Here is a 57,671-nt window from a genome sequence, read left to right as displayed (position 1 = left end):
TTATTTCTACAAAGTGTTTTTATTATCAGTATTGGCTTGATTGTAACACCCTTTATTCATCGTATTTTGCATAAATGGCATTTAGAAGAATAGGTCTATTTTTTGTCGTAATGTTAGGGAAGTTCACAGCTTTTTTACAATAGAAATACTATACTTTTATCGATGAAATAGTAAATATTCACCCGCACTTCCTAACGATTAAATCGTAAAAATTAACTAAAATACGGTTTAAAAGAGGATAAACACAATTAAAGAGGGCATCATATGTATAAGACAATTTTGGTTCCCGTGGATATATCTGAAGATGTACTAACAGATAACGCATTAAAACATGCTGTTTACTTGGCTAAAATGACTAATGCGACAATTCACTTATTTCACTCAGTACCTGATGTTTCAAGGTTCTCTATGAGCTATAGTTATCATTATGATTTACTGTCTTCTTTCGCTAAAAAAGCAGTAGAACGTTCTGAAGAGCAATTAAAAGAAATTATTGAAAAAATTGATTACCCTTCAGACAAAATCACTTATAAGGTTGAATTTGGTTCACCAAGAGATAAAGTGTTATCAGAAGCTGAAAGTATTAATGCTGATTTAATTGTAATAGGTTCTCGTAATCCGAGTATTTCAACCCATTTATTAGGTTCTAATGCTTCAGGTATTGTTTCTTACGCTAAAATATCAGTACTTGTTGTTCGCTAGAAAGAAATGCAAGTAAGAATAAAAATACAGCCTAATTCTAGGCTGTATTTTTTTAGGTGATATATATGAACGAAACTACTTCGTTTTGACCGCTTCTTTCGCTTGTTCAATAGCTTTAAGGGCTTGGCTACAGGCTTGCTCTTGGGCATCATCGGGGTAGCTTGCTAATGCCTTTTTCGCCTCTTCTAATTGGGATTTCATTAAGGCAATTTGCTCTCCCGCATTAGCTTCGTCTTTGTATTGTTCTTCTGCTTGTTTAACCAGATCATTCATTTCTTTAAAATAGGTATCACATGTTGGCCCTGCACTTGCATTAAAAGCGGTTAGAGCCACAAATAGACCACAGATTAACGGAAGAGTTCTTTTCATCATAATTTCGCTTTTAAAAGTCATAATATAATCAGGATAACATTCCATATAAAAAAACGCACCACTCAAAGGTTGCTAATGTTTTTAAGATATAAAAATTACATACATATTAAGACTATTCCTTTCCATAACTTGGCGTTATAGCATATTTTGCAAAATAGAAATGATAATCATTCTTGACTTAGTGCAGTGAAAAAGTGTACATTCAAGTACACTTTATTGGTATGAGAGAATAACTATGGCAAATAAAATTATGGTCAGCACAGAGAACTGGCCTGTCTGTGTAATGAATACCTTTCCTACATCAATGGATGAAACACGCTTATGGGTAGAGGAAATGGATTTACTATTAGCGAGAAGAGAGCAATTTGTGTTGGTTTATCCGCCAATTGCCGTGCAAGAAAAACCATCGAGGGAAGATATGGAAGGGATGAAATATGTACGCCGTTGGCTAAAATATGCAAAAGAACCTATGGAACAACATTGCCGTGCCATGATTGTGACGTTGCAACCAGATGGCAGCGATAAAGAAGAAAAAGAACGTATGGCACCTATGTTATCAGAATTGTATGGTCCTGAAGTTTTGTTAGCCGTTGATGTTAAAACAGCCAAAGAGCAAGCTGAGTTAGCTTTAATTTAGTTATATTGCAGTGGAACTTATTTTGCGTATATAGCTGGCAATGATATCAACAGAAAGGGTGATTTGTTGTTCAATAAATTCATCGCTAGGTTTGAAATCAGCGACACAAAAAGTTGTAATGAATACATCCGCTTTTAACATTTCTAGGAAACGGGAAGAAATAATTAGGAGTGTTGTTTCATCCACTTTAACATCAGGTAATTGACTGAGTTTTTGTGTGAGTGAACGGTAGCTTTTTACAGGGCCTTGTTCAAAAAAGGCCTGACTGATTTCGGGGAATCGGTTATATTCGCCAAGAATTAGCCGATATAAACCAATGGATTGTGGCTTAAGGACATTCAAGAGAAAGCGGGAACCATAAAATGATAAAACCATTTCAATGGTATCGAGTTTTGGAGCTTTTTCATTTGGCTCAATAAAGATGTCATCTATCATAGCGGCAACCACGGCTGCAAATAACCCTTCTTTATCACCAAAGTTTTTGTACAGGGTAGAACGAGAACCACCCGCCCGCTCAATAATCATATCCAAAGTCGCCCCTTCAAAACCATACTGAAGAAAAATATCAGCAGCGGCAGTGATTAATGCTTGATTACGGCGTTTCCCTTTTGGGGTTTTAGCCACTAATGGGTTATTCATAAATGATTAATCTTCCCCTTTTTACTCAACAACAAAATAATGTTATCAATTTTACCAAAATAGTTTGAATCAAGTCACCTTATTCGCGCTTTTACCTGAAAGAGATCATAAATTCAACGTATGTTTAGCTCTATGATATTTTAGAGGTTAACATGTTTAAGTCGATATCTGAATGGATGTCATTAGGGGGGACGAGATGGTAGGGTGTGCAACAGAGCAAAACGTCAGCGAGAATGAATCAATTAATAAGCAGAGAGAAATAACCAGGCTGTGTATCGAGTGTGGTTTACTTCTCTTACAGCATGGTGCCGAAAGTATGTTAGTTGAACAACTTACGACACGTGTTGGTATTGCTCTTGGGGCAAGTCAGGTTGATAGTGCAATTTCATCGAATTCACTGGTATTGACCACAATTATTGATGGGCGTTGTTTAACATCCACTCGTCGTATTATTGATCGTGGGATTAACATGCATGTTGTTACTGAGGTTCAACATGCGGTGATCCTTGTAGAGCATCATTTATTAGACAGTAAACAATTGCAGAAAAAACTGTCGTTAATTAAACCGTTACGTTACCCCCGATGGTTAATGGTATTCATGGTGGCATTATCTTGTGCTTGTTTTAGTACCTTAAATGGCGGGGGCTGGGAAAGTGCATTGATTACATTTATAGCCAGTGGATGTGCGATGTATATTCGCCAAGTCTTAACGTCTCACCAAATGAACCCGTTGATTAATTTCTGTATGACTGCGTTTGTTGCCACCTCCGTTTCAGGCCTATTGTTGAAGATCCCATATTTGGCGGTTACAGAAACCATCTCGATGGCAGCAAGCGTATTGCTGTTAGTGCCTGGTTTTCCGTTGATCAATGCGGTTGCTGATATGTTCAAAGGGCATGTCAATACAGGGGTTGCACGTTGGACCATGGCAAGTTTGCTGACATTAGCGACATGTATTGGTGTGGTAGTTGCTATGACAATATGGGATTTAAGAGAATGGGCATAAGTTTTCTACTTGAATTAGCTGAAAAGATGGCGTTAGCTGCAATCCCTGCGGTAGGTTTTGCTATGGTATTTAATGTTCCTGCTAGAGCATTAAAATATTGTGCATTATTAGGCGCGATTGGTTATGGCTCTAGAATTGTATTAATTGAATTTGGTTTACAAATAGAATGGGCCAGTTTTGTATCCGCTATACTCGTTGGGGTGATTGGTATTCAGTGGTCTCGCTGGTGGTTAGCACACCCTAAGGTTTTTACTGTCGCTGCGGTGATACCGATGTTTCCGGGAATTAGTGCTTATATTGCGATGATTTCGGTCGTGAAAATCTCTCAATTTGGTTATAACCCTGAGTTAATTGAGGTTTTAGTCACTAATTTTCTCAAAGCATCTTTTATCGTTGGGGCATTATCTATTGGTATCTCGTTACCTGGCTTATGGCTTTACCGCAAAAGGCCGAGTGTTTAATGATAAATTAAAAGTAACAGTTTCTACTAACTTTGCATAAATTCTCATCATGGTTTTAATAGATAAAATTGAGAGACTCCTGATACCATTTGTGTTTTTATTTGATTAGAATAGATGTATATTTTCTTATATACTTTAAGGTGTTAGCGTTAATCCTATCACCTTATTCTTATTTTTTGCTGTTATTCTAGTCATCGGTGCTATTTTGAAACAATCCAGTGTATTTAAATACGTTAAACGTTTTATTCCTTTTATAATTATTCTTTTTTCCATTCCTGCATTTGCATCACCAAATTCGTTTACAGAAGCTAAAGTTCTCAGTAAAAATCAGGTGTATAAAGACCAAAATAAACAGGGCGAAGGGACCCTATATTGTGGTTGTCAGTGGGAATGGTCTGGCAAAAGCGGTGGACAAGTTGATTTAGCCTCCTGCGGCTACCAAGTGCGTAAACAGCAAACACGTGCTCAACGAATTGAATGGGAGCATATTGTTCCGGCGTGGGTCTTTGGGCATCAACGACAATGTTGGCAAAAAGGCGGCAGAAAAAATTGTGTTTCAACTGACCCAGTATTTGGGATGATGGAGGCTGATTTGCATAATTTGGCTCCATCCATAGGGGAAGTTAATGGTGACCGAAGCAATTACCGTTTTGGGCAATTGGGCAATGATGTAGCTTATCCGTATGGAATGTGCCGGAGCCGTGTAGACTTTGCACAGAGGGTATTTGAGCCCCGTAATGAAGTCAAAGGCCAAGTTGCTCGTGTCTATTTTTATATGCATGACCGTTATAATTTATCGATGTCACGCCAACAGCAACAATTATTAATGGCTTGGGATGAAAAATATCCGCCTAGTCAGTGGGAAATGCAACGAGATGAGCGAATAGCAAAAGTCATGGGGCATCATAATCCATTTGTGACAGGGGAAAAAAAATGGCGTTTAAATCATAAAAATACAGGGGAAGGGTTGCGTGTTTCACAACCGTCATCATCCACTTATAGTCACAATCAGCAACGAGTGACAAATAGACCTGAATCCTATGAAATCAAAGGCAACATTAACTCAAAAAAATACCATTTTTCACACTGTTCAGGCTTTAAAACCACCGCAGATAAAAATGCTAAAATGTTTGCAACAGAGGCCGAGGCTAAAGCAGCTGGTTTTATATTAGCGGGAAATTGTAAACCACGTTGACGATATGTTTATTTCACCTAACTAGGTAATTATTTGATTAGCTTATTTTATTTTTTAGCTATGACACCAAATGTTTTTTATCACAAAACCATTAAAAAATGTTAGAAAAATGTTGCTTTTCGAAAAAAAATAACGCTATATTTAATGTAAATAAAAAACTGTAGCAAAAACATGAGCTCATCGGGTTTCAAAAAATGTTGCAGTTTGTCATATTAATGTCATACAGATTCATTAGTTTAAAGGTATCGCTGTCACAGGAGAAACTAATGGGAAATAATTGTTTATTTAGGTGTATGCAAAACCGGTTACCACTCCATCATGGAACTGTCATGGTGAGATTGGTAACCGGTTTTTTTATTGGTGACTTTTCTGAAATGAAATTATATCGCCAAGCACAAGTTCCACCATTAACTATGAGCTTGAAGGGAGCTCCTCTCTGTTTTGAATAGTCCGTCATTTGAATTGACATCACTGATACCTGGAAGGGTTAATACTATGAGTAGACAGAAAGCTGCAACAAAGGCACGTCGTGAAATGAAACGTTCATCACGTAAAGACCGTTCTGGTCGGTTTGATATGAATAATGTTGCGTCTTTTGCTGAATTTACAGGCATTGAGCCTATTGGTATGGCAAAAGAACGTCGTGATGAATCTCCTATCTTGCCAAGAAATGACGCTCAAAAGCTCTATATTAATTCCATTAAGCATAAGCAATTAATTTTTGCTAATGGTGAAGCGGGGTGTGGGAAAACCTACATAAGTACTGCACTTGCTGCGGACGCGTTAATTCATAAAGATATCAATAAGATTATTGTGACAAGACCTGTTCTTCAAGCGGAGGAAGATCTCGGTTTCTTACCGGGGGATATGTCGGAAAAATTTGCACCTTACTTTCGTCCTGTCTATGACGTTTTGCTGAAAAGGTTAGGAGCCTCTTTTTTACAATATTGTTTACGTCCTGAAATTGCTAAGGTGGAAATAGCGCCATTTGCCTATATGCGTGGTAGAACCTTTGAAAATGCGATTGTAATTTTAGACGAAGCGCAGAATGTTACAGTCACACAAATGAAGATGTTCTTAACCCGATTAGGTGAGAATGTGACGGTAATTGTTAATGGTGACGTCACACAATGTGATTTACCTGAGAATGTGCCATCAGGGTTGGCAGATGCATTACAACGTTTTAGTAGTGATGAAATGGTCTCAATGGTGAATTTCACGATTGAAGATTGTGTTCGGTCACAATTGTGTCATAAGGCATTGTTGGCTTATAACCATTAATATCGTCATTATTGCTGATGCCCCGTGGTTAATTACGGGGCATCTTGTTTAATCTGAAAGCGGTTGATTAGTGATATAACATTTCGTGCACAATTTGTTCATCAGTTAAAGTATAAGGGTAGTAGGTTGGCCAATTTTCTAGTTGCCCTAATAATTTTTCTTGCGAATCATTACCCATATATAAATGGAAGTGGCCCGAGGTTTGCGGCTCAATGATATGGTCGCTAAATTGAATATATTTTGGTGCTTTCGAGTTTGCGTCTTGGCACTCAAATAAATAGCGAACACCTTTTTTCCCCGAAACGTAATTCAGTATTTTATAACCAGAATATGTGTAGTGGCAGCTATTTACGACACCATTTTGGGTAAATTCGATAATGTCATTTTCAATACCGATGCTATCAACATCCGTTGCATAGCCTTTTTTATAATACTCTCGGTACTCTTCAACGGTTTTATCTTTATTTTTTTTCGCTTTATTTTCGAGCACTTCATCAAGTTTTCCATTTAATAATAATGGGTTGACGGATACCCAAATACCTTGCCAATCACTCAGTGACCTATTTTTGACATCAGCATCATCAAAAACCCCTTTGGAAGCTTGAAGTGCTTTTTCTGATTGGGGATGAGCGTGACTGTGTGAACCATGAGAAGTTGCAGTAAAGCTGGTTACAGCAAGAACAGTGCATAAGCTCGCTTTTAGAATTGCCATTTTGTACACAATAATTTTCCCTATTTTATCGAGTGGATAAGAAAATGATGGGTATGTTATAACATAACATTAATGGCAATGAAAAGTGTTTTAACGTCATTTTTAAGCGATGCAATAAAATGGTGGCGTTTGTGAATGACAGTTTGGTGGGGTAGATAAACTCGCTTATTAGGGCTAATAAGCGAGTAGAGGGGGTTTTAATCGTCTGGGTTATCCATTACGGCGTGGCGTTCATGATGGTAACCTTCTTCATCATAGCCATGACGCCAGTATGGGATAGCATAAATATCTTCACGGCCAAAACCCTTTTCACGACGAATAAAACGGCGTAAATCACGAATTATTTGGTCTTCTCCGGCAATCCAAAAAGCAGTATCACTGGTTGGAATGTCCCATGATTTAAAAGTAGAGATTAACGCATCCGTTTTAGTGATATCACCACAAATCCAAATAATTTCAACATGTTGTGGTTTTTCTAATTCACGAATATCTTCTTGGCTATCTAACCGTAAAACAACTTTACCTTGTGCATCTTTAGGCATTTTTTCTAGTAATGCGGCAATGGCTGGTAATGAGCTAGAATCCCCAGCCATAAAATAGTGTTTTCTAATAGGTAAGAGTGGGTCTGGACCACCAGGATTGGTGATCCCCATCCAATTACCCGGCTTTGCATCCCGAGCGAAAAGATAAGCGGGGCCTGTCACGCCATCATGCATTGCAAATTCAATATCAATTTCTTTTATTTCAGGTCGAATAGCACGCACACTATAGGTTCTCACAAATGGGCGGGGCTCATTTTCTGGCCAACTACGACCTTTTTCTGTTAATACAGGTAATGCTGGCTGGCTTTTTAAATCAGGAGCGAGAAAAATTTTCAGATGCCCACCTTCACAACCTGTAGGATAAGCACTGAGTTTTTCTCCGGTGAAGGTAATGCAACGGATAGAAGGGCTGACATCCCTAATCGATTTAACTTGGATAAGCTGTGGTGGAGCCGGGCGGTAGATATTTTTTTCAACGGGTTGTTCGGTAGCCACGGACAATCTCCTATGTTAATGATAATTTTATTATATGGTAATTATTATCATTATCATGAATATGCCGAAAAGTTGCAATACATAGTCTATGATTGTGGGGAGGATTTTTGTGTTTTATTAACCGGTAGTCAATTGAGTGATTGATCTGTACTGATAGCCGTCACTTAAGGAATAGCGATGGGATGACTATTCAGCAGGGGTTAATCGATAAATCAGTAAAATAAAGCGGTATAGTATGGTCGTAAGAATACATTTGAAGGCATGAAAAATTGACTGAATATGTAAAAAGGTACTTTGTTACGTTGTAACGTTTAGGCAATGAACTCTTTCGACTCACTGAATGCACTCAGCGTATTTATAAAATATGCCGTATATAAACTATACGGCATTCAATAGGTTAACTACTTCACTTTCATTCCGGCGGCGGTCATCATTAACTTAAATAGATAAGAGAATGCGAATAACGCGAATACACTCCCTAGCCAAATGACCGCCATCCAACCAAGTTTTTTCCACCAAGGTGAGGCTATCACGTTATCAGTGGTAGCCTTGGTCTGGGGTAATTTTTCCTCTGAAGACATAGTAACTCCAATAGGTATAAACCAAAATAACGGGAATAATGAATAATGCACCAACGAGCATAAAGCCCAAGCTTTCCGGTGGACCAGCGGCTTCACGGAAGCTAATTACTGGCGGAATGAGCGTTGGCCAAATACTGATCCCTAGGCCAGTAAAACCAAGGAAAATCAGTAAAAGTGCCGCCAAGAATGGCACGCTATCATGTTGCTGGCGTTTAGCACTCTTTAAGATCAACCAAGTGCAGCCTAATACTAGTAATGGAACAGGTAAAAAGAAGAATAGGTTAGGGAGTGAGAACCAACGGTCAAACACAGCTTCATTTAACATTGGCGTCCATAAGCTAATGATTGCAATAACAGCTAACATCAGTAAGGTTAATGGGCGCAGGATACGATACATGGTACGGCGTAGGTGGCCTTCAGTTTTCATGATTAACCAGCCACAAGCGAGCAACGCATATGCCACGACTAAGCCAAAACCACAAAATAGTGGGAACGGCGCAAACCAATCAAAATAGCCCCCTATGTAAACGCGGTTTTCAACATGGAAGCCTTGAATAAATGCCCCGACAACCACACCCTGCACAAATGTGGCGAAAATAGACCCCCAAATAAAGGCATGATCCCAATGTCGACGATGCGATTCGTCTGCTCTAAAGCGGAACTCAAAAGCAACACCTCGGAAAATCAACGCTAATAACATGAAGGTTAAAGGGATAGAAAGAGCATCTAATACAATTGCATAGGCGAGTGGGAATGCACCAAATAAGGCGGCACCACCTAAAACCAGCCAAGTTTCATTGCCATCCCATACGGGGGCAACGCTATTCATCATCAAATCGCGGTCTTGGCTATCTTTCAGGGCTGGATACAAGATCCCTATACCTAAATCGAAGCCATCCATTACGATATACATCAACATACTAAATACAATGATGACAAACCAAATGAGAGGTAAATCAATGCCCATGAGTTGCGTCCTCCGCGATACCTTTACGAATTAATTTCATCATGTACATGTAACCGATACCGAATACACTGCCATAGACGACAAAGAAAGCGATTAGGCTAATACTCATGTGCATTTCACCGTGTGCACTAACAGCATCAGCGGTTCGCTGTAACCCATAGACAACCCATGGTTGGCGGCCTATTTCTGTGGTAAACCACCCTGCAAGAATAGCGATTAAACCAGAAGGTGCCATGAAGAAAATAAAACGTAAAAATGCTTTTGACTCGTAAAGGTTTTTACGATAACGCAGCCATAGCCCCCACACGCCAGCAACTATCATTAACAAGCCTAGCCCAACCATGACGCGGAATGACCAAAACACCATAAACACATTTGGCCTATCTTCTGGTGCATATTCTTTTAACGCTGGCACTTGTTTATCAATGCTGTGTGTTAAAATTAAACTTGCCAGATAAGGGATTTCGATAGCGTATTCCGTTTTTTCTTTTTCTTGGTTGGGGATACCAAATAAAATAAGTGGCGTCGCTTCACCGGGTTTGTTTTCCCAATGGCCCTCCATTGCAGCAACTTTAACTGGTTGATGTTTCAATGTATTTAAGCCGTGTGCATCACCAATCAAAGCTTGAACGGGGGCTAATACCAAAATTAGCCACAGTGACATGGAAAACATCTTTTTCATGGCACTGGACTTGTTACCTTTTAGTAGGTGCCATGCAGCAGAAGCACCGACAAAGAAAGCTGCCGCAAGGAATGCTGCGGTTGTCATGTGCAGTAGGCGATAAGGGAAGGATGGATTGAAAATAACGGCCAACCAGTCAACGGGTACAATACGACCATCAATGATTTCAAAGCCTTGTGGCGTTTGCATGAAGCTGTTAGATGCTAAGATCCAGAATGTTGAGATAATGGTTCCGAGTGCGACCATGCAAGTCGCAAAAAAGTGAAGTTTTTCACCCACACGGTTCATACCAAACAGCATTACACCAAGGAAACCCGCTTCTAAGAAAAATGCAGTGAGGACTTCATAAGTTAGTAATGGCCCAGTAATACCGCCTGCAAAATCAGAGAAGAAGCTCCAGTTAGTCCCAAATTGATAAGCCATTACCAACCCAGAAACGACACCCATTCCGAAATTAACCGCAAAAACTTTTGACCAAAAATGGAACAGCTTTATATAGTCTTCATCACGAGTTTTAAGCCATAAACCTTGAAGCACAGCGAGGTAACTCGCTAGCCCAATCGTAATGGCGGGAAAAATAATATGGAACGAGACCGTAAACGCAAATTGAATACGGGCGAGTTCCAACGCACTTAGTCCAAACATATTGACCCCTGAATGGAAATGTTAATGGCACGCCCATTTAAAGCTTTGGTGATAACAATCGAAGCGCTTATCCCTAGCAAAAAATCGTTAACGCCGGATACAGCTAAAAATGTTTTGTGCTTATAGTTAAAAAAAGTCAGGTGAATGTGTGGATAAGTAGAACATGAGACGATAAACTATAATAGTAACAATTATTGAGAAATTAACTATAACAGTTGAGGCGGCTATGACGAGATATGAACAGTTAGCAGCGCAAATTCGTCAACAAATTGAAGACCATATCTGGCAAGTTGGTGACAGATTACCTTCACTTAGGGAAAGCGTTAAGCAATCAGGTCTGAGTTTAATGACCGTGGTACAAGCCTACCAATTACTCGAAAGCCAAGGTTGGGTTGTTGCTCGCCCGCAATCGGGTTACTATGTGGCTAACCGTAATAATTCATTTGCTGCGGCAAAGGGAGGAAAAGGGCTACATTTAAATGAGAATGTAGAGATTAACGCCTCTATTTTTGGTGTGCTACAAGCTTGTAAGGACCCTGATATTATCCCATTTGGCTCCGCATTTCCAGAACCCGCCCTGTTAGATGAACCAAAGCTTGCTAAATCGCTAGCTTCAGTGGCAAGGCGCTTATCAAAATTTAATACGCCAGCGAACCTTCCTCCGGGGAATGAGCAATTACGGCGTAATATTGCCCAACGTTATGCCACTCAAGGGATCCACGTTGCACCCGATGAAATTGTCATTACAGCTGGGGCGATGGAGTCCTTAGTTCTTAGCTTACAATCAGTTACGCAACCAGGGGACTGGGTTGTTATCGAGTCTCCAGCATTTTATGGTTCTTTACAGGCGATAGAACGTTTAAAACTCAAAGCAATAGCTATCAAAACTGACCCTATCTTGGGTATCGACCTAGATGCACTTGAAGAGATAGCGAATAAATACCCAATTAAAGCCTGTTGGTTAATGACTCACTATCAAAACCCCCTTGGCGGCACGATGCCACAGGCTAACAAAAAGCGCTTAGTTGATATTCTCAATAAACACCAAATTGCGTTAATTGAAGATGATGTTTACGGTGAACTCTATTTTGGCAATAAACAACCCATCCCTGCTAAGGCTTTAGATACCAAAGGTAATTTCTTCCATTGCTCTTCATTTTCCAAATGTTTAGCGCCGGGTTATCGGGTTGGCTGGGTTGCGGCTGGTCACCACGCGACAAAAATTCAACATTTACAAATGATGAGCACAGTTTCTGCCAGTGTACCGACTCAATTGGCGATTGCTGAGTATCTTTCTCTGGGCGGTTATGACAATCATTTGCGTAAACTGCGGCAAACTATGGAGCAACGTCAACATCAGATGCTCGGGGCCATAGCAAAATATATGCCGGCTTCAGTAAAAGTTAATATGCCTAAAGGCGGGTATTTTTTGTGGTTAGAATTTGAAGCACCTTTTAATGCTATTCGTCTTTATCAATTGGCTCTTAAAGAAGGGATCAGTATTGCGCCTGGTAGTATGTTTTCAACGAGCGAGCAGTTCAACCATGCATTTCGTCTGAATGCTTCATTTACATGGAACGAGCAAGTAGAAGAGGCCATGAAAACTTTAGGTCGTTTATGTCACTATTTAATTAATGAGAGGCGCGAATAGTCACATTATTGTTGTTAATTCATTGCCTTGAGAGACTAACTTTGCCAATCTAAGCTAAAACCACAAGTACCAATGGCAGCATAGGGGGTAATGTGAAAATAAAATGTTTTGATATGACGGAGTTACCTATCCTTGATTGGAATGATGGCGGGGGGTTTAGCCAAGAGGTTTTTTGCTGGCCTGTCGCATCGGATTACTCTTTACGTGCAAGTATTGCAACGATTAATAAAGATAGCTACTTAAAACGCTATGCCGAAGGCGAAAGGCTAGCTATCTTGCTTAATAAACAGCCGCTTTCATTAACCGATAACAAGGGTGTTGAATATCCACTAGGGCAAGTGGGTGACAGTATTCAGTTTTCTGCTCAGCAGTATTGCGCAGTTAATATAAAGCAACCCTCAACTCAATTATTGAATTTTATTTTTCGGCAAGATAGGTGGAGCGTTAAAAATTATTTAGTGACTGAAAAACGTAGGTTACCGGCAAACCAAGCAGGTCTTGTTTATGTACTTGAGGGCCAGTGGGAGGTTTTTGGTGGAAATTGTAACATAATGGCAAAAGGGCAAGGGGGCTGGTGGCTTCCTGATATCGGTGAAGGGGAGGTTAAGCCACTTAGCACCGATAGCAAATTAATTTGGATTGAGTTGTTGCCTCACTAGCTGGTTGCTAAGCCAATTGCAGCAAAAGTCAGCATTCCCCCTGCAACACCTTCGGTTATGCGGCGTTTTTTATCATTATAAGTTTGCTTGTTATGCATGGACGCAAATAATGCTCCGATCACACCGTAAATAACAATACAAGAAAAAATAAAAGTGGCAGACAAGATCAACGATTGAATAGCAACACTTTCATTTAATTGGATAAAATTAGGTAAGATGGCGAAGTAAACTAAGAGACCTTTAGGGTTGAGAAAGCTGGTCAAAAAGGCTTTGCCGATGATTGATTTTGTCGAGGCTGTTTTAATGCATATTTCACGTGTTCTGATGGCTGATAGCAGCATACAAACCGCGAGATAAGCCACATACGCGACACCTACCCATTTAATTGTATGGAAAATGGCTGGTGAGGCAGCAACAATCGCTGATAACCCTAATGCGGCAAGTATAGCATGGGTCATATAGCCCATAATAATTCCTAAATTAGCTTTCCAAGCAGCAATGGCCCCGCCGGAAAGACCTTGAGCAGAAATAAACAGCAGATCAGGTCCTGGTGTACATACCAGAGGGATCACAGTTGCGCTAAATAACAGCAAAGTTTGTAACTCCATTTGAATACCTCATGTTGATTATTTTTATTTAACACAACTGGCCAGTCGCAATAAAATTATAACTATGTATCGATAGTGTTGGGTTTTTTTATTGCTTGTAAAGCGTTAATTTTTGATATTAAATATCAAAAATTAACTTAAAAATAGCACTCAGATTCAATAGGTGAAAATATGGTAAAACTTGATGCCATAGATAAACATATTTTACGGGTTTTACAACGAGACGGTAAAATTCAAAATATTGAATTAGCTAAAGAAGTTGGGCTTTCCCCTTCTCCTTGTTTACGCAGAGTTAAATTATTGGAAGAAGCTGGGGTGATAAAACGTTACGTTGCGGTGCTTGATGGCGCTAAGATTGGGGCGGGGTTATCTTTATTTGCGCGTATTTGGTTTAAAACGCAGGATGCTCACACCATCAATCAATTTGTCCAAGAGATAAAGCAAATGCCAGAGGTTGTTGAATGCCACTTAATGGCAGGGGAATGTGATGCGCTAGTCCGTATTGTGACACATGATCTTGCATCATATCGCCGTTTCCATGCCGACCATCTGACACAAATTAATAGTATTCAAAGTATTAAGACTGAAGTGCCAATGGAAACAGTTAAAGTGACTTATGCATTACCATTATGACAGTATCGCTAATCGTTTATTGTTGTTTTATCAATTTTGTTGGGGCACATTCAGTTAGCTCTACAGTGTTATCAGGTAAGTAAAAATAGCCTGATTTCCCCATTTTTTTGATTTAACAATTAAAATAGTGGGCATAATATGCCTTGCATCAGGCATTATGGCGGTTGTGACGAATCAATAATAGTAACCGATATATTATTTAGTATTTTAAGAAAAGACAATAAGTAAAATATAAAATTTTTATTTATTAAATATTGTTTAACTATGGGTAGGTGATATTTAATTGTATTTTGAAAATTAATTTTACAAATTGAAATATAATTATTGATTTTAATATATAGAGAGAAAAGTTATGGTGAAATAGTAGCGTTGTTGTTTAGTGTGAGAATGTGAAATGTACTTATTTATATATCGGTTCGTTTTTTGATTAGGTATTTGGCTCAATAATAGTAACTGTTGGGTTTATAAATCAATACTACTGATAGCGTAATCTAATTGCTTGATATGTCAGTAATGAAATGGTTTTTTTTTGATCCTGCGCAACATCATTTTATATCCCTTCCTTATACTAGTATTAATCAAAAAAATATAATGCGAATATTTCTTATTTAATGAAGTTAGTAATTTCCAGTTTATTTCAATAACACGAATGTAATTATTGGCACGGCTTTGTTCTGTTATCAGTTTGCCAGTGAATTAGATGGTTATTATATTTCTTTATTCGAATTATGAAGCTCAAATTTTAAAGAAACTATTCGTCAGTAAATTGAAGGAAAACTATGATTTATCCGATTACTGATAGGCTGTTGCCTACCATCAATAACGCTGAGTTTAAGCGTTATGCTATGCGTTATTTGGATATTGAGAGACAAACACAGCAAGCTATTACTCAATATGGGGTTAGTTTTGAACCTGCTTTTTCACAGCAAAGTGAGATAAACCAGCTTAAACAGGATATTAAAGCGCTAGGTGCATGTTTTGCGAATAATGGAAAGAGTATACATAGTCATTGGCTATCGAGTGCTTGTGTGCAGTGCCGCACAGGGGAAGGGAGTTACACCACATTTTTATCATTAAAATGCCACCGTGACTGCTATTTTTGTTTTAATCCTAACCAAGAGAACTACCAAGGTTTTCAACATGAGATGAGGGACGCTGTTGGCGAAGTTGCTGCAATTGCAGAGCAAAAATACCCGCTAACACATATTGCTTTAACGGGAGGTGAACCATTACTTTTCCGCCAAGAGAGCATTGCGTTTTTCGCAGCAGTTCAACAGAAATTACCTCAGGTTCATAGCCGCTTATATACAGCTGGTGACCCATTAGACCGTAGCACAGCGGTAGCCTTAGCAAACGCAGGCCTTAAAGAAATTCGCTTTAGCATCAAAATTGATGATGCAGAAGAACGGATTGAGAAAGTTTTACACCGCATTGAATTAGCAAGAGAAATTTTCCCGACGGTGATGGTAGAGATGCCGGTTATCCCAGGCACTGAACCGCAAATGTACAAGTTACTCATGCGGTTAGATGATATTGGTATAGATGGGATTAACTTATTGGAATTTTGTTTTCCTTTAACAAATAGTGACGCTTACCAATCACGGGGCTTTCAACTTAAAAACCCCCCTTATGAAGTGTATTACAATTATTGGTATGCAGGTGGGCTTGCTGTCTCCCAAAGTGAATTAGCTTGTTTGCGTGTGGTTAAATTTGCATTAGAACAACAGCTATCACTTGGTGTGCATTATTGTTCCTTGGAGAATAAACACACAGGTCAAGTATACCAAAGTAACGCATTTTTTCGGCAACATGCTCAGCTTATTGGGCAACATTATCTATTTTCATCTCGCGATTATTTTTATAAAAGCGCCAAAGTATTTGGTGATGACCGCCCACAAGTAGCAAGACTATTAAAACAAGCGGGAATTTCTTATCACGAAGAGTTGTTGCACGGCTTTTTGCAGTTTAATCCCGAATCTATTTTGTATTTAACTTCCCTCGTTGATTTACCCATCGCACTCACCTCACACATCATTGAGCCTGATGAGCAGGGCAACCCTTTAATTAAAGAAGTGAAGGTTGAATTAACGACACCAACTCAATTTTTATTGGCCGATTTGCATGAAGGTTCCTGTAATGAATAACATCCCAACATTTGATTATCTCTATGCGCGTCAATTTGCTTATGACGTATTAAGACGCTTATTAATAGAAGAACCTACCCCTGAGTTATTAAATTATTTGGATAATACGGGGTTGGCATTATTCCCTTGTGATGAAGCATTACCCGCGATGAAAAATGCAATTGAGGAAATGGGAAAAGATTTACAGTCACGGACGTTACAAGCAAACGCGGATAGTTTTGAAGATTTACATTGGGATTTTACCCGCTTATTTATTGGCCCAGAAGCGCCTCCGGCGGCACCATGGGAGTCTACTTATGTCTCCCGTGACAAATTGTTGTTTCAAGAAAACACATTAGCTGTAAAAACCTTTTATCAAAAATATGGGTTCCAATTACCTGAGGGTGACATGGAGGCAGCAGATCATATTGGGTTTGAGTTAGATTTTATGTGGAATTTAAGTCAACGCATTGTTGCGATTGTCGATGTTGGAAATGAGCTAGGCGAAGACGCAAAAAAATTATTGTTAGGGTCATCTGCATTCTTAGATACGCATCTTTTAGCATTTATTACCCCGTTTTGCCGTGCAATGCATAACCATGCAGAAACCTTATTTTATCGCCAATTAAGCTCACTTTTAGAGCTTTTTTTGCGCAACGACCTTAAAAGAATCAATGAATTAGTTAATTAATAATAATAAAGCAAAGTGAAGAGGTAAGAGCAATGTCAGAAAGACAGAAAGTAGCCTTAAGTCGTCGTTCATTTTTAGCATGGACATCGGCGGCATCAGTGATGGCTACGTTGCCGCTAAGTAAACGACTTTATGCTGCAACACCAGAAGAGGAAAAAGCCGTTGCCCAAGCAACCGACGCTGTCACTCAAGGGACATGGAAGCCCGTGGCATGTTGGCATAACTGCGGTGGTCGTTGTGTCAATAAAGCCCTCGTCGTTGAAGGTGTCGTTGTTAGGCAAAAAACAGATGATGTGGTAGCGGACTCACCTGACTTTCCACAACAACGAGGCTGTTTACGTGGGCGTTCTCAACGTAAACAGGTATTCGGCGCCGATCGATTAAAATACCCAATGAAACGTAAAGGTTGGGCTCCCGGAGGGGGAGATAAAAGCTTGCGTGGGCGTGACCAGTGGGTACGTATTAGCTGGGATGAAGCACTTGATATTGTTGCGTCAGAAAGCAAACGCATCAAAGAAAAATATGGTAATGAATCCATTTGGATCACAGGCGGCAATGGTGTTGATATCCAAAATGTTTATGCGAAAGCGGGTGGATTTGTTGGCGACTGGGGAACAACGTCATGGGGAGCATGGTTTGAAACACCAGCCCATTTAGGGTTGTTAGAAGGTTTTTATACCTTTGGTACCAATGATCGTTTTGATATGCGTAATTCACAATTGATTGTTATGTGGGGGGCAAACCCTGCGTGGAGTAGCCCTGGTAGCCCAACCTATAACTACTATCAAGCAAAAAAAGCAGGAGCTCGGTTTATTTGTATCGACCCAAGCTATACTGCGACAGCGGAATTAATGGATGCTGATTGGTACCCTATTAACCCGGGTACTGACCACGCTTTAGCGTTGGGCATCATGTATGCTCTATTGGAAATGGACAGCCAAGATAACCCATTAATTGATTGGGATTTCTTGCGCCGTTGTACGGTTGGTTTTGATGAAACTAATATGCCAGCAGGGGCTGATCCAAAAGGTAATTTTAAAGATTATTTATTAGGTACGTATACAGGGGAGCCGAAAACACCTGAATGGGCATCTAACATTTGTGGGCTATCCGCTACAGATATCCGTAAATTGGCCCGTGAAATTGGTGGGACAAACCGAGTGGCACTACTTACTGGCTGGGCTCCAGCTCGTGTTCATAATGGAGAAGGTTGGGTACAAGCATTCTCAACCTTAGGTTTTATGACAGGGCATATGGGTAAACCGGGGCGTATGACAGGGGTAAGCTGCCATTTTGCGGCAGGGAATAACGGTACTCGCTTAGTGATGGCTGGCGACAGTGGTTTACCGGCGGTGCCAAACCCAATTAGCCTGAAAATTAACCATAATGAACTCAACCGTGCATTATTAGAGAAAAAATTCCGTCAACGCGGTGTGGGTGATGTAAACGCTAACATTCAAATGATTATCCACCCATTTAATGCCACACTGCAAACACGCGCCAATATTTCGCAGAGTATTGAAGCCTACCGTAAAGATGTGGAATTAGTGGTAACAGCAGCTTATGTTCCACACACTTGCGCTAAATACTCCGATATTGTACTGCCAGTAACTACCGAATGGGAGCGTGAAGGGACCATATTAAATCCAAGCAACCGCGAAGTTATTATTGCCGCGGTTAATGTGACCCCACCTCTTTATGAAGCGAAAAGTGACCAATGGATTGCCAAAGAAATCGGAAAACGCCTTGGCATTAATGTCGATGAAGTATTCCCTGTTTCTGAGAAACAGCAGTTCTTCAATAAGCTTAATGGTGCAACAATTATTGGTGAAGATGGTAAAACCACTGAGCCATTGCTGACAATTACCCAAGCAGACATTGATGAATGGCAAGTGACAGGCAAACCTCAGCAAGGTCGCATTACATTGAATGAGTTTCTTACCGTTGGGAAATATCAAGTTAAACGAACTAAAGGTGATAACTATGGTTATATCGCCTATGAAGACTTTATTCGAGACCCTGAAGGGAATCCGCGCCCAACGCCAAGTGGTAAATTTGAAATTTATTGCCAAACATTGGTAGAAAAAGCGGATGAATGTGGTTGGACAAAATTACCTCCGATCCCTGAGTACATTCCTTCAGCAAATGGCTATGAAGCTAGCTTTAAGGATTTCTCTAAAAAAGAAAAAGGGGATTATCCATTCCAAATCTATAACCCTCATTATTTACGCCGTTCACACAGTACCCTTGATAATGTGCCTTGGTTACGCGAGCAGTGGCCTAGCCCAATTTACATCAATGCGTCGGATGCAAAGCGCCTAGGAATTAAGCATGGTGAAACGGTGTTAGTTACAAGCCCACAAGGGAAAATTGTACGTCCAGCATTGGTTACCCAAACGATGAAACCAGGAGTGGTTGCATTACCTCATGGTAGTTGGACGAATGTGGATGAAAAAACAGGGATAGATATGGCAGGGGCTGATAATACGCTAACGATCCAAGTACCAACGGGTCTTGGCACATCAGGTTGGAACACCATGCTGTGTAATATCGAGAAATGGCATGGTGATCAATTAGTTCCAGATGCTGCTATTCCACAGCGTATTATTTTTTAGGGGGCAATAAGAAATGGATAAACAAGTCGGATTTTATATAAACGTTGCTGCCTGTATTGGGTGTAAAACCTGTGTAGTAGCTTGTAAAGACAAGAACGACCTTGAGGTTGGGCGTAATTTTCGCCGAGTATATGACGTTGAAGTTGGGGAATACCCGCGGCCTCGTCTCTGGCATTTATCAATAGCTTGTAATCACTGTGATGACCCTCAGTGCGTCAGTCATTGCCCAACAACGGCAATGCATAAACGTGAAGAAGATGGGGTTGTGTTGGTCGATCACAATAAATGTGTTGGATGCCGCTATTGTACTTGGGCTTGCCCATATGAAGCACCACAATTTGATGCGAGTATTGGTATGATGACCAAATGTGATACCTGCATCGACCTGCGTGAGAAAGGGGGAAACCCTATGTGTGTGGATTCTTGCCCAATGCGTGCCATTGAATTTGGCTTAATCAGTGAATTGCGCAAAAAATATGGCACAAATGCGGATATTGATGGGTTACCAAGCTCATCAATCACGAAGCCGAACCTTGTTGTCGGCACGAAAGGATAAGGAAAACTATCATGCATGAATTTCCATTGGTGATTTTCACCTTATTTATGCAGGCCTCAGTGGGCTGCTTGGTTGTTGCATTAATCTGTTATTTCCGGGTACTTGGCGGGGGAAATGATATTCAGAATGTTCAGTTTATCAAACGACCTGTTTTAGCCAGTTTTGTTTTAGGTTGCATTGGGTTACTCGGTTCGTTATTTCACATGGGGAACCCTCTGCACATGTTTTACACTATGCTGCACGTGTCGACCTCATGGATGAGCCGTGAAGTTTGGGCGACTGCAATTTACATGGGGTTACTATTTTTTAGTGTCGCTTTACTTTTACTGAAACAAAAAGCGAATGCTGCATTACTGGTACTGAGTGCGATTGCTGGCTTGATGTATATGTATGCGATGTCAGCGTTATATGCCAATACATTATTTAACTTATGGAATGGTTTATTCACTTACGCGAGTTTCTTCGGCGCGGTATTACTGGTAGGCGGTGTTGTTGCTGCACTTTTGCTGGTGGGGTCTTTGCGCCGAAGTGCGAAAGAAGAGCAGGTACAACGAGTGGTTAAAATTACCTTAGGGCTAGGTATTATGGGGATACTACTTATGTTATTAGGGGCTTTATCGCTGCTTGGTAATATAGGTGAGCCGATTTACCTCGGTATGACCCAGCGTGAAATGCCAGAAGGGCTACTGAGTTTAAGCCTTGTTCGTGTAGTGTTAATCGCATTAGGCATACTATTTGTTGGCCGCTTGCTGTGCCAAAAGACGGGGCAAAATACCAACGCTACGGTTGTGATGTCTTTGGCCACGCTGTGTATTTTTGCCGGTGAGGGTGTTGGACGAGTGGTATTTTTCTCACTTGGTGGTTAATTTATCATCATATTAATCTAAAATCCGAAGGTGAGCTCCTTCGGATTTTTTTATATGCTTATGTGCATTTTAGTACAGCAAAAACTAAATTATGATTGTAAAAGTGGGTTATTGACAAATTAATTACCAAAAGTGAGTAAATTATGTTGATTGTTATTAATGATTATAATTATCATTATCGCTCTTAATTCTCTTTTAGCTCATCGGTTATGAAATTAAAAACTCGCAAATTACTTACCCCCCTCGCAATTTCTACTGCTCTGATATCTCATTACGCTGTTGCGGCTGATAATACAAAGAGTGACCAAATCACAGTTACGGGCAATTGGCTCGAAAATACACAAGACAGTGAAGTGGTATTTAATCATCCCGGCGCTAGAACGGTAAAAACACAACAACAAATAAAAGAAACTGGCAGTGAAACAATCGCAGATGCATTAAAAGGGATCCCAGGTGTACAAGTTCGTGAAAGTAATGGAACCGGTGGCAGTGATGTTTCTTTGAATGTGGGAGTCCGTGGGTTAACTTCGCGTCTTTCACCGCGCTCAACTATTTTGCTTGATGGGATGCCATTAGCCGCAGCACCTTATGGCCAGCCGCAGCTTTCTATGTCCCCATTATCTTTGGGAAGTATTGAATCTATTGATGTCATACGCGGAGGGGCTTCGGTACGTTATGGGCCACAAAATGTAGGGGGAGTGATTAATTTTGTGACTAAGCCTATCCCTAAAGATTTTGGTGGCGGTGTATCAGTACAGACGCAGGGTGCCAAAACAGGCGGGTTAAAAACATTAGTGGATGCCTCGCTAGGGGGCTCTAAAGCGGATGATTCTGCTGGGGCAATTTTGCTTTATTCGGGTTTACACGGGCAAGGTTACCGTAAAAGCAATGATAACACGGATATTGATGACCTCATGCTGAAAACGCGTTATGCCTTAACAGATAACGATGAATTATTAGCTAATTTTCATTATTACCGTGCAATGTCGGGTATGCCCGGAGGCTTGACCCAAGCTGAATATAATGCTGACCCATTCCAATCAACACGGCCTTATGACCGTTTTGAAGGTAATCGGCAGGATCTGTCATTGAAATACAAGCACGAAGTAGATGACAAACAATTTGAATTGATGACTTGGTTTAGCAAAAGTTACCGGGGGAGTTATATAGAAAGTGACCATAAAGAAAAAGTGAATGAAAGGCGCTTAGTGTCTTACCCTCGTCATTATACTGCTTATGCGATTGAACCAAGTTACTCGCAATTATTCCGTTTTAATGATATTTCCCATGAGGTTACCATTGGTTATCGTTATTTAAATGAAACGGCAGATGAAAAAGCGTACCGCTCAAATTGGTACCAAGCGGGGAGCCAAAGCACTCGCCCTGATACCAATAATTATTATCAGCACACGTCTGGGGGAACAGAAGCCCATGCGATTTATTTGGATGACACTATCGATGTTGGTAATTGGACGCTTATTCCCGGAATTAGATACGAAAATATTAACATTCATTTAGACGATAGCTTTAAAGAACAACATCGCAGTAAACGTTATAGTGAACCACTTCCTGCACTAGCAGTGATCTACCATATTGATGATGAATGGAAGTTGTTTGCCAATGCCAGCACATCATTTGGGAGTTTGCAATATTTCCAATTGAATACTAAAGGGGTTGGTAACTCACCTGCGAATGGGTTAAGTGCAGAAAAAGCGCATAATTATGAAGTAGGTACTAAATACGACAATACCGCCTTGTCCCTTGAAGCAACATTATTTTATATCGATTTTGATGACCAATTATTATACGTTGAAAATACAACGGGTTGGACGAACCTAGGTGCAACAACACACCAAGGTGTCGAGTTAGCCGCGAGGTACAACTTATCTGACCTTACTGATGCACTTGAAGGCGCGAGTGTTTACAGTACCTATACCTACACTAAGGCGGTGAGTAAGAAAGGGAACTTTGCTCATAAAGATTTACCTTTTTATTCACGCCAAGTATTCACCGCAGGTGGCCGTTACGAAACGGGGAATTGGGTTTGGAACTTGAATACTTATGCGCAATCAACCCAAGAGTCACCAGGCACAACAGACCAATATGTTACTAAACCAAGCGTGGATGGCCGTTATGGGACTATCCCAGGTTATATGGTATGGGACGCTCGCGGTGAATACCATTTTGGGAGAAGTTTGTCTGATTTAACGCTATCCGCTGGTATTAAAAATTTATTTGATCAAACCTATTTCACACGCTCTACGGATAACAATTATGGCATTTATGTTGGGCAGCCGAGAACTTACTACGTTCAAGCGTCTGTGAAATTTTAATGAATATAAGGCAAAACAATGACTGGTAGACAAACTATCAAAAAATTGGGTGTAATTCTTAGCGTCGTTAGCATATTTTTTGCGGCTACAAGCATGGCTGCACCTACTGTGGTCACGGATATTGCAGGTCGGGAAGTCACGGTGAATGTGCCAGTATCCCGTGTAATGTTAGCGGATAGCCGTGTCTTGGTAGCACTGAATATACTACACCCAAAAACGCCATTAAAAGGGGTTATTGCTTGGGATGACGCGTTAATAAAAAAAGCACCTGACCTAAGTGTTGCATATAGCAAAAAATTTCCAGAACTCAAAAAGATCCCTGTGTTTCCTAACCCATACACTACTGATTTCAGCGTAGAAAAAGCGCTAGTTGCTCAACCCGATTTATTGATTTTTGATATTGGCTTGAAAAGCAAGCTAACAGAAAGCGGGACGTTATCATTATTGGAAAAAAGCGGTTTACCTGTCATTTTTATCGATTTTAGACAATACCCACTTAAAAATACTATGCCGAGTATGACGATACTCGGGCAAGTATTTGGTGAGGAGCAGCAGGTGAAGGAATTTAACCAGTTTTATCAACAAAAATTGGGGTTAATTCGTTCAAGGGTCTCCTCGATTGATAAAGATAAACGTCCAAGTGTGTTTATTGAAAGGGCCGCTGGTATTTCAGGGGTTGATTACTGTTGTAAAACCTTTGGTAATGGTAATTTTGGTGAGTTTGTTGAAACAGCAGGGGGAAACAACCTCGGTTCACAATGGTTTAGCATTGGCATGGGTGGGGAAATTAGTGAGGAGCAATTAATCCACAGCAACCCAGATTACTATTTGATGACAGCCGCTGATTGGGATAGTACCCGTAAAGGCAGCGCTTCAGTACCATTGGGTTATACAGGGGATAAACAAAAGTCTCTAGCGCGACTGAACAAGCTGATGGAACGCCCTAAGTTTCGTTCGTTAGCGGCATTTCAAAACAAACAAGTATTAGCACTATATCAACAATATTATGATACTCCATTTAATATTATTGCAGTGGAGGCGATTGCGAAGTTTATCCATCCGGAGCTATTTGCGGATCTTGATCCCCAAGCCGATAGCGACTATTTACACCAAACTTTTACCGCGCTAGATGGTGACGGTGTATTTTGGGTACAAGCACAATAGGCGATGACCATGTTTTACCTGCTTTAGTGTTATCAAATAACTAAAGCAGGTAACGGAATACATTAACTATTATTGAAAACGATTAACGTGGTTTAATAACAGGTAATACAATTTTTGATGGGTGTTCGCTCGAAATATGTATGCTATTGCGGGCTACTTGTAATTTCCTATCACCTGCAATCATTTCCCCCGTATTGGTATTGAAATCATATTTGGGGAAATTACTGCTTGAGATATCTAACCGGATACGGTGGCCCTTGGTAAAGCGGTTAGCACAAGCAAATGGTTTTATCTTCACTTCAACAATTTGCTCCGGTATGAGTAACTGTTTTTGTTCATAGCCATTACGAAAGCGGCAACGTATGATGCCATCGGTGATATTCATTGCATACCCTTGTGGGTAATCATCACTTGGTGGGTAAACATCGATCAGCTTTGCTGTAAAGTCGGTATCCAGGGCATCACTACTGATCCATAATGAAACTTCAATATCCCCAGCTAAGCATACCTCTTCTTGTAATTCTTCCGTTTCAAATACCAGTACATCAGAACGAGATGCAAGGGGGAGGTTATTTCCTTTGCTACCAAAAAACTGCGGTAATTCACGCTGATCAAATGCACCGCCCCAAAATATGGGTTGCCCAGATGTTAAAGCCCCCCCAATTGTCGGGACGGGGTGTTTAGGGTCATAACAATAGGATAAAGACACTGTTTCAGAGTGTTTTTCATGGCGTAATGAATTGTCGGGCCATAAATAGAAAGCTGTAGGCTTAATATTGGGCAGCGGCCATTGGTGATGGGTTAGCCACTGGCCACCATGCTCTAAACGCCCGTTAGTATTACGTTTACCCGAACCTCCCCCCATCATAAAAATAGTTACATCCTCATGGGGGCAGTCAGTTGTATTACCTTGTAAGTGTTCTTGGAACCAAGATAAACGGCAAGATAACCAATCTTCGCTTACATTGCGGTCAAATGTTGCGATATCACCAAACTCGACATCACCACTGTGGGTGATATTACGATCCCCATGTAACCAAGGCCCCATGATTAATTTTTGCGGGGATTGTTTCTTGGTGACAAATGCACGGTAATTATCTAATGTGGAACTGACATAGGCATCATACCAGCTGGACATGAATAGTACTGGGATATCAGGTATTTGGTCATAATATCCTTCCGCATAAATGCCTATTTTCTGCCAATAATCTGTAAAACACTCTTCTTCCCACTGCTCAAACAAGTAGGATTCATATTCAGGGACATGTTTTAGTAAGGTATGTCCTTGATGCCATGGCATTGCAGCAAACCAATCATGAATATTTTCTTGCTCAAGTGCTGCTGCTATTTTAGCCGATTGTTGCGCTAATGGACTTAATTTTGCTTGCTTAAATGCCCAAGTAGCTTGTTTAAGTTCAAATGCGCCTCCTTGGCGGATCCCACACTGAAAGGCATTGGCAAAACCGCCGGAATCTAACACCATAGTTAGCAAACCTGGAGGGTTCAAACAAGCCATTGCCAATTGCGTGTGTGCGGCATATGAGAGGCCCATTGAACCTATTCTCTTATTGCTCCAAGGTTGTTCCATGATCCATTGTAATGTGTCGAAACCATCCTCGGCTTCATTAATGTATTTAGTGAATACTCCTTCAGAGTCATAGCGCCCACGGCAATCTTGAAATATCACAATAAACCCGTGGTTAACGAAATACTGGGCCATCTCTTGGCGTGTAATTTGATGTCCAGAAGCCGTTTTTTCTGAGCGTGAAGGTGCAGTTTTATCGTAAGGTGTACGCTCAATAATAACTGGGTAAGCTGCTGATAATTTTCCCTGAGGAAAATAAACATCAGTAGAAAGCGTGATCCCATCGCGCATTGTTACGCGGTAATTCTTCATATCCATCCTGCTAATACCCTATGGTTACTGCTATGGTTAATAAGCCAATTCCGACTGCCATAAAAATTAAAAATAGAGGAAAAATGTATTTTGCCCATGTCGTCCAACTTACCCCTGCGGTAGCTAAGAAGATGAGTAGCCCACTGGATGTTGGTGTGATCATATTGGTTAATCCATTGCCCATTAAAAACGCAAAGACGGTTGTTTGTGGCGAAACGCCTGAAATTTCCCCAACTGGACCTAAAATTGGCATAGTAACGGCGGCTTGACCTGATGTGGAAGGGATGGCGACATCCAGTAATAACTGCGAAAGGAACATGCTATATGACGAGATATAAGCACCATGGTCGCCAACTAAACCAACTAGTTGATGAATAATGGTATCGAGAATTTTCCCTTGTGAAAGAATAATTTCAACGGCGGTAGCTAGGCCAATTAAGACACCAGCAATCAGCACTTTTTTCATCCCGCTGACAAAGGCATCCGCCGCTGCACTGGCGGTTAAGCCGCTACAAAAAGTGAGAACGACACTTAAAAATAAATAATAAGCAGATAAATCATTATTTTTCCAATGCCAGCGATTAGACGCATAAACTAAAAATGCCACGCCAATCGCTAAAACAATGAGCATGAGTTTATGGCGGCGGGTTAACTGACTTGATTGGACATGTTCTTCGACAACATAAGAAGTTAATGTTGTCTTACGAATGCTATAGAAAACAAATAAGATCCCTAAAGTAATAAACACAAAGTAGGCTGCAACCCGCATACTGAGGCCGCTAAACACAGGTAAGCCAACGAGCGGTTGTGCAATAGATAAGGCATATGGGTTAGTAATTGATGCCAAATAACCCACTTTGACAGCGATAGCGACAATAGCAAGACCGATGAGCTCATTAAGCCCGACACGCTTCATTAAGGCAATAACCATCGGGATCACTAAAAGATACTCTTTAGCTAACCCCATAAAGGTACTACCCATAGAAAAAACAATCATTAAAAAAGGGATTAAGAGGTAAATATTGCCACGAGTGACATGCAGCAACCTTTCTAAACCTGACTCAATCGCGCCTGTTTTATTGAGAATACCAAACATGCCACCAATAAATAGAACCATATAAATAAGTGGGGATTGTTTAATAATTCCTTCAGGAATGGCTTTGAATAGCTGAAGTAGGCTGACAGGAGCCGCTTCATTTTCAGCCGGTTTTTCTATTCCCAATACTTGGTCAACAGTTACTTGTTTTGTGATGGTTTGGTAGGAACCTGGAATGACCTTTTTACCCTCGCGTTCATACTGCCCTGAATTAACAAAGTAAGTCATTAAAAAAGCAATAACAACAATGGTTAACATCACTAAAACGGGGTTCATTTGCCAGCCAGGAGATGGTGATGGGCTGTGTATTGTGGTTTGTGTTGGTTGCATGGGTGTTATCTCTTTTATTGTATTAATTATAAGTGGTAACCGAGTTGCCTCGAAATACGTTGAGTCGCTTGGAGTAATTGCTCCGTCATATTGTGTTCTTTTTCATCAGAAAAGCGGCTAAGAGGAAGGCTGATACTGAGTGCTGCAATGCATTCGCCCTGTTGAGAAAAAATAGGGGCGGCAATAGCACCTATTCCCGCCGTTAATTCCCCGCGTGTAATGGCGAAACCCCGTGCCCGTATTTCGTCAAGGGATTTGGTCAGGGAGGCATTTTTTTCAACAAAGGGCGCCTGCACAGTGGTAGGAGCATAGGCGAGTAATACTCTTCCTGAGGCACCTGAACCGAGTGGGCGGCGGTTACCAGCTTCACTGCGAACTTGTAGTGACTGCCCTGAAGCTTTATGAAGAACTTGCAAAATTTCATGGTGATCACGTATACGCAGTTGAATGTTTTCATCAAAAAGTTGGCGTAGATGTTCAGCTTCAATATCAGCTACTTGGATATAGTTGATTTGCTGGCGAGCACAATTTCCTAAGCTTAATAATTGATGACCCAAATGATAGGTAACAGGGTTATCATTTTTTTGTACAAAATCACGATGCTCCAATGTGCATAATAGCCTGTATACTTTAGATTTATTCATTCCAGATAAGCGAGCTAGCTCACTTAATCCAAGGTTATTTTTCTCACCTAATAACATCATCAGTAATAAAGCATCATCAACAGCCGTCACAATATTGTCTTTCATGATTGCCTCACTTGGTTTGTACAGTAAACCACTGGTTTATATAATAAAATTAGCATGGGGAATAACTAAAAATGATTCAAGAGAGTTGTTAATAAATTGTGAGGTGGATTAGGTTTTTGAAAATGAATTTAGTGTGTTAGAAAGCGTATTTAATAATTGATTTTTTATATAAAACAATTGGTTAATTTCTATTTGGCAAATAAAGAAAGCGGATGGCTGTTCAAGTAAAAAACAAAATAAACAGAGATAAAAAACCTTAAAAAGTAATTTAATTGGTTCGCCTGATAAAATGAATGGATACACCACCAATAATTAATACAACGCCTATTAATTGTAAGTAGACATTTTGACTATGTGCGCCATTTACAAGGTCAATCACTAAGCTTGAAATCATTTGGCCGCAAATAGCCAGTATTGAGGTGAGCATGACACCAAGCAATGGTAGAACATAGCTATTAATGATAACAAAAAACGCACCAATGATACCGCCAATGAATGCAACTAACGGGATCTCATTGAAATTAAACAGGTATGTTTTAAAAATGAGCACCATGATAGTGAGAAACAAAAAACCAACAAAGTGGTTGATTAGTGAACTGTAGAACGCATTATGTTGTTGAGCTAATTTGCCATTTAATGTGCGGCTAATGACAATACAAATACCATTTAGTAATGCGATAAAAATATATATACTCATTTTATTATTTTCCTATAATTAACAAGCTGCAGCCTGTTATTAATAATGTACACATCAGAAAGTCACTAACTGTAATTTTACGTTTTATCACACCAAACCAGCCCATAGCGTCTACTAACAAACCGAATATAATTTGGCCGGTGATCATTAAAATAATGCTTCCCGCAAGTGATAGTGGGCTATTAACGGTTATTGATGCCAATAAAACGGTAAAGCCCCCAGGAATACCACCTAAATACCAAATCATTTTCCCTTTTTTTATGACTTGTGGCTGAACTTGTTGTTTTCTTACTTGTTGTTTCCTTTTTTGTAAGTAAAAAAAATAAATAACGAGTGAAAATAATGTTCCGATGCCATGAGTAAGCCATGATGCTGTCAATGGTGTTGTAAAGCGGGCTAGGTAACTATTTGCCATGATCATCATTGACAGTAAAACCCCAGAGGCTAAGGCAAGAAAAGATAGAATATATTTATTTTTCATAATGATATGTCTTATAGCGTAAACATTGTATTTCTGTAGCGATAAGGTATGCTGTTTTTTCTTTGGTATCAAGAAAACACACTGTTTCATTTTGGTTGACAATGGAGTATCTATGGATATGAATGCATTTCCAGTTTTGATTGCAGTGGCTGATAGTTTAAGTCTGACTAAAGCGGCAAATTCATTAAATATGACTAAATCGGCGGTAAGTAAAACAATTCAAATCGTCGAAGACAAACTGGGAATAAAACTTTTTCATCGTACTACTCGAACGGTAAGTTTGACGGAAGCGGGGGCTGTATATATTCGTTATATTCGACAATCTTATCAATTCGCGGTTATGGCAGATGATATTGCCGCTAAATTTAGTGATAAAATAACAGGAACTCTGAGGGTTTCAGCTCCAATGTCTTTTGGCACTTTACACTTAGCTAAAGTTCTCCCCCAGTTTATGCAAAGATACCCTGAGCTTAATGTTGAGTTATCTTTTAATGATAAAGTAGTAGATTTAATTAGTGAGGGATATGACCTAGCTATTCGTATTGGTGCGTTGCCTGATTCGTCCTTAATTGCGCGTAAATTATCCCCTTGCCATAGTCGGCTGTATGCATCGAAATCTTATCTGGCGAAATATGGTTCTCCCCAAAAAGTCGCCGATCTTAAAGGGTATAATTGTTTGTGCTATTCATTTTACCAAGCAGGGCAAGAGTGGGTATTTTACCAAAAAGGGAAAAAATATAGCCATATACCAAAAGGGTCTTTTCGTGCCAATAATAGTCAGGCACTAATCCAAGCCGTATTAGCGGATATAGGTATCGCATTGTTACCTTATTTCATTACGGCTATAGCTGACAGTAACCATCAATTAGTTCCTTTATTGGGGAATTATCAATTACCTGAGCACAATATCTATGCGGTATATCCTGCAAAAGAATACTTACCACGAAAAGTCTCAGCATTTACCGAGTTTTTAATTGAACAGTTTGGAACGGGGAGTCAGTATCAAAAATTAATCGAAGGGATTTCTTAATTGTGATGCTCTGTGGCAGAATAAAATTTACTCTTCTTATATAGGTAACGTAGATGAAAATAGCGCTGATTGGTTCAGGTAAAATAATCATGATGGCTCTTGATGCGCTAACGCAGGTGCAAGGGGTAGAATTGGCCGCATTATGTGTTAGGGCTGAAAGTATTGAAAAAGGGGAGTCAATCTGTCAACAATTTGATATAGCTAGCTTGTATACGGATTACGAAAAACTCTTACAACAGCCGGATATTGATGTTGTATATATTGGGCTTCCAAATCATCTGCATTACAAATATACCTATGATGCGTTGATGGCAAATAAGCATGTTATTTGTGAGAAACCTTTCACGCCAGATTGGGAACAGTTGCAGGAGTTAATTTCTTTATCACGTCAAAAAGGTTTATATCTATTCGAAGCTATTACATCAATACACACACCTGAATTTCATTTTATTAAGCAATATATTGATAAAATAGGCGAAATAAAAATAATTCAAGGTAATTATTCACAATATTCAAGCCGATATAATGATTATTTACAAGGCCATATTCATGCTGCATTTGACCCCAAACAAGCAGGTGGAGCACTGTATGATATCAACCTTTATAATATTTATCTGTTATCCGCATTATTGGGGGCTCCAGAGAAAAGCCAATATATTTGCAACAAAGGGTATAATGGGATTGATACTTCAGGTGTATTAACGGCCTATTTTTCTACTGCGGTAGCTACTTGTGTTGGCGCTAAAGATTCAGCAAGTCCAGGTTATTTTATTATTCAAGGGACGAAAGGCTATATTCGTGTTATTGGCGCACCGAGTCTTTGTGAATCAGTTGAGGTGTGTATTGATGGGGACATCACAACGGTTTCTCGGGATAGGGCAATTAATCATATGGTTTACGAATTTGCGTTCTTTCGTGATCAGATTGCCTCCAATAAATTAACGACTTGCCAAGAACTGCTAGAATTGGCATTAACCGTCTCGAAGATACTGAGTCAATCAAAACATGATGTAGGCTTAGTATTTGAGTAACCTACTTTTAGGTTGCTTTTTATACCTCGGTGTATGAAAACACCGAGGGTACCGAACACTCTGGTTTAAAACGAATATAATGAAGCAATAGAATCACCGAGTTTTTGTGCGAGTTCAGATGCGGCATACCTATCCATAACGATCTCTATATAAGCAGCATTATCTGATAACTCTGCTGCTTTTATTGCGGCATCTAGCTCGTTACAATCAGTGACTCTCTGGCAATACCAATTTGTACACCCCAGTGCTGCGGGTAATTGTGCATAATTCCATTGAGCTATATCATTGTAATAAGCTTCAGGGTTTTTACAGAGTAAGCGCTCAATTAGGTAACCATCATTATTGAGTACAAAAATAATGGGTTTTAAACCAAAACGGGCAAACTGACTAATTTCTTGTACTGTCAATTGGTGTGAACCTTCCCCTGTGACTAGAATAACACGTCGCTGTGGTGCAGCGATGGCAGCGCCAAAGGCAGCGGGGGTCGCCCAGCCAATCGAACCCCATAGAGTCTGGTTATAGACCTGAGCATTTTCAGGTAATAAGGCGAAACCTAAGCCCATGGAAGCGGTGCCTGTTTCCGTAATAATAATATCATCCTTTTTAAACATTTTTTCTAGGCGTGGATAGAGGTAGGCGGCGGTAATTTTCCCTTGTTGATTTTGAATTGGTTCTCCGAGCCCTTGTGCTGTGATGCCTCGATGGTTTAATGATGGGGCTAGCCTTTTCAGTTCGCTAAGCACGTCTTTCATATAAACTTGTGGATAAACGGCAGAGCCTATTTTGACATGGTCTGCTAGAATATTAATCCAGTTTTCCACTTTAACAGTTGCGGTAAAACTCCCTGAATTAAAATCAGTTAATACAGCCCCTATACCCAAAATACAGTCACAATTTTCAACAAATTCAGCGACAGCATGGTTCATTAATTGGCCATTATAAATCCCCATATAGCTCGGATTAGACTCACTTAAAATAGCTTTATCCATAAACATGGTTGCATAAGGAAGCCCTGTTTTATTGATAATAGTTTGAACATCGTCAGCTAAGCCGAGTCGAGCCGTTAAAATACCGGGAATAACGCAGGCTTGTGAGCTTGAATTGAGTTTTTCTATGATAGCGGTTACTGCAGCTGATAGTGACTCATCATTACTTTTATGTATAGTGATTGTTTCAGTGTTTTCATCTGCGATGACAGGCATGACTGCGTAGTCAGAGGGAAAACCTAGGTAAACAGGGCGCCGCTCATGTAAGGCTGTCGTGATTAAACGTTCGGTTTCTGCTATGCAGTTTTCAGGTGTTAAAATGGCATGAGCACAGCTTAAATGTTGGCTCATTTGATAAAAAACATCAAAATCACCATTACCAAGAGAATGGTGAACTAAGCGATGTTTTTTCTGCACGCCGCTTGCTGGCATCCCTACAAGGTGGAAAATAGCAAGGTTTTCAGCATAAGAACCGGCAATACCATTTAATGCGCTCAGTTCGCCCACACCAAAGGTTGTAGACAGTGCGGCGGCACCCTTTGTCCGCGCATAGCCGTCTGCTGCATATGAGGCGTTTAATTCGTTGCAATTGCCTATCCAACGCATATTTTTACTTTCACAAACTGCATCTTCAATTGGGAAGGCGTAGTCACCAGCAACACCAAAAATGTCACAAATTCCAATTTCGTTTAAGCGGCTCAGAACATGTTCAATGACTGTCTTACTCATTATATTGCTCCTAGTAATTATATTAGACAAATCTTCTGCTTTATATTATTTCTAGTGCATAATTCTCTTATTTGGAAATCACATATAATCATCGTAGCTATAACTAAAAGTAATAGGTGAAGAAATGGACGTACGCGCAATACGATATTTTGTAGAGGTTGTACAACTTAATGGGTTCAGCCGAGCGGCGAAAAGCTTATTTATTACACAACCGGCAATCAGTCGAAGTATTCAAAAGTTGGAGCAGGAGCTTGGTTATATTTTATTAGTGAGGGCACCTGATGGGGTTAAGCTGACCGATGAAGGCGAAATTCTGTACCGTTACGGGGTGCAATTACTTGAACTTTTTAACAATATGAAAAAATCACTGAAAGAGAGGTCAGGACCATTAGCAGGTATCTTACATGTGGGTTTACCCCCAGTTATTGCTTCTACATATTTTGCTGACATAATCATGAAATTTAGCCAGAGTTACCCTGATATTGAGTTGAAAATTCATGAGTTAGGCACACGTAAAATGATGGATGCACTATTAAATGGAGAAGTGGAAACTGCCGCCGTTATGCTGCCATTTGACAATGAGGACTATGATTTACATATTTTTGCTACTGACCGCTTGGTGCTTTTAGTGAATGAACAGCATGCATTGTTTGAGAAAGAAACGGTCAAGTTTAGTGAATTAGTGAATGAGCCTTTCATTTTCTTTTCAGATGATTTTTTAATTAATGAACTAGTTATTAGTGCATGTGGTATTTATGGGAAGCAACCAATAATTGCAGGACGTAGTCACCACCTAGATTTGGTTACTGCAATGGTTAAAGCTGGGGTTGGGGTGACATTGCTTCCTGATAGCATGTGGAATAAAAGCAATTCGAAAGGGTTATCAGCCATTTCGGTGATTGAGCCTGTACTGTCTTATGACTTAGCCTTAGCAACATTAAAAAGCAGTCACCAAAACCGCCGTGTAAAACTATGGCATGATTTGGCGGTAGAGATGCTTAAAGACCAGAGTCACTAGATTCCTGGTGTTTATTACTAAAAAATACGATGCAAGACGAAGCAAGTAGGGGCGGGTTTAAATGCATTGAGGCATTTGGTTTTATAGAAATATTGATGTTCAAGTGAAATAAAAAGTGTAAAGCCCATAGGTTTTATGCGCTTTACACTATTAGATAATAAAATGCATTAATGTGAGAACTTAAGTGGTAGTTTACACATTAAACAGGAAGTTAAGTACATCGCCGTCTTTAACGATATAATCTTTACCTTCAGCGCGCATTTTACCTGCTTCTTTAGCACCTTGTTCGCCGCGATATTGAATAAAATCATCAAAAGCGATAGTTTGTGCGCGGATAAAGCCTTTTTCGAAGTCAGTATGAATTTTACCTGCTGCTTGTGGGGCTGTTGCTCCGACAGGAATAGTCCATGCACGTACTTCTTTGACACCCGCCGTGAAATAAGTTTGCAAGTTTAACAATTCATATCCTGCGCGAATAACGCGGTTAAGACCGGGTTCTTCGATGCCTAAATCTGCCATAAACTCATCACGTTCTTCATCTTCCAGTTCGGCAATATCAGACTCAATCGCCGCACAAACTGGAACAACGACAGAACCTTCCGCTTCAGCAATTTTATAAACGACATCTAAGAAAGGGTTATTCTCAAAGCCATCTTCATTGACGTTAGCAATGTACATGGTTGGTTTTAATGTTAAAAAGCTTAAATAACGGATTGCGGCTTTATCTTCCGCTGATAAGTCTAAAGTGCGTAACATGCCGGCTTGCTCAAGATGTGGCAAGCATTTTTCTAAAGCTTCTAATTCTGCTTTTGCGTCTTTATCGCCACCTTTAGCCCGTTTTTGTACACGGTGAATAGCACGCTCGCAGGTATCGAGATCGGCTAATGCTAGCTCTGTATTAATGACTTCAATATCTTCTGCTGGGTTAACTTGACCTGCAACGTGAATAATATTGTCATTTTCAAAACAACGGACGACATGACCGATAGCTTCAGTTTCACGAATATTAGTTAAAAACTGGTTACCTAGGCCTTCACCTTTGGATGCGCCTTTCACTAAGCCCGCAATATCCACAAATTCCATAGTGGTTGGTAAAATACGTTGTGGCTTTACAATCTCAGCTAATTGCTCAAGACGTGGGTCTGGCATTGGTACAACACCCGTATTGGGTTCAATTGTACAGAAAGGAAAGTTGGCTGCTTCGATGCCGGCTTTGGTCAATGCATTGAATAGGGTGGATTTACCCACGTTAGGTAGACCAACGATACCGCATTTAAAACCCATATGTTTCTCACCTTAATAGCAAGGGGCAGACGTATGCTGCACCTAATGTTTAGAAATTGGCGCTGATTATACACAAAAAGTTGATTTTGATGAAATGAACTCTTATGCGGAGGCTTTAAAGCTATGGAGCCTATTTATTGCTTTATCCATTCCATCTGTAAGTAGAATATCAGTGCATCTTGTTGCTTCATCAATAGCGTCATCAATGAGCTTTTGTTCAGAAAGCGGGGGCTTACCGAGCACAAAGCCAACAACTTTGTTTTTATCACCGGGGTGCCCAATACCAATACGTAAACGGTAAAAGTTAGGGTTATTGGCAAATTTACTTTGAATATCCTTTAAACCGTTATGGCCGCCATTACTGCCGCCTAATTTCATTTTCGCTACGCCGGGTGGCAAGTCGAGTTCATCATGGGCGACTAAAATTTCATCAAGGTTAATACGATAAAAATTAGCGATGGCCGCAACGGATTTACCGCTAAGATTCATAAATGTGGTTGGAACTAATAAGCGAATATCATTGCCAGCCATGTTTATACGTGCGGTATAACCGAAAAACTTAGCTTCTTCTTTTAACGGTTGATTATGGCGCTCGGCCAGTAAATCGACATACCATGCCCCTGCGTTGTGACGTGTTTGTGCATATTCCGCACCTGGATTTGCAAGTCCAACAATTAATTTAATTTTGCTCACGGCGACTATTTCACTGTCAGTTTATGGAAGTAATACGCTAGTTTACCTTGAGAAATGGGAGATGTACAAAATTGTCATGGGTAAAATTACCCTAAGTATAGTTACGCTGTAAATTATTCGGATTTTCTATTTTTTTGATAAAGAGCATTTTTTGTGTAGAAATCCTAGCTAACTTCCTTCCATGTGATGCTCATCGCAAAAAATTTTACTTAATGCACTATAATCATTACATAAATATAAAGTATTACCGAATTTTTTTACACATGCTTGCTTATCAGTTTACTGGTACTGGAGGTATATATGAAACGGAAAAGCGCTCATCTTCTTGGTAATGTTCTTATGGGAATAGGGATGGTTTTAATGATAGGGAGCATAGGCATCAACTTATTCTCTCATATTGTTAATCTCAATCTTTCTGAGCTTGTTACTAATGGTTCCCTGTTTGGTATTTTCATCGGTGCTATTGTTTGGCTTACGGGTGCGAGAGTCGGTGGCCGAGAAAAAGTTGCAGACCGTTATTGGTTGTTAAAACGCCATTATCATTCACGTAGGGATAATCACCGTTATCCATAAATAGTGACTAGTTTATAGGGCGTGCTGATGTTATTAACGGCTAGGTGAGAGTGGAAGTCAGGTGAGTTTCACTCTTGCAAGTGTAATGTTACAAAAACTTTTTATTTTTTGAGTAAGTTGGTTATTTTTATGGCTTAAGGCGTCATAGAAATAGGTATCTATAGTTTATTTTCTTTCTAAAATCATAAAGCCCCTACAGTTATTTCTGTAGGGGCTTGTATTTTTGTGGTGACATTTAATCGTTGTCAGAACGCTAAAAACCAGCTAACGGGAATTAGTGCTCAAACATCGCTGAAATTGATTCTTCGTTGCTAATACGACGAATTGCTTCAGCCAACATACCTGAAAGTGTTAAAGTACGAACATTGCTCAGCGCTTTAATTTCAGGTGAAAGAGGGATAGTGTCACAAACAATGACTTCATCAATGACTGAATTTTTGATGTTGTCTACAGCATTACCTGAGAAAATTGGGTGAGTAGCGTATGCGAACACACGTTTTGCACCACGTTCTTTCAGTGCTTCAGCTGCTTTACACAGAGTTCCACCGGTATCAATCATATCGTCAACTAAGATGCAGTCACGACCTGAAACATCACCAATGATATGCATAACTTGAGAAACGTTTGCACGAGGACGACGTTTGTCAATAATTGCCATATCAGTGTCATTCAGGAGTTTTGCGATAGCCCTAGCACGTACCACGCCGCCGATGTCTGGGGATACAACGATTGGGTTTTCCAAATCTTTCTGTAGCATATCTTCCAGAAGGATAGGACTACCAAATACGTTATCAACAGGAACATCAAAGAAGCCCTGGATCTGCTCTGCGTGTAAATCGACAGTGAGAACACGGTCTACACCTACACTTGACAGAAAATCGGCAACAACTTTAGCGGTGATTGGTACACGGGCAGAACGTACGCGACGATCCTGTCTTGCATAACCGAAGTAAGGGATAACAGCGGTAATACGACCAGCAGAAGCACGGCGTAGGGCATCGACCATAACAACCAGTTCCATCAGGTTATCATTGGTTGGTGCACAAGTTGACTGGATGATAAAAATATCACCACCGCGAACATTTTCATTAATTTGAACACTGACTTCGCCGTCGCTAAAACGACCAACAGCCGCGTCTCCAAGATTAGTGTAAAGGCGGTTAGCAACACGTTGTGCTAGTTCCGGTGTAGCGTTACCAGCAAAAAGCTTCATATCGGGCACGAGAAAAACCTCAGGCTTGCGTCCAGAGAGATATTGTTGACCAATAGCGACAGTGCTTATTGGTGCAATACACGGGTTATCCCAGCGCGGAATTTGTGCAGAGGGGAAACATTAACTCCTTGAGCTACGAACCCTTGCACCCACGATGGGGCTTGATTTAACACCTGTAGGGCATCCGCTTGTGTTTCAAATTCAGAAAAAACACATGCGCCTGTTCCTGTCAGGCGAGACGGAGCATATTCTAACAGCCAAGAAACAAGCTGTTCAACCTCACGAAAACGTTTTCTTGCAATTGGTTCGCAGTCATTAGCGTACGGAGCCAGTAATAATGCGGCTAGGGAGCGTTTTGGAGAATTTCGATTTAATTGCGGATCTGTGAAGATCATCGGGGTTGATATTTCAATTCCGGGGTGGGCGACTAAATACCATTTCTCTTTGGGGGAAGCTTTGGTTAAAATTTCACCTATACCTTCAGCGAAAGCAGCATGACCACGAACAAATACAGGGACATCTGCACCCAATGTTGCCCCAAGTTCAGCCAGAGTTTCATCAGTAACTTGAGTCCCCCAGTGCTCATTAAGTGCAATTAAGGTGGTAGCAGCGTTAGATGAGCCGCCACCAATACCACCGCCCATTGGTAATATTTTATGGATAGAAAGGTCTGCGCCTAACGGGCCAGAATACTGTAATACTTGTCGACAGTATGTTTGTAGCAGTTTTGCCGCACGTAAAATTAAATTTTTATCGGCAGGGACGCCCGCCATCTCTGTCAATAAATTTAGCTGGTCATCTTGACGAGTTGTGACGGTGATTTCATCGCCGTAATCCACAAATTGAAATAAAGTTTGCAACTCATGGTAGCCATCAGAGCGCTGGCCAGTAATATATAAAAAAAGATTCAATTTTGCAGGAGAGGGCCATGTTAATGTCATTTTTTCAGTGTCCAGCTATCCATTTTCAATTTAATTAACCTATCACCTTGGCGTAGTTCAAGGTAATTTGGCAGCATCGGGGATGTTTTGCTGTCATAAGAGATATAATTAAGTTGCCATTTTTCACCATTATTTTCAAAAATGACACTTTTTAAGAGGTGGTTTTCATCTAAGGTAAAATCTGTGGCACGGCCTGGAGAGCCAGTCAGCCAAGCTGTTAAGTCATCGATGGGGATTTCCATCCCAGTCAACTGATAAATTAACTCGTTAGGGACATCACTCATATGTGTTTGCCCGTCTTTGGTCGTTAAACGTGCTAAATCAGGTTCAACAGTTAGCTCAAGTTCACGACTCCCCAATGGGTTAGTGAGTAAAAGACGGTACTTTTCAGGGGTATATTGTTGCCAGAAAAACTTAGCGTAAGTTTTGGTTTCGCCACCGTTATAAGCGAATGACCCGCGTGTTTGGTAATCACGTAATTGGCTTAATTCTTGTTGATGGGCTTTCCACTGGCTATCTGTAGCAGAGCTAGTCCCTTTAGTGGTGTTTTGTGACGTTGTCACGCAAGCAGTAAGGAGCAGGCAAGACAGCGGGAGCATGCGTAGCAAACGGACATTGGGACGAATAAAGGGTAACATTTGGGTTAATTGCATATCAAATCTCAAAGTTGTATTCGGTGCCGATAGCAGCATCCATTGAGTTACTGGCATTGAGCTAGTTTAGCGGTTTTGTGTTGTCGGAGTCACTTAATGGTCTAGATGATAAATAGGATAGCGAGCTAATATCAATAGAACATTCTCCATTACATGCAGATAACATAGTGTAATAATAAGAAAAATAGTGCGCTAAAATTGCTAACCAATCAATCAGATTCCTATTATTTAATTTACTATGTAGGAAAAGTAACGGCAAACAGCCAGCGTTTGCTTTCTGTGCGAAATAATTGCATTCTTTATGCATCTTATTGTAGTTAATAATGATGTGGCTGATAATTGGTAACGATATATTAATAAATTATAAAACCGATATCTGCTTTAACCTGTAAAAACAGCCATTGAAAGCCATTTTTTTGGTTTATTTTTTGGTGTTGGTCATCTTTCTGAGGGTTAGCGCTTTGCAAACCGTAGAAAGAGGGGCGCGGATCATTTACAATAGAAAAATATAAATAACAGTACTGCCAATGGTTAACTTAATTGATAGGCGCTACTGAAAATAATTAGCAATGTAAGCAATGTGAGTAAGTCGTAAAGCACAATGACCTTATTAGCCTTAGGCATCAACCATAAAACAGCACCTGTTGCCCTGCGTGAGCGGGTAACGTTTGGTCCTGAAAAAATAGACTACGCACTTGAGGACCTACTTAAGCAGCCCCAAGTGAGTGGTGGCGTTGTGCTGTCTACCTGTAATAGAACAGAGCTATACCTGAGCCTTGAATCGCAAGATCGGGCTCAAGAACAGCTAGTGAAATGGTTGTGTGATTTTCACGGTATTACCCCAAAAGATTTACAACCTAGTTTGTATTGGCATCAAGATGATAGAGCAGTTAGTCACCTAATGCGTGTAGCAAGTGGTTTGGATTCCTTGGTACTAGGGGAACCACAAATCTTAGGGCAAGTGAAAAAAGCGTTTGCACTTTCACAAGGCAACCATTCGTTATCAAGTGAGCTGGAGCGTCTTTTTCAAAAATCTTTTTCGGTTGCTAAGCGTGTACGTACAGAAACCGAAATTGGGGCGAATGCCGTTTCAGTCGCATTTGCAGCTTGTACACTTGCTCGGCAAATTTTTGAATCACTCAAGCACTTAAATATTTTGTTAGTCGGCGCAGGTGAAACTATCGAGCTTGTTGCTCGCCATTTACGTGAACATGGTGTGCAAAAAATGATGATAGCGAACCGGACTCGTGAACGGGCAGAACTATTAGCCAATGAAGTGAATGCTCAGGTGATTTCGTTATCAGATATTGATAACCGCTTAGCGGAAGCAGATATTGTCATTAGTTCTACAGCAAGCCCACTACCTATTATCGGTAAAGGGATGGTTGAACGCGCAATGAAAGTGCGCCGCAGTAAACCAATGTTGTTGATTGACATTGCAGTTCCCCGTGATATAGAACAAGATGTTGAAAAATTAAGGGATGTGTATCTCTATACTGTGGATGATCTTGAATCTATCATTGCACAGAACCTTGCTCAGAGAAAAGCAGCCGCCGTTGAAGCTGAATTTATTGTTGAGCAAGAAAGTAGTCACTTTATGGATTGGTTACGCTCACAAGCGGCAGTGTCTACAATTCGCGATTATAGAGCACAAGCTGAGGTCATTCGGGCTAATATGGCTGAAAAAGCGTTAATGGCAATTCGCCAAGGCGCAGACCCTGAGCAAGTGATCACGCAATTATCGCAACAATTAACCAATCGTCTTATTCACGCCCCAACCAAATCCTTGCAACAAGCAGCAGGAAATGGTGATATTGAGCGTCTAAATCTACTTAGGGACAGCTTAGGGCTGGACCATCAATAACCACTTTTTAATCATAGGTCTGATATAACGAATGAAGCCTTCTATTGTCGCAAAACTAGAAGCATTACAAGAACGCTACGAAGAAATTGAAGCGCACCTTGCCGATGCGGGTGTGATTGCCGATCAAGACCGTTTTCGTGCTTTATCTAAAGAATATTCTCAATTATCTGATGTGGCTAAATGCTTCACCGCATGGCGTACAGTACAGGATGATATTGAAACAGCAGAATTACTGCTGGATGATCCTGAAATGAAAGAGATGGCTCAAGAAGAGCTAAAAGAAGCGAAAGCGCGCAATGAAGAGCTAGAACAGCAGTTACAATTATTGTTACTTCCAAAAGATCCTGATGATGAATATAACTGTTTTGTTGAAATCCGTGCTGGAGCTGGGGGCGATGAAGCCGCTATTTTCGCAGGTGACTTATTCCGTATGTATAGTCGTTATGCAGAAAATAATCGTTGGCGAGTGGAATTAATGAGCACCAGTGATGGTGAGCATGGTGGTTTTAAAGAAGTCATTGCCAAAATTTCAGGGGACAGCGTATACGGGCGTTTGAAGTTCGAATCAGGAGGTCACCGAGTTCAGCGTGTCCCTGAAACTGAATCACAAGGCCGTATTCACACATCAGCGTGTACCGTCGCTATTTTGCCAGAACTCCCTGAAGCGGAATTGCCTGAAATCAGCCCAGCAGACCTGCGTATCGATACATTCCGTTCATCGGGAGCGGGTGGTCAGCACGTAAACACAACTGACTCAGCGATTCGTATTACGCACATCCCAACAGGGATCGTGGTTGAATGCCAAGATGAGCGTTCTCAGCATAAAAATAAAGCGAAAGCAATGTCTGTGCTAGGTGCTCGTATTCGCCAAGCTGAAATGGATAAACGCCATGCAGCAGAGGCTTCTGAGCGCCGAAATCTATTAGGAACAGGTGACCGTTCTGACCGCATTCGCACATATAACTTCCCTCAAGGGCGTGTGACAGATCACCGCATCAACCTAACTTTGTATCGTTTAGATGAAGTAATGGAAGGGAAATTAGATTCGTTAATCCAACCAATTATTAACGAATACCAAGCAGACCAACTTTCAGCGTTGTCTGAGCAGGAATAATGCAGTACACAGAATGGCTAAAGCAGGCAGCTAACCGGCTGTCTGCAAGTGACAGTGCAAAGCGTGACGCAGAGATTTTGCTGGAACATGTGACAGGCCGTAGTCGTACCTATCTATTTGCTTTTGGTGAAACAACATTAAAAGCAGAAGAGTTTCAACATGCAGAATCACTTTTGCAACGAAGAGAAAAAGGTGAGCCGATTGCCTATATCGTTGGCGAACGTGAGTTCTGGTCACTTCCGCTGTATGTTTCTCCCGCCACATTAATCCCTAGGCCTGATACAGAATGTATCGTTGAGCAGGCTTTATCTCGTTTAACAGAACAATCCAGCCAATTATTGGATTTAGGTACTGGAACTGGGGCAATTGCACTAGCTTTGGCATCTGAGATGCCTAAAAGCAAGGTTATCGGTGTAGATTTTAACCCTGATGCGGTTAAACTTGCTCAACGAAATCAACAGCGATTAAATATTTCAAATGTGCAATTTATACAAAGTGATTGGTTCGCTTCACTATCTCTTCAACAATTTGATATGATTATTAGTAATCCACCTTACATTGACGAAAATGATAATCACCTAAGTGAAGGGGATGTGCGTTTTGAACCTTTAACGGCTTTAGTCGCTGAAAATGAAGGGTTAGCCGATTTAGCACATATTATTCAAGAGTCTAAAAAATATATTAAGAATCAAGGGTGGTTACTACTTGAACACGGTTGGACACAAGGTCCCGCGGTGCGTGGTTTATTTAAAGAACATGGGTACACCAAAATTGAGACATGCCTTGATTATGGTGGACGAGAAAGAATTTCACTTGGTCAATGGAATGGTTAAGTGGGCACAGCAGTGGAAATGTAATGAAAACCATAGCGAATATAGAATTTAACCAACTCCCCTTAAGTGAAGGGATCATGGCCGTTTCACAATGTATCCGCCATGATTTTCCACTAATGAAAGTGCAAGCTCAGTTAGATAGTTTAGTTTCAGCGGCACAAACAGCTATTGATTTACAAGCTGATAATGAGTCAAAAATTGAACAACTTATTACTTTGTTCTATCGGGATTGGTCATTTGGCCCGGCAGAAGGGATTTATTCACTGTCTGATATGTTGTGGCTTGATAAAGTATTATCTTCCAAGCAAGGGACGCCCGTATCCCTCGGTTCGCTTTTTTTATATATTGCAGAGCGTTTAGGTATAGAGATAGCGCCAGCGATTTTCCCGACACAATTATTGTTCATTGCAGAAAAAAATGATGGTTCACAGTGGGTTATTAACCCTGTAAATGGCGATTCATTATCATTGCATACTCTTAATATGTGGTTAAAGGGCACCGTTGACCCTTTTTCTGAGTTTTTTTATGACCAACTTGAGACCGCAGAAAATAGTGTTGTTATCCGTAAAATCTTTGACACATTAAAAGCAGCGCTAATGGAAGAGAAAAAGATGGAGTTAGCGCTTAAAGTTTGCGAAACGCTACTGACACTCGACCCTGAAGACCCTTATGAAATTCGTGATCGTGGGCTAATACTTGCACATTTAGATTGCAACCATGTGGCATTAAGTGATCTCAATTACTTTATTGAACATTGCCCAGAAGACCCCGTATCTGAAATGATTAAAATACAAATTTACTCATTGGATAACCATCCAGTCATATTACATTAATTAACGTACAGACAGATAGCCTGTCTAAATATTAAAGGTAAGAGTATGCAACAGAAAGTAGTCAATATTGGTGATATCAATGTCGCGAACGACTTGCCGTTTGTGTTATTTGGCGGAATGAATGTGCTTGAATCTCGTGATATGGCGATGAAAGTGTGTGAGCATTATGTCACTGTGACGCAAAAACTGGGGGTCCCTTACGTATTTAAAGCCTCATTTGACAAGGCTAATCGTTCATCAATACATTCATATCGTGGACCAGGTCTTGAAGAAGGGATGAAAATCTTCCAAGAACTGAAACAAACCTTTGGCGTTAAAATCATTACGGATGTCCATGAACCGGCACAGGCTGCACCTGTAGCTGAAGTGGTCGATGTTATCCAATTACCTGCTTTTTTGGCGCGTCAGACCGACCTTGTCGCTGCTATGGCAAAAACGGATGCAGTCATTAATATTAAGAAACCACAATTTATTAGCCCAGGGCAAATGGGTAATATCGTTGAGAAATTTATTGAAGGCGGTAACGATAAAATTATTCTTTGCGATCGTGGTGCAAACTTTGGTTATGATAACTTAGTCGTTGATATGCTAGGTTTTAACGTGATGGTTCAATCTTCTAAAGGTTGCCCTGTCATTTTCGATGTGACGCATGCCTTACAGTGTCGTGACCCATTTGGAGCGGCATCGGGTGGTCGTCGTGGGCAAGTTGCAGAGTTAGCTAGAGCGGGTATGGCGGTGGGGATCGCCGGGTTATTCCTTGAAGCGCATCCAGACCCAGACAATGCACGTTGTGATGGCCCATCAGCACTGCCTTTAGATAAATTAGAACCATTCCTGAAGCAAATGAAAGCAATTGATGAAGTTGTTAAAAGCTTCCCTGAGTTAGATACAAGTCGCTAAATCAGACGTGACATGCAACTAACTGAAGTTGTTTCCATGTTCGGCGCTGATTTACAGCGTCGATATGGTGAAAAAATTTATAAAATCACGTTACATGGTGGTTTTAGTTGCCCAAACCGTGATGGTACTCTCGGCCGAGGCGGTTGTACGTTTTGTAATGTCGCTTCCTTTTCAGATGAAAGCCAATCTTCGCAAACAATTAGCGAGCAAATTAATCATCAAGTCTCCCGCATTTCTCGAGCAAAGCGCTATCTTGCTTATTTTCAAGCTTATACAAGTACTTATGCAGAAGTGAGCCTACTCAAGAAGTTATATGAAGAGGCATTACAGCAAGCGGATATTATTGGCCTGTGTGTTGGTACTCGTCCAGACTGCGTTCCCGACTCTGTATTATCTTTATTGAGCGAATATAAAGAACAAGGCTATGAAATTTGGCTCGAACTAGGACTACAAAGCGGCCATGATAAAACATTGCATCGCATTAACCGTGGTCATGGGTTTGCTGTTTATCAGCAGACTACACAAAAAGCCCGCCGATTAGGGCTAAAAGTCTGTACCCATTTAATTTGTGGTTTACCGGGTGAGAATATGCAAATGAACATGCAGACACTCGAAAAAGTACTCAATTGTGGTACTGATGGCATTAAACTTCATCCATTACATATCGTCGAAGGCAGTGTGATGGCTAAAGGCTGGAGAGCAGGGCGCTTAGCAACACTTTCTCTTGATGAATATACTCAAATTGCAGGGGAAATGATCCGTTATACACCACCTGAAATTGTTTATCACCGCATTAGTGCTAGCGCAAGGAAACCTACCTTATTGGCACCTTTGTGGTGTGAAAATCATTGGGTTGGAATGAATAATTTATATCAGTATTTTTTAAAAAATGGCGGGCAAGGTTCTGCACTTTAATTTATTTTAATGAGAGTATTTTATGTTACGGATAAATCACACCGCTATTATAGTATCCTCTGTTTTTTTTATTTCTTTTCATTCTGTTGCTCAACTAGATATTACACCCGAAGATAAGCAGGTTTTTACCCAGACACAGCAAAAAGCAATTAATAATGATGCATTAGCACAATATCAATTAGCCGAGATGTATTTTTCTGGTTTAGGTGTTTTACAAAACCTCAATAGTGCTCGCTTGTGGGCCAATGAAGCAGCTAAGAATGGTAATGCGGATGGATATGCATTATTGGCTGATATTAGCTTATTAAATGATAGTTATTTTAAAGATGAGTTTATTGAAGCAAGGAAAAATGCAAAAAAAGCGGTTGAGTTGGGCAGTATTAGAGGGAAAATTAGCCTAGCAGAGTCTTTAATTAACCCAACTGCTGGTAAAACAGACTACGCACAGTCAGTGAATTTACTTAATGAAGTGGTTGCTCTTAATAATCCTGATTATTTTACTGCCCCAATTTGGTTAGGGGTTATCTATTTAGATGGTCAAGGTGTCCCTAAAGATGAAAAACAAGCGCAGCAATGGTTTGATAAGGCTGATGATATGACGTATCCCGGCTATGCGGAATGGATGGCTGCATTTAAATTTTCTGAAGATAATACAGGCACGGTAAGAATTGATCCGAAAAAAGCTAAAAAACTTAGGGAACTTGCTTGTGAGAAAGGTAAAAAAGCAGGAAACGAAATGTTTTGTTTAGAATATTAATGTGAAAACCGCCACGTGATTTAACGTGGCGGTTTCGAGAGTAAAGAATTAAATTGTTACAGGGTCACTTTGGGGTGGGCGCCTTACTCTGCTCTATTTCTTTAACTGCTTCCAATGCATTATCTATTGAGTTATGGAAACTCAATACACCTTCAATAGGTATAACTTTAGCGCGAGCTAATGTTTTTAATGGTTGGAACGGGATATCACAGACTAAAATATGTGTATCTTTTTGTACCGCTTCTATGAATTTCTCAAAGGCTTCTAAACCACCCGCATCAAGAACTGGTACAGCATCCCACTGCATGATAATGCTTTCATAGCCTTCACTTTTTACCCGTAGCTCATCGAAAATGCGTTCGGCAGCGGCAAAGAACAATGGGCCATTAATACGAACGACTAAGCGGCTTTTTTCTTCATCGGTTTCAGCAAGTTGTGTTGAGCGAGTCATGTTGGCGATACGACGCATAAACAGCAATGAAGCAAGAACGATACCAACGGTAATAGCAATAACCATATCAAATAGCACGGTTAAAGACATACAAAGAACTAATACAATAATGTCATCTTTTGGAGCGCGCTTAATTAGGTACATCACTTTACCAGCCGCACTCATGTTCCATGCAACGATTAATAGTAAAGCCGACATTGCTGCGAGTGGTAGGTAAGAAAGCATTGGAGCCAATACGAGCAAGGTGAGTATGACTAATATTGAGTGGATCACGGCAGATATTGGCGATGTCGCTCCAGCACGTACGTTAGCCGCAGAGCGTGCAATGGCTGCTGTTGCTGTGATACCGCCAAAAAATGGCGCTGCAATATTCCCGATACCTTGGCCAATGAGTTCACTATTTGAATGGTGCTTTTTACCTGTCATATTGTCTAATACAACAGCACAAAGTAGGGACTCAATTGCACCTAAAATAGCCATAGAAAAGGCGGCTGGCATTAATGCGGTGATCATCCCCCAGCTAATTGGTGAGCTTCCTGGGAGTTCCCACGGTAAAATAAATTGTGGAAGAATAGGCGGAATACCATTACCTTCGGTGCCATCCGGAAGTAAATAGCTAAATTCAGAACCTATAGTCGCCACTTCTTGACCAAATAATGAAAGTACCCACATCACGATAGTACCAACAACCAGAGCGGGTAAATGCCCCGGAAAGGCTAATTTTAATTTTGGCCAAAAAATAAGAACTAATAAGGTTGATAAACCAATGAGTGTGTCACTGTATTGGAGCGTTGGAAATGTGTTCCCAATCGCAATTAGCTTATCAACATAGTTTTCAGGCACATGTTCCATTTGCAAGCCAAAGAAATCTTTTATTTGCATGGTTGCTATGGTAATTGCGATACCTGAGGTAAACCCTAAAGTAACGGAAACAGGGATATACTCAATAAATTTACCAAAACGAGCAAAGCCCATGGCAAGGAGTATGATACCTGACATCAGTGTTGCCACGAGTAGCCCACTTAGCCCAAACTGTTGCGATACTGGGTATAAAATTACAACAAAAGCAGCCGTTGGCCCTGAAACGCTGTAGCGCGACCCACCAGTTATGGCAATAATAACCCCAGCAATTGCTGCAGTATATAACCCATACTGCGGTGGAACGCCACTTGCAATCGCTAATGCCATAGCTAAAGGGATTGCGATAATCCCAACGGTAATCCCCGCGATTAAGTCTTTAACTAAGCGGGCAACGGTATATTTTTCTTTCCAACAAGAATCTATCAGCGCACTAAAAGGACGCAAACTATTAATTTTTTTTGTACTCATTATACCCTACCAAATAACAGGGTGAAAAATAAACGAAAATGTATCTATAATGATACGCTTAGCAACCTGAAAAAAACTGTTATGTATCAATGAATCTGCAATTATCATAACGTTTTCAGTGGTGAAAGTAAAAAAAGCCATTATATTATAATGTTAAATAGCCAGTTTTATTTTATTCGCCTATTTAATTTTGCCGGTTTAAATTATATTTAATTAGTGTTTTTTAGTGGGGATTAATAGTAAATAATATATTAATCACCACTAATTAATTTACTTATAATGTAACTACAGTAATTAATAACCATAACCAAAGTAATAGTACTGACAGTAATGCCCGGGTAAATAGCTGTTTGGTGCCGTACCAGCGTTGCTCCATACTTCTGTCTTTGGTTTTCCTAGGAAATAAAGAAGTTAAAGTATTATCAAAGGCTTTGGTGTTTTCTTGGTGATAGATAATTTTAAAGAAATGGTTATCTAACCAAAGTCGATAAATATAATAATGACTAATAATAAATATAATTATGGCAATAAATAAATAGTATTTATTATAATTTAAACAGAGGAATAGGCTAAACTGACAAATAAAGGATAAAATGGAGCCCGTTGCTAAATAGCGCCAGCTATTAGTGAAAGCAATAATTATATCGCCATGATTTTTATCCATCAAAGTATTCATTATGCCACTCTATTTAAATGATATTGTGTATACCAATAGTTTAGTTGTTCTTTCGTTGCCGCATTCAAAATAACTTGTGGCCGTGCTTGTTCAACTAACGCGATTGCTTCTTCTATGTTTGTTGCATCACCATGGTGGACTAACCATGCAACAGCAACTGTAGCACTACGTGAATAGCCTAGCTTACAGTGAATGTAAACAGTACCAAATTTTGCTAGCTGGTCCATGCTACGTACTGATTTTTCGATATCTTCTGCGCTTAGTGGTAACAAATCAATTTGTGGTTGGCTACAGTAAGCTTGCCCTTCGCTATAAGTATTGCGAGGCCATTCGCAAGTCATATCTAAAACGGCTTGTGTTTGCAAAGGATAAAGCGGGCGCCCTCCCAAAACAATATACGCATTGATAATACTCGGTTGTGCACAATGTTTAGCAAAGTAATGATAGGTTCCCCAAGCAATGAGCCGATAAGGCAGTAAGAGGATAGCGGCTGAAAGGGAAATTTTGCCGTCGGGGGTTTTTTGGAAGACACTAGCGCCGGCTCCCAAATAGCCTACAGTGATAAAAAATAATGCTATTGCAGGCCAGAGTAATAACCATGCTGTACCTTGAATAAAAAAAGCTAAAGCAAAACAAAATATTGACCCTAAACCATAATTTTTACTCATTTTGAAGCTACGAGGAGAACCCGTGTAATGCCATTGCCAGCGGGTATGCATAGGTAACAAATAACTAATTATGATGCCAACAGCAAAGCCAGTTATTACATCAATAAAATGGTGCTGCCAAGTAGTGAGAACTGAAATTAAAATTAATACAGACCAACTATGGAGCAACCAACGCCATTTGTTAGGTGTATGAGCACGAAATCGTAACCATAAGATCCATAATAAAATAATATGCAATGATGGGGCTTGGTTAAAGGGTAGGTCAAATAACTCTAAGCTATCAAACATCCAGCCAAAAAGGCCATCTGTCGTTGGGCGAGAGAAACTAAATTTAAGGGGAAATAATAAAAAACCAATACAAGCGACAACCGAAGCAATGGCGAGTCGTAACCCGTGTATCGTTTGTTCCTTACGAGTTGTGCAAATAAATAGCGATAGCCCATATAGAAGGTCGATGCTCCAATAAGGAATGATCGTCCAAGGGATAAAAGGGATCTCTGGCTCCCAAGAAAAAACAACGGAAGGGACATGGTTTAATGTTGCGGTATAAGCATTAACTTGGCCATAAGTTAGAAAGAAAAAAGGGGCTAAGAACGCGAGCCATAACAAGCCATATAATATAATTTGACGTCGTGATGGTGCTTGTTTAGGAATAGAAATTACAGTCATAGTCCTTTGCTATCTTCCTTAAAGTACGAATAGGTTAATGATAAACAATAGCCATATAAATAGGTATATATGTTGTATAAGGTCGGTTCAAATCAGCTTTCATGACATAACAGCGTTGATGTTAACCAATAATGACGGCCGCTAAAGGTAAGTGATTGATGGCGAAATTAATCATACTATCAATCACTTACTATGAAAGTAAATTAGCGGCGTCTAGCTATAGATACACTGAATATACCCCAGTTATCGATAGATTGGTTTAATTTTTCAAAACCTGCTTCTTCAACTAATGTATCCATTTCGCCTTGGCTTCGGCAACGCATTACCCATGCTTGGCCGCCTTGGTGGCTTGGTAGTACGCGCGCGATCATTTCGACTTGGGGGTGCCAAGGCTGGCAAGTATAAATAAGTAAACCGCCTGAAGGTATGGCACGAGAAAGCCCATTTAATGATTGCTTAATTAACTCATTACTGGGGAAAAGCTCATATAAACCACTGACTACACCTATCGTTGGTGATGGTGTTACCGCAGCTAAGGAGTCAGCATCAAATGCATTACCTTCTATAAACTGGATCTTATCCTCAAGGTAACGTTGCTTAATATGTAAACGGCCTTGTTCAACATTGACTGAGCTATAATCGCGTAACAAAACAGATTCGACTTTGCCATAATCATTAATAGCGTCAAAGATATAACGGCCTTGGCCAGCAGCAATATCCATGATCCGAACAGGTATGCCATTTTCGCTTAGCTCACGAATAGCTTGGCGTAAAATGTTTTCAATGTTTACTTTTCGTTGGCGTATTCCTTGCCAGCCAATGCTATTGAGATATTGTCTATCAATAATACGGCCAAATAAGCCTTTTCCTTGGGCTTTATCACGATATACATAATCCAGTGTTGAACCAGAATCAAAGCCTTTGTCATAACCAATACGTATCCCTTCAGAGGCTTTTCCAAGCGTACTCATGGATTTGCTCATGGTTTTATACATAAGGTTTTTAGGGCACCATTTAGGGAGCGGGGTCATTAGAGTGCGGTATTTTTCTGCGCTAACACTCCAGGTGTCTTCATATTGGTAATTATGTTGATAAAGGGGAAAACTAAACAGTTTTTCGACAAAATCCCGAATTTTTTCAATAGGAATATGGCGCTCTTTTTCGCCTAACGTATCGTGATAAAAACCGGGTAACACATGTTTTTCTTTAATTGGTGTATTCAGTTTTTCAAAGAATTGGTGTTGAGGGCGATGGTGAACCACGTGATCACTACCTGAAATAAATAATTGGGTTGGTAATGTAATCGCACCTGCATCTGCGACGATTCTATCGGCCGTTTTGTACAGTTCGAGTAAAATATTAACAGCGATAGGGCGAGTGATTAAAGGGTCACGATTAAACGAATCAATTCTTTGTTGGTCATGGGTGAGAAATTTTGCCTTTACATACGAATTAACATAAAACAAACCACGAGCTTTTTGCATTAAAGCTAAGCCAGTACGTGCAAATGGGACATATAATTTAACTTTAAATGCGGGGGAAGCTAATACCATTGCGCGGATTTTGGGGGCGTAATCATGTACCCAAGAGGAGACGAGCACTGCGCCAACGCTTTGGCCGATAACAATGATATTTTCTAATGGTATCTGATACTGCCTAGATATATAGCGAATAAATTCATCTACATCACTAATAGATGTACTTAATGAGGGGCTATAACCTCTCGGGCCGTCATTTCGACCATGCCCACGAGCATCCCATGCGAACATTGCAAAGTCAGGTAAATTTAATTCATCAACTAAATGAGCCACTCTCCCTGAATGCTCGTGACCGCGATGGAATAAGACAATAGCTTTCTGAGTGGGGGTTTCAGTTGGCCAATAGCGATAAAAAATAGAGGCATGGTCGCTAGTTGTAAAGTGTGATTCGGTAACGGAGCGTTGCGTCAGATAATCTGTCTGAACGTTCATAATTATTCCTTAATTATTTATTATCCAGTGGTGTATTTAACTGAGCAAGTGCTCGCTGGATACGGTTATAGCAGGTATAAAACAGCAACAATGACATAATAACCAACAGGTAAATAACCCAGTTTGATAAGGCTATGTGTGGGAATATGCTCACCAATAACCCTAGAGCCCCAAAAATAAACGCACGGTCACTTTTACCAATAGGGCCATCATAGCGTCGTGATGCACCAATGGCTTGGGCAATGACACCGATGAACTCGGTTAATACTGACAGTACTAAAATCAATAATATCAACCAGAAGGACGAGTGAAAAATAACAATAAATGGTAGGTATAAAGCGATATCAGAAATGACATCACAGAGCTCATTTAAAAATGCACCAAGGTTGCTTTTTTGCTGATGTTCTCTGGCTAGCATGCCATCAATCGCATTCAATGCCATCCGAATAAACAAAATAAAAGGTAATAAAGCAAACAAGTGAGGATTGGGGAAGAAAAATAAAACAGCACCGACCATTACGGATAAAAGTAACGCGGCTATAGTCACTTGGTTTGCTGTCACACCGGCTTTAAATAAGTAACGCACTAGCGGGCGGAGTAGATCTTGAAATTTAGGTTTCAGATCATAAATTGTCATTGGTTTATCCTTTCCTATCACTGCGAATAGTATGCAGGTTTGTGACATATCAATACGCGATCCATCTTAAGCCACAATAAGAGCTATCTTAAGTTAATATTATAGAAAAGGGAGAATAGAGTAGAAATTGAGATTGAGTGTTGGCTAACTCATTGAATTAAAATATAAAATAAACATTATCAATGAATGTTAAATAACTTTCATTATCTAATCTTTACTGAGTAGTTCAGTATTAATTAGGCAATTATTTTTTGTCTGTCTATGGCTGCTCGCATCCGTTTAAATTGGCTAGGCGTCATGGTTGTCATTTCTTTGAATTTACGGCAAAACGCACTGTGATCAGCATAGGCACATTTACTGGAAATCTCAGTGATTGAATAATTATCCTCCAATAATTCAATAGCATGTTCAAGACGCTTTTTTTGAATATATTGCTGAGGAGTGATCAAGAAAATAGCTTTAAATTGGCGATTCAATTGGGATAGAGATAAGCCGGAAATTTCCGCAAGCGTTGTCATTTTAATCGCAGTATCAAAGTTATCGCTAATGTAGCGTTCAACTCGACTAAGTTGGTTGTTTAGTTTTGGACTCACTGATTTCGCGTCTTGAAGGTCAACTGAAATACCAGCAACCCCAATGACTTGGTTATTCGTATTAAAAATAGGAACTTTAGTGGTTAAACACCAACCCAGTAAACCTACTTTATAGAGATGAAGTTCAAGTTTATTGATGACACTAATTTTCTTTTCCATCACTAAATAATCTTGTGAACTATAACTTTGGCCTAACTCAGAATGGAAAATATCTTCAGCGCTTTTACCTACTACGTGGTTAACATGCTCAATTTTACAGCGAGTGGCTAAATTATCATTCGCAAGTAAATACTTTGCATTATGGTCTTTCACAAAGAAAGTCACATTAGGCAATGTATTTATAAGAGGCATCACTAAACCTAGGTGATTTAGCAAAGTATCAATATTATCAACGGGAAAAAGCATATTTTCCTGACTAATCAATAATAATTTATTTAAATTGATCATGCTGTTCTCCGGTTCTTAAATTAATTTAACTAATTTTCTTAAATATTTTGAGATTGTGCAGAAAAACGCATAAGTTGATTGGAAAGATATCAAGAGTTGTTAACAAAAACAAGCATTCTATTAACAATTAAAATGGATAGGGTGCTAACAAATGCAATCTCAATATAAAAAAATTGAAGTTATAGATTCTCATACCGCCGGAGAACCAACGCGTTTAGTGATCGGCGGTTTCCCTGAGTTGGGAAATGAAAGTATAGCTGCACGATTAGAGTTACTGCGTGAGCATCATGATGATTGGCGTCGTACAACCATTTTAGAGCCTCGAGGTAACGATATTCTTGTCGGCGCACTCCTATGTAAGCCGCAAAACCCAGCTGCTGCAGCTGGTGTTATTTTCTTCAACAATGAAGGTTACTTAGGCATGTGCGGTCACGGCACAATTGGCTTAGTCGCGTCATTGCATTTTTTAGGGCAGATTTCATATGGAAAACACTTAATTGAAACCCCCGTAGGCGAAGTCACCGCCGAGTTACATCAGGATGGCAGTGTGAGTATTCAAAATGTTTATTCATATCGTTATCGTAAAGGTGTACAGATTGATGTCCCTGAAGTTGGCACCATCACTGGAGATATCGCTTGGGGAGGGAATTGGTTTTTCTTAGTTGAAAATTCGCCTGTTGCAGTCAATTTTCAACAAGTAAACCTACTGACAGAAATCTGTTTAAAAATAAAACAAGCCTTATTAGACCAAAAAGTTTTTGGTAAAGATAACCAAGAAATTGACCATATTGAGTTATTTAGTTCACACCCAACAGCGAACAGTCAAAGTTTTGTTCTTTGCCCTGGGGGCGCTTATGACCGTTCACCTTGTGGTACGGGAACAAGTGCAAAACTAGCTTGCCTTGCTGCGGATAAAAAATTAGTGGCTGGTGAAGTGTGGCATCAAGCCAGTGTTATCGGAAGCCAATTTCAAGCTAGTTTTCAGCATGCTGATGCGAATGGGATTATCCCTACGATTAGAGGCAACGCTTACATTAGTGGTCAAAATACCTTGCTTATTGATGAGCAAGACCCATTCCGTTTTGGCATTTCGGTTTCGTAGGGGAATGGTATGGCTTATCAATATCCTGTAGTCGTGATTGGTGGTGGTATTATTGGCTTAAGTATTGCACTAAGTGTGCAAGCTAATGGTACGGATGTGTTGCTCATTGATAAACATGAAATTGGCTCTGGAGCTTCGTTTGGTAATGCAGGGCATATTGCAACTGAACAGGTATTTCCTATTGCCGACCCTGCAGTGTTAAAATCCATTCCGAAAATGCTTCTCGACCCGCTTGGGCCCTTACGTTTAGATTGGCGCTATTTATTACCGTTAACACCATGGTTATGTAAGCTGGTGGGTAATATGCGTCACAAGCCTTTTACACACATCCACCGTACATTGACCACGTTGAATCGTGCTGCTTTTGATTCATGGCAAACTTTTATTCAAAAATGGCAACTTAGTGACCTTGTTAAAATGGAAGGGTCGTTATTGGTTGCAGAAAAAAATGAAACCCTTGATAAGCTGGGTGAACATAGTGAATACCTTACAAAAATTGGTGTTAAAAACCAATTAATTCAACAAGCTGAACTATTGCAGCGTGAGCCAGCTCTATCAACAAGCCAGTTGGGAGGGATTTTCTACCCTGATACTGGGCATGTTATTGATTTAGCAGAATTGCACTCAAGGCTCACTCAGTCGTTTATCAATTTGGGTGGCCGAGTGTTAACCCACTGTGAAGTAACGCAAATTACTTCAACTTCAAATTTGGAAGCGACAGTAACAACAACGCAAGGCGTATTTTCAGGACGAAAAGTCGTGATCGCAGGCGGCGCATTTTCTAAATCATTAGTCAGAATGGTCAGTCGCATTAATGTGCCGCTAGAAACTGAGCGGGGTTATCATTTAATGTTGCCGCAGGAGGGGCGGCGGCTGAATATTCCTGTTTCAAGTATGGATAGGCGTTTTATTATGACCCCAATGGCTGGGGGATTACGCCTTGCGGGTACTGTTGAATATGCAGGGTTAAAACGACCGCCGAATATGCAACGTGCTCATCATTTTCTTCCCTTAGCAGAGCCGATGCTAACCACCCCGCTTAATAGCCAAGAATCAACGCCGTGGATGGGGTTTCGCCCTTCCACATCAGATTCTTTACCCGTAATTGACCACAAAGGCCCGTATATCTTTGCCTTTGGGCACCAACACCTAGGGTTAACCCAAGCGGCTATCACCGCAGATATAGTTAATTGTTTTATTCATGAACAGCCGACAGCCGTCGATTGTAGTCCGTTTTCTATTGAGCGTTTTCTTTAAATTTTGAGGATAATTCAAATGAACTTTCATGGCATTCTTGTACCATTAGTCACTCCATTTCACGATGATTTATCATTAAATATTAGTGGATTAGCAGAACTAACGGAGCAGTTAATTGCAAAGGGCGTCACTGGTTTAGTCGTGTGCGGAACAACGGGTGAATATTACGCATTAAATGAAGATGAACGCCAAACCGTATTATCAACGGTCAGCAAAATCGCCAAAGGGCGTGTGACATTAATTGCTGGCATTAACGATTTGTCAACCGAGGGAGCAATCGCACGTGCTGAACAAGCGAAAAACCTCGGTTATGAAGGTTTAATGTTATCACCGCCTCCGTATAGTCTACCCGATCAACAAGGGGTATATGCCCACTATGAAAAAGTAGCAAAATCAACCTCATTACCCATTATTATGTACAATTTCCCTGCTCGTATTG

Annotated in this window: 57 protein-coding genes (2 of these 57 cut by a window edge); 32 read left to right on the top strand and 25 right to left on the bottom strand. The window is 40.3% G+C overall.

Going from position 1 to position 57,671, the window contains the following annotated elements; all coding sequences use genetic code 11:
* A protein-coding gene (locus ACIPUA_RS03100) for a hypothetical protein (RefSeq protein ID WP_042843976.1) crosses the window boundary here: on the top strand, window positions 1-93 show its 3' end. Its footprint begins 243 nt before the window's first position; 93 of the gene's 336 nt are visible here — the last part of the coding sequence; the start codon falls outside the window, past its left edge; it ends in the stop codon at window positions 91-93.
* 171 nt (window positions 94-264) lie between these two features.
* The gene (locus tag ACIPUA_RS03095) at window positions 265-702 is read left to right on the top strand and encodes a universal stress protein (protein WP_042843975.1); all 438 of its coding nucleotides are present in this window, start codon (window positions 265-267) and stop codon (window positions 700-702) included.
* Window positions 703-777: 75 nt separating this feature from the next.
* On the opposite strand, the gene ACIPUA_RS03090 is transcribed toward ACIPUA_RS03095, so the two are convergent.
* Window positions 778-1,071, bottom strand: a complete 294-nt coding sequence (locus ACIPUA_RS03090) for a DUF5339 domain-containing protein (protein ID WP_042844358.1) — start codon at window positions 1,069-1,071, stop codon at window positions 778-780.
* A gap of 238 nt (window positions 1,072-1,309) precedes the next feature.
* Between ACIPUA_RS03090 and ACIPUA_RS03085 the strand changes: the two genes are divergently transcribed.
* Window positions 1,310-1,711 carry a hypothetical protein gene (locus ACIPUA_RS03085; protein WP_042843974.1) on the top strand — a complete coding sequence of 134 codons (402 nt, stop codon included), beginning with the start codon at window positions 1,310-1,312 and terminating at the stop codon, window positions 1,709-1,711.
* Here the strand turns inward: ACIPUA_RS03085 and ACIPUA_RS03080 are convergent, their stop codons facing one another.
* Complete coding sequence (locus ACIPUA_RS03080; protein ID WP_449059260.1) at window positions 1,712-2,350, bottom strand: TetR/AcrR family transcriptional regulator; 639 nt, start codon at window positions 2,348-2,350, stop codon at window positions 1,712-1,714. It lies immediately after the preceding gene.
* Window positions 2,351-2,546: 196 nt separating this feature from the next.
* Between ACIPUA_RS03080 and ACIPUA_RS03075 the strand changes: the two genes are divergently transcribed.
* The 5 genes from ACIPUA_RS03075 (at window position 2,547) to phoH (ending at window position 6,293) form a co-directional block, all read left to right on the top strand.
* Entirely contained in the window at window positions 2,547-3,356 is an 810-nt protein-coding gene (locus tag ACIPUA_RS03075; RefSeq protein ID WP_042843972.1) for a threonine/serine exporter family protein, read from the top strand.
* On the top strand, window positions 3,347-3,817 hold the full coding sequence (locus ACIPUA_RS03070) for a threonine/serine exporter (RefSeq protein ID WP_042843971.1): 471 nt from the start codon (window positions 3,347-3,349) through the stop codon (window positions 3,815-3,817). Before ACIPUA_RS03075 ends, ACIPUA_RS03070 begins: the two co-directional genes overlap by 10 nt.
* Before the next feature lie 244 nt (window positions 3,818-4,061).
* The gene (locus ACIPUA_RS03065; protein WP_449059304.1) at window positions 4,062-5,012 is read left to right on the top strand and encodes an endonuclease; all 951 of its coding nucleotides are present in this window, start codon (window positions 4,062-4,064) and stop codon (window positions 5,010-5,012) included.
* Window positions 5,013-5,278: 266 nt separating this feature from the next.
* Entirely contained in the window at window positions 5,279-5,461 is a 183-nt protein-coding gene (locus ACIPUA_RS03060; RefSeq protein ID WP_042843970.1) for a hypothetical protein, read from the top strand.
* A 46-nt stretch (window positions 5,462-5,507) separates the two neighbouring features.
* Entirely contained in the window at window positions 5,508-6,293 is a 786-nt protein-coding gene (gene phoH / locus ACIPUA_RS03055; RefSeq protein ID WP_042843969.1) for a phosphate starvation-inducible protein PhoH, read from the top strand.
* Window positions 6,294-6,360: 67 nt separating this feature from the next.
* Here phoH and zinT read toward each other — a convergent pair whose 3' ends face one another.
* The 5 genes from zinT to ACIPUA_RS03030 all read right to left on the bottom strand — a co-directional run bounded on the left by zinT (window position 6,361) and on the right by ACIPUA_RS03030 (window position 10,917).
* Window positions 6,361-7,005 carry a metal-binding protein ZinT gene (zinT, locus tag ACIPUA_RS03050; RefSeq protein ID WP_042843968.1) on the bottom strand — a complete coding sequence of 215 codons (645 nt, stop codon included), beginning with the start codon at window positions 7,003-7,005 and terminating at the stop codon, window positions 6,361-6,363.
* 197 nt (window positions 7,006-7,202) lie between these two features.
* A complete protein-coding gene (locus ACIPUA_RS03045; protein WP_048607054.1) occupies window positions 7,203-8,042 on the bottom strand; it encodes a siderophore-interacting protein in 840 nt (279 codons plus the stop codon).
* 401 nt (window positions 8,043-8,443) lie between these two features.
* Window positions 8,444-8,623: a DUF2474 domain-containing protein gene (locus ACIPUA_RS03040; RefSeq protein ID WP_048607056.1), complete on the bottom strand. Its 180-nt coding sequence runs from the start codon at window positions 8,621-8,623 to the stop codon at window positions 8,444-8,446.
* Window positions 8,580-9,590 (bottom strand): cytochrome d ubiquinol oxidase subunit II, encoded by a 1,011-nt coding sequence (gene cydB, locus ACIPUA_RS03035; RefSeq protein WP_449059259.1) that lies wholly within the window; start codon window positions 9,588-9,590, stop codon window positions 8,580-8,582. Before cydB ends, ACIPUA_RS03040 begins: the two co-directional genes overlap by 44 nt.
* The gene (locus ACIPUA_RS03030; RefSeq protein WP_042843965.1) at window positions 9,580-10,917 is read right to left on the bottom strand and encodes a cytochrome ubiquinol oxidase subunit I; all 1,338 of its coding nucleotides are present in this window, start codon (window positions 10,915-10,917) and stop codon (window positions 9,580-9,582) included. Before ACIPUA_RS03030 ends, cydB begins: the two co-directional genes overlap by 11 nt.
* Before the next feature lie 226 nt (window positions 10,918-11,143).
* Here ACIPUA_RS03030 and ACIPUA_RS03025 point away from each other — a divergent pair, with 226 nt between their 5' ends.
* Both ACIPUA_RS03025 and ACIPUA_RS03020 read left to right on the top strand, forming a co-directional pair.
* The gene (locus ACIPUA_RS03025) at window positions 11,144-12,568 is read left to right on the top strand and encodes an aminotransferase-like domain-containing protein (protein ID WP_449059258.1); all 1,425 of its coding nucleotides are present in this window, start codon (window positions 11,144-11,146) and stop codon (window positions 12,566-12,568) included.
* A 92-nt stretch (window positions 12,569-12,660) separates the two neighbouring features.
* Window positions 12,661-13,227 carry a HutD/Ves family protein gene (locus ACIPUA_RS03020; protein WP_042843962.1) on the top strand — a complete coding sequence of 189 codons (567 nt, stop codon included), beginning with the start codon at window positions 12,661-12,663 and terminating at the stop codon, window positions 13,225-13,227.
* On the opposite strand, the gene ACIPUA_RS03015 is transcribed toward ACIPUA_RS03020, so the two are convergent.
* Window positions 13,224-13,835 carry a LysE family translocator gene (locus ACIPUA_RS03015; RefSeq protein ID WP_048607063.1) on the bottom strand — a complete coding sequence of 204 codons (612 nt, stop codon included), beginning with the start codon at window positions 13,833-13,835 and terminating at the stop codon, window positions 13,224-13,226. The two genes, ACIPUA_RS03020 and ACIPUA_RS03015, sit on opposite strands and share 4 nt — an antisense overlap.
* 171 nt (window positions 13,836-14,006) lie before the next feature.
* On the opposite strand from ACIPUA_RS03015, the gene ACIPUA_RS03010 reads away from it, so the two are divergent.
* The 8 genes from ACIPUA_RS03010 (at window position 14,007) to ACIPUA_RS02975 (ending at window position 24,816) form a co-directional block, all read left to right on the top strand.
* A complete protein-coding gene (locus ACIPUA_RS03010; protein ID WP_042843960.1) occupies window positions 14,007-14,468 on the top strand; it encodes an Lrp/AsnC family transcriptional regulator in 462 nt (153 codons plus the stop codon).
* A gap of 779 nt (window positions 14,469-15,247) precedes the next feature.
* On the top strand, window positions 15,248-16,612 hold the full coding sequence (locus ACIPUA_RS03005) for a radical SAM protein (protein WP_042843959.1): 1,365 nt from the start codon (window positions 15,248-15,250) through the stop codon (window positions 16,610-16,612).
* Complete coding sequence (locus ACIPUA_RS03000; protein ID WP_042843957.1) at window positions 16,605-17,282, top strand: TorD/DmsD family molecular chaperone; 678 nt, start codon at window positions 16,605-16,607, stop codon at window positions 17,280-17,282. The genes ACIPUA_RS03005 and ACIPUA_RS03000 overlap by 8 nt, the downstream gene beginning before the upstream one ends.
* Before the next feature lie 32 nt (window positions 17,283-17,314).
* On the top strand, window positions 17,315-19,897 hold the full coding sequence (locus ACIPUA_RS02995; RefSeq protein WP_048607069.1) for a molybdopterin-dependent oxidoreductase: 2,583 nt from the start codon (window positions 17,315-17,317) through the stop codon (window positions 19,895-19,897).
* Between the two features lie 13 nt (window positions 19,898-19,910).
* Entirely contained in the window at window positions 19,911-20,453 is a 543-nt protein-coding gene (locus ACIPUA_RS02990) for a DMSO/selenate family reductase complex B subunit (protein ID WP_042843955.1), read from the top strand.
* An 11-nt stretch (window positions 20,454-20,464) separates the two neighbouring features.
* Window positions 20,465-21,319 carry a dimethyl sulfoxide reductase anchor subunit family protein gene (locus ACIPUA_RS02985; RefSeq protein WP_129465852.1) on the top strand — a complete coding sequence of 285 codons (855 nt, stop codon included), beginning with the start codon at window positions 20,465-20,467 and terminating at the stop codon, window positions 21,317-21,319.
* 209 nt (window positions 21,320-21,528) lie between these two features.
* Entirely contained in the window at window positions 21,529-23,652 is a 2,124-nt protein-coding gene (locus ACIPUA_RS02980; protein ID WP_449059257.1) for a TonB-dependent receptor family protein, read from the top strand.
* An 18-nt stretch (window positions 23,653-23,670) separates the two neighbouring features.
* Window positions 23,671-24,816, top strand: coding sequence for an ABC transporter substrate-binding protein (locus ACIPUA_RS02975; RefSeq protein ID WP_449059256.1), 1,146 nt, complete (start codon window positions 23,671-23,673; stop codon window positions 24,814-24,816).
* Between the two features lie 82 nt (window positions 24,817-24,898).
* Here the strand turns inward: ACIPUA_RS02975 and ACIPUA_RS02970 are convergent, their stop codons facing one another.
* The 5 genes from ACIPUA_RS02970 to ACIPUA_RS02950 form a co-directional block, all read right to left on the bottom strand.
* Window positions 24,899-26,713 (bottom strand): CocE/NonD family hydrolase, encoded by a 1,815-nt coding sequence (locus ACIPUA_RS02970; RefSeq protein ID WP_042844355.1) that lies wholly within the window; start codon window positions 26,711-26,713, stop codon window positions 24,899-24,901.
* A 10-nt stretch (window positions 26,714-26,723) separates the two neighbouring features.
* Window positions 26,724-28,139, bottom strand: coding sequence for a YfcC family protein (locus tag ACIPUA_RS02965; protein WP_449059255.1), 1,416 nt, complete (start codon window positions 28,137-28,139; stop codon window positions 26,724-26,726).
* A 26-nt stretch (window positions 28,140-28,165) separates the two neighbouring features.
* Window positions 28,166-28,888: an IclR family transcriptional regulator gene (locus ACIPUA_RS02960; RefSeq protein WP_042843951.1), complete on the bottom strand. Its 723-nt coding sequence runs from the start codon at window positions 28,886-28,888 to the stop codon at window positions 28,166-28,168.
* A gap of 268 nt (window positions 28,889-29,156) precedes the next feature.
* The gene (locus tag ACIPUA_RS02955; RefSeq protein ID WP_042843950.1) at window positions 29,157-29,585 is read right to left on the bottom strand and encodes a DMT family transporter; all 429 of its coding nucleotides are present in this window, start codon (window positions 29,583-29,585) and stop codon (window positions 29,157-29,159) included.
* A 4-nt stretch (window positions 29,586-29,589) separates the two neighbouring features.
* Window positions 29,590-30,066 carry a DMT family transporter gene (locus ACIPUA_RS02950; RefSeq protein WP_048607076.1) on the bottom strand — a complete coding sequence of 159 codons (477 nt, stop codon included), beginning with the start codon at window positions 30,064-30,066 and terminating at the stop codon, window positions 29,590-29,592.
* Window positions 30,067-30,178: 112 nt separating this feature from the next.
* On the opposite strand from ACIPUA_RS02950, the gene ACIPUA_RS02945 reads away from it, so the two are divergent.
* Together ACIPUA_RS02945 and ACIPUA_RS02940 are read left to right on the top strand one after the other, a co-directional pair.
* Complete coding sequence (locus ACIPUA_RS02945) at window positions 30,179-31,096, top strand: LysR family transcriptional regulator (RefSeq protein WP_449059254.1); 918 nt, start codon at window positions 30,179-30,181, stop codon at window positions 31,094-31,096.
* Between the two features lie 53 nt (window positions 31,097-31,149).
* Window positions 31,150-32,127, top strand: coding sequence for a Gfo/Idh/MocA family protein (locus tag ACIPUA_RS02940; RefSeq protein WP_042843946.1), 978 nt, complete (start codon window positions 31,150-31,152; stop codon window positions 32,125-32,127).
* A 65-nt stretch (window positions 32,128-32,192) separates the two neighbouring features.
* Here ACIPUA_RS02940 and ACIPUA_RS02935 read toward each other — a convergent pair whose 3' ends face one another.
* The gene (locus ACIPUA_RS02935; protein WP_042843945.1) at window positions 32,193-33,842 is read right to left on the bottom strand and encodes an alpha-keto acid decarboxylase family protein; all 1,650 of its coding nucleotides are present in this window, start codon (window positions 33,840-33,842) and stop codon (window positions 32,193-32,195) included.
* Window positions 33,843-33,966: 124 nt separating this feature from the next.
* On the opposite strand from ACIPUA_RS02935, the gene ACIPUA_RS02930 reads away from it, so the two are divergent.
* On the top strand, window positions 33,967-34,860 hold the full coding sequence (locus ACIPUA_RS02930; protein ID WP_042843944.1) for a LysR family transcriptional regulator: 894 nt from the start codon (window positions 33,967-33,969) through the stop codon (window positions 34,858-34,860).
* A gap of 192 nt (window positions 34,861-35,052) precedes the next feature.
* Here the strand turns inward: ACIPUA_RS02930 and ychF are convergent, their stop codons facing one another.
* Entirely contained in the window at window positions 35,053-36,144 is a 1,092-nt protein-coding gene (gene ychF / locus ACIPUA_RS02925) for a redox-regulated ATPase YchF (RefSeq protein ID WP_042843943.1), read from the bottom strand.
* A gap of 102 nt (window positions 36,145-36,246) precedes the next feature.
* Window positions 36,247-36,837, bottom strand: coding sequence for an aminoacyl-tRNA hydrolase (gene pth, locus ACIPUA_RS02920; RefSeq protein ID WP_042843942.1), 591 nt, complete (start codon window positions 36,835-36,837; stop codon window positions 36,247-36,249).
* Window positions 36,838-37,137: 300 nt separating this feature from the next.
* Here pth and ychH point away from each other — a divergent pair, with 300 nt between their 5' ends.
* Window positions 37,138-37,410: a stress-induced protein YchH gene (gene ychH, locus ACIPUA_RS02915; protein WP_034783625.1), complete on the top strand. Its 273-nt coding sequence runs from the start codon at window positions 37,138-37,140 to the stop codon at window positions 37,408-37,410.
* 274 nt (window positions 37,411-37,684) lie between these two features.
* On the opposite strand, the gene prs is transcribed toward ychH, so the two are convergent.
* Genes prs through lolB form a run of 3 tightly spaced genes read right to left on the bottom strand, consistent with a single transcriptional unit; the run spans window position 37,685 to window position 40,190 of the window.
* Window positions 37,685-38,632, bottom strand: coding sequence for a ribose-phosphate diphosphokinase (prs, locus tag ACIPUA_RS02910; RefSeq protein ID WP_042843941.1), 948 nt, complete (start codon window positions 38,630-38,632; stop codon window positions 37,685-37,687).
* Between the two features lie 56 nt (window positions 38,633-38,688).
* Window positions 38,689-39,564, bottom strand: coding sequence for a 4-(cytidine 5'-diphospho)-2-C-methyl-D-erythritol kinase (ispE, locus tag ACIPUA_RS02905; protein WP_048607107.1), 876 nt, complete (start codon window positions 39,562-39,564; stop codon window positions 38,689-38,691).
* A complete protein-coding gene (lolB, locus tag ACIPUA_RS02900; protein WP_449059303.1) occupies window positions 39,561-40,190 on the bottom strand; it encodes a lipoprotein insertase outer membrane protein LolB in 630 nt (209 codons plus the stop codon). Before lolB ends, ispE begins: the two co-directional genes overlap by 4 nt.
* Before the next feature lie 628 nt (window positions 40,191-40,818).
* On the opposite strand from lolB, the gene hemA reads away from it, so the two are divergent.
* The 7 genes from hemA to ACIPUA_RS02865 are packed head-to-tail and all read left to right on the top strand — an operon-like array spanning window position 40,819 to window position 47,433.
* Window positions 40,819-42,081, top strand: coding sequence for a glutamyl-tRNA reductase (gene hemA, locus ACIPUA_RS02895; RefSeq protein WP_042843938.1), 1,263 nt, complete (start codon window positions 40,819-40,821; stop codon window positions 42,079-42,081).
* 31 nt (window positions 42,082-42,112) lie between these two features.
* Window positions 42,113-43,195, top strand: coding sequence for a peptide chain release factor 1 (gene prfA, locus ACIPUA_RS02890; protein ID WP_042843937.1), 1,083 nt, complete (start codon window positions 42,113-42,115; stop codon window positions 43,193-43,195).
* Entirely contained in the window at window positions 43,195-44,028 is an 834-nt protein-coding gene (gene prmC / locus ACIPUA_RS02885; protein WP_042843936.1) for a peptide chain release factor N(5)-glutamine methyltransferase, read from the top strand. The genes prfA and prmC overlap by 1 nt, the downstream gene beginning before the upstream one ends.
* Before the next feature lie 23 nt (window positions 44,029-44,051).
* Window positions 44,052-44,861, top strand: coding sequence for an invasion regulator SirB1 (gene sirB1 / locus ACIPUA_RS02880; protein ID WP_042844351.1), 810 nt, complete (start codon window positions 44,052-44,054; stop codon window positions 44,859-44,861).
* Window positions 44,862-44,906: 45 nt separating this feature from the next.
* The gene (kdsA, locus tag ACIPUA_RS02875) at window positions 44,907-45,761 is read left to right on the top strand and encodes a 3-deoxy-8-phosphooctulonate synthase (RefSeq protein ID WP_042843935.1); all 855 of its coding nucleotides are present in this window, start codon (window positions 44,907-44,909) and stop codon (window positions 45,759-45,761) included.
* A gap of 12 nt (window positions 45,762-45,773) precedes the next feature.
* Entirely contained in the window at window positions 45,774-46,676 is a 903-nt protein-coding gene (locus ACIPUA_RS02870; RefSeq protein WP_449059253.1) for a TIGR01212 family radical SAM protein, read from the top strand.
* Between the two features lie 22 nt (window positions 46,677-46,698).
* The gene (locus ACIPUA_RS02865) at window positions 46,699-47,433 is read left to right on the top strand and encodes a tetratricopeptide repeat protein (protein ID WP_129465860.1); all 735 of its coding nucleotides are present in this window, start codon (window positions 46,699-46,701) and stop codon (window positions 47,431-47,433) included.
* A gap of 64 nt (window positions 47,434-47,497) precedes the next feature.
* Here ACIPUA_RS02865 and dauA read toward each other — a convergent pair whose 3' ends face one another.
* The 6 genes from dauA to ACIPUA_RS02835 all read right to left on the bottom strand — a co-directional run bounded on the left by dauA (window position 47,498) and on the right by ACIPUA_RS02835 (window position 54,873).
* Entirely contained in the window at window positions 47,498-49,213 is a 1,716-nt protein-coding gene (dauA, locus tag ACIPUA_RS02860; RefSeq protein ID WP_449059252.1) for a C4-dicarboxylic acid transporter DauA, read from the bottom strand.
* 274 nt (window positions 49,214-49,487) lie between these two features.
* Window positions 49,488-49,889, bottom strand: coding sequence for a hypothetical protein (locus tag ACIPUA_RS02855; protein ID WP_449059251.1), 402 nt, complete (start codon window positions 49,887-49,889; stop codon window positions 49,488-49,490).
* Window positions 49,889-51,226: a phosphatase PAP2/dual specificity phosphatase family protein gene (locus ACIPUA_RS02850; RefSeq protein WP_449059250.1), complete on the bottom strand. Its 1,338-nt coding sequence runs from the start codon at window positions 51,224-51,226 to the stop codon at window positions 49,889-49,891. Before ACIPUA_RS02850 ends, ACIPUA_RS02855 begins: the two co-directional genes overlap by 1 nt.
* 203 nt (window positions 51,227-51,429) lie before the next feature.
* Window positions 51,430-53,196 (bottom strand): bifunctional alpha/beta hydrolase/class I SAM-dependent methyltransferase, encoded by a 1,767-nt coding sequence (locus ACIPUA_RS02845; RefSeq protein ID WP_071548041.1) that lies wholly within the window; start codon window positions 53,194-53,196, stop codon window positions 51,430-51,432.
* Between the two features lie 13 nt (window positions 53,197-53,209).
* Complete coding sequence (locus ACIPUA_RS02840) at window positions 53,210-53,833, bottom strand: CDP-alcohol phosphatidyltransferase family protein (protein WP_042843928.1); 624 nt, start codon at window positions 53,831-53,833, stop codon at window positions 53,210-53,212.
* A gap of 236 nt (window positions 53,834-54,069) precedes the next feature.
* Window positions 54,070-54,873: a helix-turn-helix domain-containing protein gene (locus ACIPUA_RS02835; protein WP_042843927.1), complete on the bottom strand. Its 804-nt coding sequence runs from the start codon at window positions 54,871-54,873 to the stop codon at window positions 54,070-54,072.
* Between the two features lie 151 nt (window positions 54,874-55,024).
* Between ACIPUA_RS02835 and ACIPUA_RS02830 the strand changes: the two genes are divergently transcribed.
* The 3 genes in view from ACIPUA_RS02830 to dapA are tightly spaced (at most 18 nt apart) and all read left to right on the top strand, a layout consistent with a single transcriptional unit that may run on beyond the window.
* Window positions 55,025-55,975, top strand: coding sequence for a 4-hydroxyproline epimerase (locus ACIPUA_RS02830; protein ID WP_042843925.1), 951 nt, complete (start codon window positions 55,025-55,027; stop codon window positions 55,973-55,975).
* Window positions 55,976-55,984: 9 nt separating this feature from the next.
* Window positions 55,985-57,232: an NAD(P)/FAD-dependent oxidoreductase gene (locus ACIPUA_RS02825; RefSeq protein WP_166684891.1), complete on the top strand. Its 1,248-nt coding sequence runs from the start codon at window positions 55,985-55,987 to the stop codon at window positions 57,230-57,232.
* 18 nt (window positions 57,233-57,250) lie between these two features.
* Window positions 57,251-57,671, top strand: partial view of a 4-hydroxy-tetrahydrodipicolinate synthase gene (gene dapA / locus ACIPUA_RS02820; RefSeq protein ID WP_042843923.1) — the 5' end (the start) only. 446 nt of this gene lie beyond the right edge of the window; 421 of the gene's 867 nt are visible here — the first part of the coding sequence; the start codon lies at window positions 57,251-57,253; its stop codon lies off the right edge, out of view.

The organism is Providencia sp. AGC89 (genome assembly GCF_053543535.1).
Note: the sequence above shows the minus strand (reverse complement) of the source record. Positions and strands in the feature narration are given on the sequence as shown.

Coding starts and splice junctions, on each gene's coding strand:
- ACIPUA_RS03095 (WP_042843975.1), top strand. CDS start 265: ATGTATAAGACAATTTTGGTTCCCGTGGATATATCTGAAGATGTACTA.
- ACIPUA_RS03090 (WP_042844358.1), bottom strand. CDS start 1,071: ATGAAAAGAACTCTTCCGTTAATCTGTGGTCTATTTGTGGCTCTAACC.
- ACIPUA_RS03085 (WP_042843974.1), top strand. CDS start 1,310: ATGGCAAATAAAATTATGGTCAGCACAGAGAACTGGCCTGTCTGTGTA.
- ACIPUA_RS03080 (WP_449059260.1), bottom strand. CDS start 2,350: ATGAATAACCCATTAGTGGCTAAAACCCCAAAAGGGAAACGCCGTAAT.
- ACIPUA_RS03075 (WP_042843972.1), top strand. CDS start 2,547: ATGGTAGGGTGTGCAACAGAGCAAAACGTCAGCGAGAATGAATCAATT.
- ACIPUA_RS03070 (WP_042843971.1), top strand. CDS start 3,347: ATGGGCATAAGTTTTCTACTTGAATTAGCTGAAAAGATGGCGTTAGCT.
- ACIPUA_RS03060 (WP_042843970.1), top strand. CDS start 5,279: ATGGGAAATAATTGTTTATTTAGGTGTATGCAAAACCGGTTACCACTC.
- phoH (WP_042843969.1), top strand. CDS start 5,508: ATGAGTAGACAGAAAGCTGCAACAAAGGCACGTCGTGAAATGAAACGT.
- zinT (WP_042843968.1), bottom strand. CDS start 7,005: ATGGCAATTCTAAAAGCGAGCTTATGCACTGTTCTTGCTGTAACCAGC.
- ACIPUA_RS03040 (WP_048607056.1), bottom strand. CDS start 8,623: ATGTCTTCAGAGGAAAAATTACCCCAGACCAAGGCTACCACTGATAAC.
- cydB (WP_449059259.1), bottom strand. CDS start 9,590: ATGGGCATTGATTTACCTCTCATTTGGTTTGTCATCATTGTATTTAGT.
- ACIPUA_RS03030 (WP_042843965.1), bottom strand. CDS start 10,917: ATGTTTGGACTAAGTGCGTTGGAACTCGCCCGTATTCAATTTGCGTTT.
- ACIPUA_RS03025 (WP_449059258.1), top strand. CDS start 11,144: ATGACGAGATATGAACAGTTAGCAGCGCAAATTCGTCAACAAATTGAA.
- ACIPUA_RS03015 (WP_048607063.1), bottom strand. CDS start 13,835: ATGGAGTTACAAACTTTGCTGTTATTTAGCGCAACTGTGATCCCTCTG.
- ACIPUA_RS03010 (WP_042843960.1), top strand. CDS start 14,007: ATGGTAAAACTTGATGCCATAGATAAACATATTTTACGGGTTTTACAA.
- ACIPUA_RS03005 (WP_042843959.1), top strand. CDS start 15,248: ATGATTTATCCGATTACTGATAGGCTGTTGCCTACCATCAATAACGCT.
- ACIPUA_RS03000 (WP_042843957.1), top strand. CDS start 16,605: ATGAATAACATCCCAACATTTGATTATCTCTATGCGCGTCAATTTGCT.
- ACIPUA_RS02995 (WP_048607069.1), top strand. CDS start 17,315: ATGTCAGAAAGACAGAAAGTAGCCTTAAGTCGTCGTTCATTTTTAGCA.
- ACIPUA_RS02990 (WP_042843955.1), top strand. CDS start 19,911: ATGGATAAACAAGTCGGATTTTATATAAACGTTGCTGCCTGTATTGGG.
- ACIPUA_RS02985 (WP_129465852.1), top strand. CDS start 20,465: ATGCATGAATTTCCATTGGTGATTTTCACCTTATTTATGCAGGCCTCA.
- ACIPUA_RS02980 (WP_449059257.1), top strand. CDS start 21,529: ATGAAATTAAAAACTCGCAAATTACTTACCCCCCTCGCAATTTCTACT.
- ACIPUA_RS02975 (WP_449059256.1), top strand. CDS start 23,671: ATGACTGGTAGACAAACTATCAAAAAATTGGGTGTAATTCTTAGCGTC.
- ACIPUA_RS02970 (WP_042844355.1), bottom strand. CDS start 26,713: ATGAAGAATTACCGCGTAACAATGCGCGATGGGATCACGCTTTCTACT.
- ACIPUA_RS02965 (WP_449059255.1), bottom strand. CDS start 28,139: ATGCAACCAACACAAACCACAATACACAGCCCATCACCATCTCCTGGC.
- ACIPUA_RS02960 (WP_042843951.1), bottom strand. CDS start 28,888: ATGAAAGACAATATTGTGACGGCTGTTGATGATGCTTTATTACTGATG.
- ACIPUA_RS02955 (WP_042843950.1), bottom strand. CDS start 29,585: ATGAGTATATATATTTTTATCGCATTACTAAATGGTATTTGTATTGTC.
- ACIPUA_RS02950 (WP_048607076.1), bottom strand. CDS start 30,066: ATGAAAAATAAATATATTCTATCTTTTCTTGCCTTAGCCTCTGGGGTT.
- ACIPUA_RS02945 (WP_449059254.1), top strand. CDS start 30,179: ATGGATATGAATGCATTTCCAGTTTTGATTGCAGTGGCTGATAGTTTA.
- ACIPUA_RS02940 (WP_042843946.1), top strand. CDS start 31,150: ATGAAAATAGCGCTGATTGGTTCAGGTAAAATAATCATGATGGCTCTT.
- ACIPUA_RS02935 (WP_042843945.1), bottom strand. CDS start 33,842: ATGAGTAAGACAGTCATTGAACATGTTCTGAGCCGCTTAAACGAAATT.
- ACIPUA_RS02930 (WP_042843944.1), top strand. CDS start 33,967: ATGGACGTACGCGCAATACGATATTTTGTAGAGGTTGTACAACTTAAT.
- ychF (WP_042843943.1), bottom strand. CDS start 36,144: ATGGGTTTTAAATGCGGTATCGTTGGTCTACCTAACGTGGGTAAATCC.
- ychH (WP_034783625.1), top strand. CDS start 37,138: ATGAAACGGAAAAGCGCTCATCTTCTTGGTAATGTTCTTATGGGAATA.
- ispE (WP_048607107.1), bottom strand. CDS start 39,564: ATGACATTAACATGGCCCTCTCCTGCAAAATTGAATCTTTTTTTATAT.
- hemA (WP_042843938.1), top strand. CDS start 40,819: ATGACCTTATTAGCCTTAGGCATCAACCATAAAACAGCACCTGTTGCC.
- prfA (WP_042843937.1), top strand. CDS start 42,113: ATGAAGCCTTCTATTGTCGCAAAACTAGAAGCATTACAAGAACGCTAC.
- prmC (WP_042843936.1), top strand. CDS start 43,195: ATGCAGTACACAGAATGGCTAAAGCAGGCAGCTAACCGGCTGTCTGCA.
- sirB1 (WP_042844351.1), top strand. CDS start 44,052: ATGAAAACCATAGCGAATATAGAATTTAACCAACTCCCCTTAAGTGAA.
- kdsA (WP_042843935.1), top strand. CDS start 44,907: ATGCAACAGAAAGTAGTCAATATTGGTGATATCAATGTCGCGAACGAC.
- ACIPUA_RS02870 (WP_449059253.1), top strand. CDS start 45,774: ATGCAACTAACTGAAGTTGTTTCCATGTTCGGCGCTGATTTACAGCGT.
- ACIPUA_RS02865 (WP_129465860.1), top strand. CDS start 46,699: ATGTTACGGATAAATCACACCGCTATTATAGTATCCTCTGTTTTTTTT.
- dauA (WP_449059252.1), bottom strand. CDS start 49,213: ATGAGTACAAAAAAAATTAATAGTTTGCGTCCTTTTAGTGCGCTGATA.
- ACIPUA_RS02855 (WP_449059251.1), bottom strand. CDS start 49,889: ATGAATACTTTGATGGATAAAAATCATGGCGATATAATTATTGCTTTC.
- ACIPUA_RS02850 (WP_449059250.1), bottom strand. CDS start 51,226: ATGACTGTAATTTCTATTCCTAAACAAGCACCATCACGACGTCAAATT.
- ACIPUA_RS02845 (WP_071548041.1), bottom strand. CDS start 53,196: ATGAACGTTCAGACAGATTATCTGACGCAACGCTCCGTTACCGAATCA.
- ACIPUA_RS02840 (WP_042843928.1), bottom strand. CDS start 53,833: ATGACAATTTATGATCTGAAACCTAAATTTCAAGATCTACTCCGCCCG.
- ACIPUA_RS02835 (WP_042843927.1), bottom strand. CDS start 54,873: ATGATCAATTTAAATAAATTATTATTGATTAGTCAGGAAAATATGCTT.
- ACIPUA_RS02830 (WP_042843925.1), top strand. CDS start 55,025: ATGCAATCTCAATATAAAAAAATTGAAGTTATAGATTCTCATACCGCC.
- ACIPUA_RS02825 (WP_166684891.1), top strand. CDS start 55,985: ATGGCTTATCAATATCCTGTAGTCGTGATTGGTGGTGGTATTATTGGC.